The sequence below is a fragment of the Pseudomonas sp. F01002 genome (assembly GCF_004402115.1).
In the GTDB taxonomy this organism is placed as follows: Bacteria; Pseudomonadota; Gammaproteobacteria; order Pseudomonadales; family Pseudomonadaceae; genus Aquipseudomonas; species Aquipseudomonas frigoris.
This window is the reverse complement of record NZ_SOPU01000013.1, coordinates 172,768-227,808: the sequence shown is the minus strand read 5'-3', so window position 1 is coordinate 227,808 and position 55,041 is coordinate 172,768. Positions and strand designations below refer to the sequence as shown.

The window sequence follows — 55,041 nt, the reverse complement described above, 5'->3', positions numbered from 1 at the left end:
GAAATCGGTACACGCCTTGCCAGAGGGCCTGTGAAGTTGCGCCTGGTGGCGCAGTTGGCCGCTCCCGGAGACGCCGTAGATGATGGCTCGATTCCCTGGTCACGCAGCCATCAGGAGGTCGAATTGGGCGTTTTAACCCTCGACGCTGTGGTGCCGATTGCGGAGCAACAGTCCACCCAGCAACGCCTTGATTTCAACCCTGGGCGCATGATCGACGGCATTTCGGCCAGTCACGACCCTATGACTCCAGCGCGCGAACGGATCTACCAGCGAGCTGTACAACGAAGGCAGCAACCATGAGTAGTGATGCTGGTGTGAGTGTAATTGTTCATGAAGTTAACTCGCAGTATCAGGCGCTTTATGAACAGTGGATGAGCAAGGCTATTGAGGCTCATCAAAACTTCCCCGGCTACTTGGCCACGGATATTGTTAAACCGGTAGGGCAACAACTGCGCTACGCGATCATTCTGCGTTTCGTCAGCAAGGAGCACGTCCTGGCCTGGCTGAAGTCTGAGGTGCGGCAAGCGTTGCTGCGCGAGTCGTTGCCATGGCTACGTCAAGACTACTATCGCGCAGACGATGACTCGAAGTTCTGGTTTGAGCCGTTACAAGGTCGAGTCACTGTCGCTCGTTGGAAGCAATGGCTACTGTCCTGGGTGGTCGTATTTCCCTTGACAGTTTTCATACCCTGGATGATGTCTGCCTTTATTGATCTTACTGAACTGAACATGCCTGCTTGGCTACTCGAAGTATTGGTAGCAGGCTTGATCTCCATGAGCATGGTCTATTGGTTGATGCCTATAGCGACACGCACATTGTCACGCTGGCTGTTACGCTGAGGCATTGGTCGCCCCGAATTTCCTAGGGAAACTCTGAAAAAGACATCCAGATTTGGTGAAATACGCACCTCGCACAAACTGAGCGGTTGAACTCCGATGAAACAGATGTCCTTCGCCGATGCCGAATATGCCGGCAAACGTAAGCAGACCCGCCGCGAGCGCTTCCTGATCGAGATGGATCAGGTGGTGCCTTGGAAGGGCCTGATTGCCTTGATCGAGCCACACTATCCGAAGGGCGAAGGTGGCCGTCCGGCGTATCCATTGATGGCTATGTTGCGGGTTCATCTAATGCAGAATTGGTTCGGCTACAGCGATCCGGCGATGGAAGAATCACTGTATGAAACGACCATTCTGCGTCAGTTCGCGGGGTTGAGTCTGGATCGGATTCCCGATGAAACCACGATTCTCAACTTCCGGCGCCTGCTGGAAAAACATGAGTTGGCGGGCGGGATTTTGCAGGTCATCAATGGCTATCTGGGTGATCGTGGTTTGATGCTGCGCCAAGGCACGGTGGTTGATGCGACGATCATTCATGCACCGAGTTCGACCAAGAACAAGGATGGCAAACGCGATCCCGAAATGCATCAGACGAAGAAAGGAAACCAATATTTCTTTGGGATGAAAGCGCACATCGGCGTCGATGCCGAGTCGGGTTTAGTCCATAGCCTGGTGGGCACGGCGGCCAATGTGGCGGACGTGACGCAGGTCGATCAGTTGCTGCATGGCGAGGAAACTTATGTCTGCGGCGATGCGGGTTACACCGGAGTCGACAAGCGCCCTGAGCATCAGGATCGCAAGATGATCTGGTCGATTGCGGCGCGCCCGAGCAGCTATAAAAAGCACGCCAAAAAGAGTTTGATCGGGCGTATGCGACGCAAGATCGAATACGCGAAAGCGCAGGTACGGGCTAAGGTTGAGCATCCGTTTCGCGTGATCAAGCGCCAGTTCGGCTATACGAAAGTGCGTTTTCGTGGTTTGTCGAAAAACATCGCGCAGCAGACGACGTTGTTCGCGTTGTCGAATCTGTGGATGGTGCGAAAACGGTTGATGGGTATGGGCGAAGTGCGTCTGTAATGCGGCTGATCGCCCTGAAGCAGCGTGACTAGAGGAAAGAACCATGAATTAAGGACAGGAAAGGCCTGTTTTTCGACCGACTCATGATTTTTTGAACCTCAAGCAGAGAGGGCATGAAAAATCGGTGGGTACTTCAGACCTTCCCTAGGTACTCTATGACCGTTTTTTGGCCGGAATCTGCCTGTCGTGAATGGCCACAACCAAGTAACAGCTGCCGGTAATGAAAAGCAGGAGTGGCCAAAAGCGGTCTTTATGGGAATCTAAAAACTACGGCGATTCAGTTGCCCGGATTGAGCTTTACCTCTGCCGGATGAAACTCATTACCACCATCGCTGCGCGCGACATGTCATTGCGCGCCCCCTATCTAATGCAGGTCTTCGAGCAGGAAGCAGCAGCCGTGCAGCCTTACACGGGGATTTTGCAGCGCTGAGCGTTCACCTTGGCCGTCGATCTAGTCATGCCCTACCAGCTCTCACCTACCCAGGAGTGCAGCATGCTCGCGCTGATTCACCAACACCTGCTGCTAATCGCCGTCGGCCTGCTGCTAACCGACCTTGCCTGCTGGCGTCTGCTGCCCGCCGAAGCCAAAGTCTGGCGCGTGCTGCTGCGCCTGGGTTTCTTCCTTGCCTACAGCCTAGTGATCATCGAAGCCGGGATGAGTCCGCTGCAGCCTCCGCCGTGGACCGAGCCGGCGCTGAGCATGATGGGCTCGGTGCTGGGCATCGCCTGGTGGCTGCTCTGCGCACGCACCCTGACCGTGGCCCTCGGCGTGCTGCTGATGCCGCGCAGCGGCCACACCGGACGCCTGCTGCAAGACGTGCTGGGCGCGGTGATCTTCGTCGCCGCCCTGGTCGCGGCCGCCGCCTACATCATGCAGCTTCCGGTCAAGGGCCTGCTTGCCACCTCCGGGGTGGTCGCCATCGTCGTCGGCCTGGCGCTGCAGAGCACCCTCAGCGACGTGTTCTCCGGCATCGTGCTGAACACCACCAAGCCCTACCGCCTGGATGACTGGGTGTCGATCGACGGCACCGAAGGCAAGGTGATCGAGATCGACTGGCGCGCCACCCACCTGCGCACCAGCCAGGGCGGTACGGTGGTGATCCCCAACTCGGTGGCGGCCAAGGCCAAGATCCTCAACCTCAATCGCACCACCGATATCCACCGGCTCAGCATAAGTGTCAGCGTGCCAGCGCAGGTACGCCCGCGCCTGGTAATCGACGCGCTGAACCGCACCCTGCAGGGCGTCAGCGCGCTGCTACCGGCACCCAAGGCCAAGGTCACGGTGAAGGCCTCGGACCTGCATACGGTGGAATACGAGATCAGCGGCTACGTCAGTGCCCAGAGCAACAAGACCGAAGTACGCAACCTGATGTTCGACCTCGCCCACCGCCACCTGCAAGCCGCCGGCATCCTGCGCGGCAATGAAACCCAGGACGTGGCGCACAGCCGCCAGCGCGCGCTGCTCGACGATGTGAAGATCTTCCGAACGCTGAGCGCCGAGGAGAAGGATCGCCTGGCCGAACAAATGCAGCCGCTGGCCGTCAGCGTTGGCCAGGTGGTGCTGGAACTGGGTGAGGTCAGCGAACATTTGCTGGTGATCGGTACCGGTGTGGTGTCCGCCGCGGTGCCCGACGGCGAGCGATTCGTCGAGGCCGGGCGCATGGGCCCCGGCGAGATTATGGGTGAACAGGGCATCATCCACGGCACACCTTCGCAGGCAAGTTTCACTGCACTGAGTTCGGGGCTGCTCTATCGCATCGACAAGCCATTGATCCAGGCCTGTCTGGAGCAACGTAGCGAGATCGGCAGCGCCTTGCACAAGCTGCAGAGCTTCCGCGAGCAGAGCAGCGCATCTCTGCTGGTACAGAGGTCGGTGGCGATCAAGAAAGGCGGTTTTTTCAGCTGGCTGCAGCGTTCTTGAACCGCTAATCCTGAAGCAGAGCACCGGTCACGCAGCAGGCGTGGCCGGCGTCTTGGGGTCGAAAGAGGCCCGTTACGAGCGACCGCTTTTGGCCGATGACTGCCTGTCGCCAGCGGCAGCAATGGGCAGCTCTCTACCGATCATGTTTACTAAGCGTACTGGTCAAATCCGATGCAATCGGTGGTCTAATCGAATGCAAACGCCTGATCAAGTGCAATGCAAACGAGTGGTCTGTACCGATGCAATCAGATGGTCAAGTGGAGTGCAATTTCGCAGCCGTTCGATGTTTTTTTGAAACTCCTCGAGTATCAATGCCATCGAGCGTTCAATGAAGAGGCCCTAATGGGGCGCCGTTATTTTTTCCCTGGATGAAAATCGTTAGTGTCCAGATTCACTGGGTCACACATGAATGGGTACGAGAGGATAACTTTGGTTCCGTTTGTTTCAATATAGTTAACCAGCAACTCACAGTTATCCTCAAAGCCAAAATTTGACCTGAGTATTTGCTTTCTTTCGTGTTCAATTACCCCTGGAATCAAGCTTCCGTTAGAAGCGTTGATAATGTATGTTTTTCCAGTCTCGAGCAGTTTTTCATCCATGTCGCTGTGTAAGTACCATGTCGAATAGCCGAATTTGGTCTTGCTTCTTATTTGTATTTTTTCTAAAGTTGCTGGCCTAGAGCCGTTATTGCTAATCATGAAATTGGCGTGCAGGTGGTCACCCCCCGTCATCGATATTTGTATCACTGCCTTTTGAGGGTCTAACAACCTTTTAACTGGCTCTGCTGCCCAAATAGAAACGAGTGTTAGTGCAAAGCCAGCTAGTATTAGTGGGCTGCCGATGAAGCGCCGCCATCCTTGAGCGGCAGAGCAATGTTTGCATCTGGTGGCTTTATTATTTATTTCTTCTCTACATGCACAGCACAATTTCATTGCGTAGCTCAGTTCCGATGCGGAGGGCAATTTTTGCGTAGGGACTTACTTCATCAATGCAGCGATGCTTTGTGAAGATTTGTTGGGGTAAAGTCGGGCAGCTGGCCTACATTCTCGAACCAGCCTTCTTGAACCGCAGATAGCTCATGTTCTGCGTGAGTCTCAAACGAGTCTACGGTGAGAGACATTGCGTAGTTAAGCTGGTCTACATATGGTGTCATCGAATTTTTTATCTCAGCGCATTTTGCATTGTTTACTATCGATTGATCTCTCATCGGTTTAGCGACTTTGATCAAGGAGGCTGCAAGGCTCCAGTCAATGTTTTGGGTGCCTGACGAATGAAGCGCGAGCATCACGCATCTCATAGCAGCTGTGGCGTTTCCATCGACATCTGGCAAGAATGTGTCTTCTGTTTTGCACTCAACCAGGGCGGATATAGATACGAAATCATTACGCGTATTCACCGGTATTCCGTAGGAATCTAAAGCAGCTAGCAAAGGAAATGCATACAGCACACGTAAAATTTGATTTGATCTAGTCGGGGATGGAGAGTCCTCGGGTAATTGCTTGATTCGTGTATCTAGCTCAAGTGCGGTTTTAGTAAGGCTGCTTATTGTTTCACTGATGTTGGCACTATCAGTTGCCTCATGGCTGTGTAAAACCAGATCCTGTGTGTTTAGGAGTTTGAGTGAATTTGTGAGGCGTCTAGCATCCGATGCCGCTTTTTTGAGTGCTCTTAGGCGGGCTTGAACGTCGCAGGGGCGCTGGATGGGGAGGGGGGAGCGCTTCTGCGAGAAAAAAGCGATCAATGTTGTTTTTTCCGCTGGGGATAGGTGATCCAAAGACGTATGGTTCAAGATGCTTTCAACTAGTAAGCTGCGAAAAGTTTCCCTGCCTTTATCGTCACATCGAAGCATTCGAGGCCTCCGTTTTCCATAGGTCCAGTTTGTCTGCCCACTGCTGCATCATTTCTGCCCGTTCATCAATGTAGGTGGCGTGATTATAAGCCCGACGAACTGAGTTGGGCTCTGCATGAGCCAGCTGCGCCTCAATCGCGTCTGGTCTGTAACCCATTTCGTTAAGCCTTGTGCTTCCTGTAGTACGAGTCCCGTGGGGGCTATATATCGTTGCCCAACCAAGTTTTTTCAGAGCTTGGCGGAATGCCGCATCAGACATCGGCTGATGGCGATCATCTCGGTTAGGGAAAACATAGGTGCCTTGACCGGTGATGGGCTGCATAGTTGTTAGCACTGAGATTGCCTGGCGGGGCAGGGGGAGCAAATGCTCGCGACGTGCCTTCATGCGCTCTTTAGGAATTTTCCACAGCCCATTGGCTAGGTCGAACTCATCCCACTTCGCCTGAACGCTTTCATTGGCTCTAGTCAGCGTCAACCACATTAATCTGAATGCCATCTGCGTCTGGAATTGCCCGCCGTGGGACTCAAAAGCGTTAAGCAGATTGCCTACCTGGGCCGACGAAAGTGCCGCTTTGTGTTGGGTTTTGTTTGGTGGCAATGCCTTTCTAACAGGCCATACGGGATCGGTATCGGCTCTGAGAGTAGCTACTGCTAGCTCGAAGACCCCTGACATTGTGCGTTTTGCTTCTGCAGCTACAGATGGGGCACCGCGCTTCAGTGTTTTGTTCAGAATCTCGAGTACATGTGCCGATGTAATGGTACGAACCGGAAGCTTTCCAATCGAAGGGAAAACAACTCTCTTCAGCATCGCTAATCTCCGAGACTTCGTCACTGGTTCCCAACCCTTCAGGGCGAGCCACTCTTGGGCGATCATCTCAAAGGTATTGGAAGCATCAATCTCCCGTTTGATTTTCGTGAGCTGCCTGTTCTGTACCGGGTTGATGCCCTGTCTGACTAGCTTGCGCGCTTCGTCGCACTTCTCTCGAGCATTGGCCAGCGAGAGGTCGGGATAATCGCCAAGGGCGAACCAAGAGGCTTTGCCGCAGAGCTTAAAGCGGTATCGCCAAGCCCGAACCCCATTAGGCTTTACCTCTAGGTACAGGCCTCTAGCGTCGTTGATGCGGTACAGCTTGTCTTTGGGTTTTGCAGCCCGGCAGTGAGCGTCGGTGAGCATGGTATGACTCAGTTTTACAGGATGCATTTATCGTATACACCTAAAAACGGCCTGTCCAAGAATCATATACACCAGTGTAGTCGCTTTTTTTCTGCATGCCGGTGCAATCACATGCAACTCATAGAAACGCGAAAGCCCCATAAAATGGGGCTTTATTGGCGATTTGCACGCCGCTAAGCAAGCTTATGCAATCACCTGCAATGTTATCTACAATTTACACGTTGAAACGGAAGTGCATCACATCGCCGTCTTTAACGATGTAATCCTTGCCTTCCAGACGCCATTTGCCAGCTTCTTTGGTGCCCGCTTCACCCTTGTACTGAATGAAGTCGTCGTAGGCGATGACTTCGGCGCGGATGAAACCTTTTTCGAAGTCGGTGTGGATCACGCCAGCGGCTTGTGGTGCGGTGGCACCCACGCGGACGGTCCAGGCGCGGACTTCTTCGACACCGGCGGTGAAGTAGGTCTGCAGGTGCAGCATTTCGTAGCCGGCGCGGATTACGCGGTTCAGGCCAGGTTCTTCGAGGCCCAGGGCTTCGAGGAACATGTCTTTCTCTTCGCCGTCATCCAGCTCGGCGATTTCGGCTTCGATCTTGTTGCAGACCGGAACCACCATGGCGCCTTCTTCTTCGGCGATGGCTTTGACGATGTCCAGCAGCGGGTTGTTCTCGAAACCGTCTTCAGCGACGTTGGCGATGTACATGACCGGCTTGGTGGTCAGCAGGTGGAAACCACGAATCACCGCTTTGTCGTCGGCGCCCATGGTTTTCATCAGCGTACGCGCAGGCTTGCCGAGGGTGAAGTGAGCGATCAATTGCTCCAGCAGGCCTTTCTGGACCACGGCGTCCTTGTCGCCACCCTTGGCGTTTCGGGCGACTTTCTGCAGTTGCTTCTCGCAGCTGTCGAGGTCGGCGAAGATCAGTTCCAGGTCGATGATTTCGATGTCGCGTTTCGGGTCGACGCTGTTGGAGACGTGAATCACGTTCTCGTCTTCGAAGCAGCGGACTACGTGCGCGATGGCATCGGTTTCACGGATGTTGGCGAGGAACTTGTTGCCCAGGCCTTCACCTTTCGAGGCGCCGGCTACCAGGCCTGCGATGTCGACGAATTCCATGGTGGTCGGCAGGATGCGCTTGGGATTGACGATGGCCGCCAGGGCTTCCAGACGCGAATCCGGCATCGGCACGATACCGGTGTTCGGTTCGATGGTGCAGAAGGGGAAGTTCTCGGCCGCGATCCCGGATTTGGTCAGGGCGTTGAACAGGGTGGACTTGCCGACGTTAGGCAGGCCGACGATGCCGCAATTGAATCCCATGGTGTTTTCCCCGAGGAGTAGAGTCAGGCCTTCTGGCTGTGCAGGTTTTTCATCGCGCGGTTCCATTCACCGGCGAGGATATCCGGCAGCACGCCGAGGGCAAAGTCGATGCTGGCATCGAGTTTTTCCTGTTCGGCGCGTGGCGCACGACCCAGGACGAAATTTGAAACCATACTGGCAACGCCCGGGTGGCCAATGCCAAGCCGCAAGCGGTGAAAGGTATTCTGATTGCCCAGTTGCGCGATGATGTCGCGCAATCCGTTGTGACCGCCATGGCCGCCGCCCTGTTTGAGCTTGGCGACACCCGGTGGCAGGTCGAGTTCGTCATGCGCCACCAGGATTTCTTCAGGCGTAATGCGGAAGAAGCCGGCAAGTGCCGCGACGGCCTGGCCGCTGCGGTTCATGTAGGTGGTGGGAATCAGCAGACGAACATCCTGACCCTGATGCGAATAGCGCCCGGTCAGGCCGAAATATTTGCGATCTGCCACAAGGTTTACGCCTTGTGCGTTCGCGATGCGCTCAACAAAAAGGGCCCCTGCGTTATGCCGGGTCTGTTCGTATTCAGCGCCTGGATTTCCCAGGCCAACGATCAGTTTGATGGCAGTCACGATAGGGGCCCTTCCTTGGAGTGGTGGATAACATCGCCGCGACAGTTGTGTGCGGCGAAAGTGGACGACAAGTGCTCATTTACCATTATGTAAACTCCGCGTTCTCGCCCGCTTTCTCGCTACGTTCCAGTCCGCGATGTTACTTGATCACTCCGGCATCACAGAGTGAATTACTCTGCTGCGCCTTCTTCGGTAGCTTCTGGAGCAACACGTGGAGCGTGGACGTTGGCAACTGCCTTGTCATCACCGTGTGCCAGAGCAACAAACTCAACGCCTTTAGGGGCTTTGAGGTCAGACAGGTGAATGATCGAACCGATTTCGGCGTTAGCCAGGTCGACTTCGATGAATTCAGGCAGGTCTTTTGGCAGGCACGAAACTTCGATTTCAGCAACAACGTGCGAAACTTCGCCGCCTTTCTTGATCGGAGCTTCTTCACCAACAAAGTGTACAGGCACGATAGCGGTCAGTTTCTGGCCAGCTACAACGCGTACGAAGTCAGCGTGCATCACGTGGCCTTTGGCCGGGTGACGCTGCAGAGCTTTGATGATTACGTTTTGCTTGGTGCCGCCAACGTTCAGCTCAATGATGTGGCTGTAAGCCGCTTCGTTTTCGAGCAGTTTGGCAACTTCTTTAGCCAGCATGCTGATGGATTCAGGGGCTTTTTCGCCACCGTAAACTACAGCAGGTACCAGGCTTGCGAGACGACGCAGGCGGCGGCTCGCACCTTTCCCCAGGTCGGAACGCACTTCAGCATTCAGAGTAAAATCGTTCATGTTGTATCTCCAAAATAACCACATTCGCCCCAGCGTTTGCGACCAGCGCTAAAGGCGATATGGGCAAAAAAGCCCCGCCCCGACAGGAATGCCGGGGCGGGGCGCTTTTCGTCAACGAGATATTCGAGAAGGGCAGGGCCCTTAACGGAACATCGCGCTGATCGATTCTTCGTTGCTGATGCGGCGAACCGCTTCGGCAACTACCGGCGCGATATCCAGTTGACGGATACGCGAGCAGGCTTGAGCAGCAGCGGACAACGGGATGGTGTTAGTCACCACCAGTTCGTCCAGCATGGAATTTTCGATGTTTTCGATCGCCCGACCGGACAGCACAGGGTGTGTGCAGTAGGCGAAAACCTTGGCAGCGCCATGCTCTTTCAGGGCCTTGGCCGCGTGGCACAGAGTGCCGGCGGTATCGACCATGTCATCGACCAGAATACAGGTACGCCCTTCGACATCACCGATGATATGCATCACTTCAGAGTGATTGGCTTTCTCACGGCGTTTGTCGATGATCCCGAGATCCACGCCCAGGGATTTGGCAACAGCACGTGCACGCACGACGCCGCCAATGTCCGGGGACACGATCATCAGGTTTTCGAAGCGCTGATCTTCAATGTCATCCACCAGTACCGGGGAGCCGTAGATGTTATCTACCGGAATATCGAAGAAACCCTGGATTTGGTCAGCATGCAGATCAACCGTGAGAACACGGTCGATGCCGACTACGGTAAGCATGTCAGCAACGACTTTCGCGCTGATAGCCACACGTGCGGAACGCGGACGGCGATCCTGACGGGCATAACCAAAGTAAGGAATAACAGCAGTGATACGAGTAGCCGAGGAGCGGCGGAAGGCATCAGCCATCACTACCAGTTCCATCAGGTTGTCGTTGGTCGGAGCGCAAGTCGGCTGAATAATGAAAACATCTTTACCGCGGACGTTTTCATTGATCTCGGCAGTAATTTCGCCGTCGGAGAACTTACCGACAGAGATGTCACCGAGAGGGATATGCAGCTGACGTACAACACGCCGAGCCAGATCGGGGTTAGCGTTCCCCGTAAAGACCATCATCTTGGACACGCGCAGTACCTAGAGGCTGAGGGTAACCTGGATGAGTATAGAAAATGGCAGGGGCGGCTGGATTCGAACCAACGCATGGCAGGATCAAAACCTGCTGCCTTACCGCTTGGCGACGCCCCTGTATCTGTTGCAACGAGTACCCAGTACTCGGTTCCTTTTAGAGCAGACTTTGCAGCTTGCGATGCAACATCGAAACGTTGCTTCCCTTTGCTACAAACCCTGTAAGGGTCTCTGTAAGAAGGGCCGAGACTTTATCAGCTTCAGCTTTGCTTTGGAAGCCCCCAAACACACAACTTCCAGTTCCGGTGAGTTTTGCTTCGGTAAATTTACCTAACAAATTCAATGCGTTACGTACATCTGGGTAACGCCTTGCTACCACCGGTAAGCAGTCATTTCGACTGTTTCCCTTGGGAACGGGGCGCACTTTAATGGGAGAAGAGTTACGTGTCAACAACGGATCTGAAAAAATTTCTGCTGTACTTACAGAGACTTGCGGCACAAGCACGAGATACCACGGTTCTTCGGGGTCTACGGGGGTCAGTTTCTCCCCCACGCCTTCGGCAAAAGCCGCGTGCCCACGCACGAAAACCGGGACGTCGGCGCCAAGCGTCAGGCCCAGCACGGCCAGTCGATCCTCATCCCAACTCAATTGCCAAAGATGATTGAGGCCGAGCAAAGTCGTGGCGGCATTTGAACTGCCGCCACCGATTCCACCGCCCATGGGCAAGATTTTTTCGATCCAGATGTCGATACCGAGCGAACAGCCGGATTGCTCCTGAAGTTTTTTTGCAGCTCGAACGATCAGATTGCTGTCGTGAGGAACGCCTTCGAATTCGGTGTGCAGTCGAATCACACCGTCGTCACGAACGGCGAACGTGATTTCATCGCCATAATCGAGGAACTGAAAAATAGTCTGCAGTTCGTGGTAGCCGTCTTCACGGCGACCGAGGATGTGCAGCATCAGATTGAGTTTGGCCGGGGAGGGCAGCGTCAAGCGCGGAGTGGTCATGTTCACCGCCCCAATTTGCGTGGTTGCCATTCCTTGATCACCAGCGTGATATCAAGGTCGGTGCCGTGCAGTTTGATCCGCTCGGGCAACCAATAACCGTTTTGCTCGGCGTAACTCAGGTATTCGACCTGCCAGCCATCCTGTTCGAGATTGGCCAGGCGGCTATCGGCATCCAGGGTCAGGCGACTTTTGCTGTCCGGTGCCGGGAGCCCGCGAACCCACCAGGCCAGGTTGGAAACAGGTAACTTCCAGCCGAGCTGTTCTTCGACCAGCGCCTCTGGTGTCGTTGCGTCATAACGGCCCTGATTGGCCACTTCCAGCGAGACTTTGCCAGGGTGACCCGTCAAGCGAGCTGCGCCGCGACCCAGGGGGCCGGAGAGGCGAATGTCGTAGTAATCCTGTCGCTGCAACCAGAACAGCGTGCCGCTGCCCGAATCTTTCGGGGCGCGAATGCCGATCTTGCCGTTGATCTGCCAGCCGTCGAGGCTGGTCAGTTGCTGTTTGTACTCGCGCCATTGGGCCGGGTTGCCTTGACCCTGGACCGATTCGCGGGCACCGAAGCCCGCGCAACCGGCGAGCAGGGCGATGAAGCTGAAAACAATGAGGTGGCGCAAAAACATAATCTTAAAGAGTCTCTGATCCGGTCAGGCGCTTGATGGTGCTGCGCAGGATGGGGCTGTCGGGCTGCTCCTTGAGGAACTTGCTCCAGATTTGTTTGGCTTCCCGTTGTTTGCCATTGGCCCACAGGACTTCACCCAGGTGCGCGGCGACTTCCTGATCGGGGAAGCGCTCCAGCGCCTTGCGCAGCAAGCGTTCGGCTTCGTCGAGATTGCCCATGCGGAAGTTCACCCAGCCGAGGCTGTCGAGTACCGCCGGGTCTTCAGGATTGATCTGGTGCGCCTGTTCGATCAAGGCCTTGGCTTCGGCGTAGCGCGTCGTGCGGTCGGACAGGGTGTAGCCGAGGGCGTTCAGCGCCATCGCGTTGTCCGGGTCGCGCTTTATGATCAAGCGCAAGTCTTTTTCCATCTGCGCCAGGTCATTGCGTTTTTCCGCCTGCATGGCGCGGGTGTACAGCAAATTCAGATCGTCCGGGTATTGCTGCAAGGCTTGCTTCAATACATTCCAGGCCTTGTCGGGCTGTTTATTGGCGGACAAGGTTTCAGCTTCGATCAAATACAACTGAATCGCGTAATCGGGCTGCTCGTCGCGCTCCGCCGCCAGACGACGCTGGGCTTCGGCGGTCTTGCCGTTGTTCATCAGGATATCGGCCTGACGCAATTGCGCCGGCAGGTAATCGTTGCCCGGCCCGACCTGGGCGTACTCGATCAGCGCGCCTTGAGGGTCATTGCGCTCTTCAGCGATACGACCGAGGTTCAAGTGCGCCGAATCGACGTGGCTTTCCCGGGCGATCAGGTCTTCCAGATAGCCCTTGGCCTCATTCCAGGCCTTGGCTTCCAGGCAGACCAGCGCCAGGGAGTAACGCAGTTCGTCGTCTTCCGGGTACTGCTGAACCAGGCTCGAGAACTCGGCTTTGGCATCGTCCATGCGGTCCTGTTCAACCAGCATGCGCGCGTAAGTCAGGCGCAGGCGTTTGTCGTCCGGGTATTTCTTGATGCTTTTTTGCAGCAGCGGCAAGGCTTCATCGCCACGACTGAGGGTTTGCAGCAGGCGCGCGCGCAGCAGGATTGGCGCTATTTCGCCGTCCTCCGGCGGATTGTCTTCCAGCAGGCCCAACGCACCCTTGGCGTCACCGTCCTGTTGCAGCAGTAAGGCTTTGCCGAAAATCAGCTGGCCGTTGTTCGGATGGCGCTGCAACAAGCGGTCAAAACCTTTCATCAAGCCGTTGCGCGTGTCCTGGTCGGTATCGGCCGCAGACAGGGCGAGGAAGTCGAAATGCGTGTCGCCCTTGCCTTGCAGGACTTTCTCCATATAGACCATGGAGTCGTCATAACGCCCGGCACGAGCCAGTTGCACGGCAGCGGCCCGTTGCGCCTCTAGGTCGTCCGGGGCGTTTTTTGCCCAGATCAAAGCAGTGTCCAGGGCAGCCTGATCGGCGCCCAGGTACTCGGCAATGCGGAATGCCCGTTCGGAGATGCCCGGATCCTGAGTGTTGATGGCCTGGGTCACGTAGTTGTCCAGGGCAATGTCGAAACGATTGCGCTGGCCAGCCAGTTCGGCGCTCAACAGACTGAAGATGGTTTCTTCACTGAATGAGCTGTAAACCTTGGGCTTTTCAGGGGCCGGAGTGCTGTCTTCGACCGGCGGCGTACCGTCCGACGAAACGGGTGCCAAGGCCTGGCAGCCGCTGAGGAAGACAAAAGCGAGGAGCAACGCGGAAGATCTATTCATATAGGAAGAGGACGACTAACCTGCGGTCGGATCATCATGACACAAGCCTTCGGCCAAACATAACCGAGTCTCAATTGGCGCCTTTATAGAGGCAGGTCATTGGGACAATCGTAGGAGCTGCCGCAGGCTGCGATCTTTTGATCTTGCATGTGCGGCACCTTTGAAACCTGAAAAGATCGCAGCCTTCGGCAGCTCCTACAGGGGCGATAGATATCGAATAGTTGTTCTGGCTCTGTCGAAGTAGGACAATTGCCGGCTTCACGTCACTATCAGCGACCTTGAATGGCCTTCCTTGCACTCGGTATTAACCACAAGACTGCTTCAGTAGACGTCCGCGAGCGCGTGGCCTTTACCCCTGAGCAGCTGGTGGAGGCCTTGCAGCAGCTCTGCCGACTCACCGACAGCCGCGAAGCTGCGATCCTCTCCACCTGCAATCGCAGTGAACTCTATATAGAACAGGATCACCTTTCGGCTGACATCATATTGCGCTGGCTGGCCGATTATCACCATTTGAGCCTCGAAGAGCTGCGCGCGAGTGCTTATGTGCACGAAGATGATGCGGCAGTTCGTCACATGATGCGGGTGGCCTCCGGGCTTGATTCGCTGGTGTTGGGCGAACCGCAGATTCTCGGTCAGATGAAATCGGCCTATGCCGTGGCCCGCGAGGCCGGGACCATCGGTCCGTTGCTCGGGCGGCTGTTCCAGGCCACGTTCAACGCGGCCAAACAGGTGCGCACCGACACTGCCATTGGCGAGAATCCGGTGTCCGTGGCGTTTGCCGCGGTCAGCCTGGCGAAACAGATTTTCAGCGACCTGCAACGTAGCCAGGCCTTGCTGATCGGCGCCGGCGAGACCATCACCCTGGTCGCCCGCCATCTGCACGAACTGGGTGTAAAGCGCATCGTCGTCGCCAACCGCACCCTGGAGCGCGCGAGCATTCTGGCCGAGCAGTTCGGCGCCCACGCGGTGTTGCTTTCGGAAATCCCGGCGGAACTGGTGCGCAGCGACATCGTCATCAGTTCCACCGCCAGCCAGTTGCCGATCCTGGGCAAGGGCGCGGTGGAAAGCGCCTTGAAACTGCGCAAGCACAAGCCGATCTTCATGGTAGACATCGCCGTCCCCCGGGATATCGAGCCGGAAGTCGGCGAACTGGACGACGTTTACCTTTATAGCGTCGACGATCTCCACGAAGTGGTCGCCGAGAACCTCAAGAGTCGCCAGGGCGCAGCCCAGGCGGCGGAAGAGATGGTCTCGATCGGTGCCGAAGATTTCATGGTCCGCCTGCGTGAACTGGCGGCGGTGGATGTGCTCAAGGCCTATCGCCAACAAAGCGAGCGCATGCGCGACGAAGAATTGCAGAAGGCCCAGCGCATGCTGGCCAATGGCAGCAGCGCCGAAGACGTGCTGGTGCAACTGGCGCGGGGGCTGACCAACAAACTCTTGCACGCACCGAGCGTGCAATTGAAAAAGCTCTCTGCCGAAGGCCGCCTCGATGCGCTGGCCATGGCCCAGGAACTCTTTGCCCTGAATGAGGGCTCATCGGATAGCTTTTCGGATAAAAAACCGCAATGAAAGCGTCACTGCTCAATAAGCTGGACATCCTCCAGGACCGTTTCGAGGAATTGACTGCCTTGCTTGGCGACGGCGAAGTCATTTCCGATCAGAACAAATTCCGCACCTATTCCAAGGAATACGCGGAAGTCGAACCGATTGTCGAAACCTATAAACAGTTGCTCAAGGTACAAGGCGATCTCGAGGGCGCTCAGGCGCTGCTCAAGGACAGCGACCCGGACATGCGCGAAATGGCCGTGGAAGAAGTTCGCGAAGCCAAAGAGCAATTGATCGAAATCGAAGCCAGTCTGCAACGCATGCTGCTGCCCAAGGATCCGAACGATGGGCGCAACGTGTTCCTCGAAATCCGCGCCGGCACCGGCGGTGACGAGGCGGCGATTTTCTCTGGCGACCTGTTCCGCATGTATTCGCGTTACGCCGAGCGTCGTGGCTGGCGGGTGGAAATCCTCTCGGAGAACATCGGTGAACACGGCGGCTTTAAAGAAGTCATCGCCCGCGTCGAAGGCGACAATGTCTACGGCAAGCTGAAATTCGAATCCGGTGCCCACCGCGTGCAGCGGGTTCCGGCCACCGAATCCCAGGGCCGCATCCACACCTCGGCCTGCACCGTAGCCGTGTTGCCCGAGCCGGACGAGCAGGAAGCGATCGAGATCAACCCTTCGGATTTGCGCATCGATACCTACAAATCCTCCGGTGCCGGTGGCCAGCACGTTAACAAAACGGACTCGGCGATCCGCATCACGCACTTGCCGTCCGGTATCGTCGTCGAGTGCCAGGAAGAACGTTCCCAGCACAAGAACCGCGCCCGGGCGATGTCCTGGCTGTCGGCCAAGCTCAACGATCAGCAGACCAGCGCCGCCGCGAACGCTATCGCTAGCGAGCGTAAATTGCTGGTCGGTTCGGGCGATCGCTCGGAGCGGATCCGCACGTATAACTTTGCCCAGGGGCGGGTCACCGACCACCGGGTCAACCTGACGCTGTATTCCCTCGACGAAATCCTCGCGGGTGGCGTCGATGCGGTGATCGAGCCGTTGCTGGCCGAATACCAGGCCGACCAATTGGCAGCGATAGGTGAGTAAATGACGATCATTGCCAGTTTTTTACGCGCCGCCGACCTGCCGGATTCGCCCACCGCGCGCCTGGATGCCGAATTGTTGCTGGCCGCTGCGTTGGGCAAGTCCCGCAGTTTTCTGCACACCTGGCCCGAGCGCATCGTTCCGAGCGAAGCGGCGCTTAAATTTGCCGAGTATTTGCAGCGCCGCCGTGGCGGTGAGCCAGTGGCGTACATCCTCGGTCAGCAAGGTTTCTGGAAGCTTGATCTGGAAGTTGCGCCGCATACGCTGATCCCGCGCCCGGACACCGAACTGCTGGTGGAGACCGCGCTGGAACTGCTGCCGGCCACACCTGCCTCGGTACTCGACCTCGGCACCGGCAGCGGCGCCATTGCCCTGGCCCTGGCCAGCGAGCGTCCGGCCTGGAAGGTGACCGCCGTGGATCGCGTGCTCGAAGCCGTGGCCCTGGCCGAGCGCAATCGACAGCGCTTGCACTTGAACAACGCCACCGTGCTGAGCAGTCATTGGTTCAGTGCGCTGGAAGGTCAGCGCTTTCAGCTGATCATCAGCAATCCACCTTACATCGCCTCCGCCGACCCGCATCTGGTGGAAGGCGATGTGCGTTTTGAGCCAGCCAGTGCCTTGGTGGCCGGCATCGATGGGCTCGACGATTTGCGTCTGATCGTCGCCCAGTCGCCGGATTATCTGGAGGCGGGCGGTTGGCTGATGCTTGAACACGGTTACGATCAAGCCACTGCAGTACGCGATTTGCTGCTGACCCGCGGCTTTGAAGAAGTCCACAGCCGCACCGATCTGGGCGGTCACGAACGTATCAGCCTGGGGCGCCTGCCGTGCTGAATGATCAGGAATTGTTGCGCTACAGTCGGCAGATTCTGTTGCAGCACGTCGACATCGACGGTCAGTTGCGACTGAAAGAAAGCCGCGTGTTGATCGTCGGTCTCGGCGGCCTCGGCTCGCCGGTTGCGCTGTATCTGGCAGCCGCCGGCGTCGGTGAGTTGCATCTGGCGGATTTCGACACGGTCGACCTGACCAACCTGCAACGCCAGATCGTTCACGACACTGACAGCGTCGGCCTGAGCAAGGTCGATTCGGCTATTCGCCGACTGACTGCAATCAATCCCGAGATTCAGTTGATCGCCCATCGCACCGCGCTGGACGAAGATTCCCTGGCCGCCGCCGTGACTGCGGTGGATCTGGTGCTGGACTGTTCCGACAATTTCTCCACCCGCGAAGCGGTCAATGCTGCGTGTGTCGCCGCCTGCAAACCGCTGGTCAGTGGCGCTGCGATTCGGCTGGAAGGGCAGTTGTCGGTGTTTGACCCGCGCCGTCCGGAAAGCCCGTGCTATCACTGCTTATATGGTCACGGCAGCGAAGCCGAACTGACCTGCAGCGAAGCCGGCGTCGTAGGGCCATTGGTTGGCCTGGTTGGCAGCCTCCAGGCGCTGGAAGCCATGAAGTTGCTGGTGGGTTTCGGCGAGCCGCTGGTGGGGCGCCTGTTGTTGATCGATGCCTTGGGCTCGCGCTTTCGCGAATTGCGGGTCAAGCGTGATCCGGGCTGCAGCGTCTGTGGTTCGAAGCATGCGTGAAGCGCCGATTGGCGTGTTCGACTCCGGCGTCGGTGGGCTTTCGGTGCTGGCCGAGATCCAGCGTTTGCTGCCCAACGAGTCACTGTTGTACGTCGCCGATTGCGGGAATATTCCCTACGGCGAGAAAACCCCGGAATTCATCCGTCATCGCTGCAGTGTGATGGCCGGTTTTTTTCAGCAACAGGGCGCCAAGGCCTTGGTGCTGGCCTGCAATACGGCGACTGTCGCTGGCGTTGCCGACTTGCGGCGCGATTATCCCGAGTGGCCCATCGTCGGCATGGAGCCGGCGGTCAAACCGGCCGCTGCCGCCACCCGCAGCGGTGTGGTCGGTGTGCTCGCCACCACCGGCACCTTGCAGAGTGCCAAGTTCGCCGCGTTGCTCGACCGATTCGCCACCGATGTGCGAGTCATCACTCAGCCGTGCCCCGGCCTGGTGGAGCTGATCGAAAACGGCGATCTGCACAGCCCAGCCCTGCGCCAGTTGCTGGCCAGGTATGTCGAACCGCTGCTCGGTGCCGGGTGCGACACGATAATTCTCGGCTGCACGCATTACCCCTTCCTAAAGCCGTTGCTAAAGCAGATGATCCCCGATGACATCAGCCTGATTGACACCGGCGCCGCTGTAGCGCGGCAACTTCAGCGACTGTTGGCTGAGCGTGATTTGTTCGCCCAAGGGCCTGCACGTGCTGCGCAGTTCTGGACGAGTGCCGATCCGCAGCATTTCAGAAATATCTTGCCGATACTGTGGAATACCGCTGGCGTTGTGCAAAGCTTCAAGGAGTAAACAAATCTTGGGGCAAGTGAGTCATTGGGGTGCGTCAAGCAACAAAAAAACCACACGAAATCGTTCGGAAAAGGATGTTTCTAATGAAGCGACTATTCTGCTTGGCCGCGATTGCGGCCGCACTGATGGGGCACAGTTTTACCGCACAGGCGGCAGGCGTGGAGTTCGCGGTCGGCGAGACCAGCGACTCGACCCTGACCTATAGACTGGGCATGCAATTCGATTGGGACAAGAGCTGGTTGCAGAGTGATGTCGGTCGCTTGACCGGTTACTGGAGCGGTGCCTACACCTATTGGGAAGGCGACAAGACCTCCAGCAACCACAGCCTGTCGTTCTCGCCAGTGTTTGTTTACGAGTTTGCCGGTCAGAACGTCAAGCCGTACCTGGAGGCCGGGATTGGCGTGGCGTTGTTCTCTCATAGCGAACTTGAAAGCAACAACCTCGGTGGTGCTTTTCAGTTCGAAGACCGATTCGGCTTTGGTCTGCGCTTTGCGGGCGGACATGAAGTCGGGATTCGTGCGACGCACTACTCCAATGCCGGTCTTAACAGTTACAACGACGGCGTAGAAAGCTACTCGCTGCACTACACGATGCCGTTGTAAGCCTCGGTGCTCTAAATGTGGGAGCGAGCCTGCTCGCGAAAGAGGTTTAACATTCAACATTGATGTTGCTTGGTACACCGCTTTCGCGAGCAGGCTCGCTCCCACATTGGATTTTCGGTGACTTCGACTTCACCGATACGCCGTGGTAATCCCTTGGCGCTCATCGATGCATTCTGGTGCGCCCATCTCGAACTCCCGGCAGATCAGCGGGCGTTTTTCGTAGATGGTGCACATCATCGTGTTGCGATCCAGCGCGGCGCACCAGCCGTCATCCAGGCGCAGCATGACTTCCCCACCCCAGTCATCAGTATCGATAAAACGTTCGGGCACGCCTGTGTCGGTGATCAGCATGACTTCGAGCTGACAGCAGCAAGCTGCGCAGGTCGAGCAAGTGACCACCGGTTCGACGATTTGCGTGTGGGGAATGGTTTTCATGGCTCGCAGTGTAAGGCAGTGGGCCGGGGCTGTGTGAAAGGCCTGACGGACGCTCAGCTGTGGGTGTCGGACGCTAGCCGCTGAGACATGAAATGCAGCGTGGGAAACAGCAGCGCCCACAGTAATCCGATGCCGATCAGTGTCGGCGATTGCCCGAAGGGAAATTGCACCCCGGCCAATTGTCCTCCCGCGTAATACGACAGCGGCCCACCGACGGCGCCCAGTAGGCTGCCGAGCCACCAGGGATTGGCGGTCCATTGCAGGCAATGGCGCAAAGTGGTTGCCAGCAACGCCCACAACAGCATCAGCCACGGCGGAATCAGCGGCGCGACATCGTTGAAGTCGAACACCCCAAGCCAGCGCAACGAACTGTCGACCGTCGTTCCCAGCAGCAGCACGCTGAGGATCAGTCGGCCTTCATCGGCCCCGCGACTTATCCACAACAGATGAATCACCAGCACCGCCAACGCCACCAGCAACCACAGACCACTGCCTCCGATCACGCAGGCAAACCAGCCGATCTGAAATAGCGCGGCATTTGCCAATCGTTCAAGCATCGAATCGGCCGAGCAGCGGCGCCGGCATTGCGGCGGGTTTGGCCAGTAGCAATTGCGCCGTGCCGATGGTGCGTTCCAGGAAACCACCTTCGCAGTAGCACAGATAAAATTCCCACAGCCGCAGGAAATAGTCGTCGTAGCCCATTTCGCTCAAGCGACCGTGGGCGCGGCGAAAATTCTCATGCCACAGGCGCAAGGTTTGGGCGTAGTGCAGGCCGAAATCCTCCATGTGCAGCAGGTTCATGTCGGTGTCACGGCTGACAATCTCCAGCATTTTCTGCACGCAGGGCAGGGCGCCGCCGGGGAAGATGTAACGCTGGATGAAATCGACATTGCTCTTGGCTTGTTCGTAGCGCTGCTCGCGGATGGTGATCGCTTGCAACAGCATCAAACCGTTGCTCTTGAGCAGATGCGCGCATTGCTTGAAGTAGGTCGGCAGGAAGCGATGACCAACCGCCTCGATCATCTCGATCGACACCAGTTTGTCGTACTGCCCGCTCAGGTCGCGATAATCGGACAGCAGCAGTGTGACCTGGTCCTGCAAACCCAGGGCTTCGATCCGTTGCGCGGTGTAGGCGTACTGCTTTTTCGACAGCGTGGTGGTGGTGACTTTGCAGCCGTAATTCTGGGCGGCGTAAAGCGCCATGCTGCCCCAGCCAGTGCCGATTTCCAGCAGGTGATCGCTGGGTTGCAGCGCGAGTTTCTGGCAGATACGTTCGAGCTTGTTCAGTTGCGCCTGTTCCAGGGTGTCTTCAGGGGTGAGGAACTGCGCGGCGGAATACATCATGGTCGGGTCGAGAAACTGCTCGAACAAGTCATTGCCGAGGTCGTAATGTGCAGCGATGTTTTTCTGCGAGCCCTTGCGCGTGTTGCGATTGAGCCAGTGCAGGCTCTGCACGAACGGGCGGCTCAGTTTTGCCAGTCCACCTTCCAGCGCATCCAGCACGTCAAGGTTGCTGACGAAGACACGCACCACTGCCGTCAAATCCGGCGAACTCCAGTAGCCGTGGATAAACGCTTCGCCCGCGCCAATCGAGCCGTTACTCGCCACCAGTCCCCAGACCGCGGCGTCGAGGATATGGATTTCGCCCACGGGATGGCTGCCGGCGGTACCGAAGACGTGCCGTTCGCCGTCTTCGAAGACCACCAGTTGCCCGTGTTTGAGCTGCGCCATCTGCCGCAACACACCACGGCGCAGCAACGATCCGGTCAGGCTGTTGGTACTTAACAGGCTGGTTTTGGCCGAGACACTAGAGGATTTCATGGCGGCGATCCTTGGGGGGAACAATGGTGGTCTGAAATCTGCCATCGGCAGCCGGATGAGCAAATATCGGTGTGCGTTTCAGTAGCAAGCGCACGGCCTGCCAATAAATCGCCAGACAGGTTTTCGCGGTCATCCACGGAAAGCGCCGCAAGTAACGGTGCAGGCTGCCGCGGGTGAGGGCTTCGCGGTGCAGGTTGAGCGTGGCGTCGAACAGTTTCAGTTCGCCTTGCCAGTCCGCCATGTGCACGCCGAGTTTTTGCGCGGCGGGGCTGAAGCTCATGCGGTATTCAATATCGCGCGGTAGAAACGGCGACACATGAAACGCCTTGGCCACGGCGAAATGCTGGTGGAAGTCCTGCACGTTCGTCGGTGCCTTGGCCGGCAACACGTAGTGGTAACGCTCGCGCCACGGCGTATTGGTGACTTCGCAGAGAATCGCCGCCAGTTGGCCGTCGGCCTCATGGCAGTAGAAAAAACTCACCGGGTTGAACGACAGGCCCCAACTGCGGGCCTGGGTCAGGAGGCAGATCGAGCCGTGTGGCACATGGCCGATTACCTCGGCGACTTGCTGGCGTACCGCGTCGATCAAACGCATGCCACTGCCAGTGAAGGCTTTCAAGTAATCGGTTTCGCGAAACGAAAACGGCGCGAAACGGCTGGTGCCCGACAGCGGCGACAAGCCAAGCACCGCGTCCTGTTCATCGAGGTCCAGGTACAGCAGACCGATCCGGTAACGGAAAACATGGCGCCGCGGGGCAAACCGCCGATGGGCGATCCAGCCGCTATAAAGGGCGCTGTTCACAACACTTCTCCCAGCGAGCGAGCAACCCGCAGCGCACTGACCACACCGTCTTCATGGAAACCACTGGCCCAATAAGCGCCGCAAAACCAGGTGTGGTGCGCGCCGTCCAATTCATCCCAACGCGCTTGCGCGGCGACGGCAGCCAGGCTGTATTGCGGATGGGCGTAGGTGAATTTGGCCAGCACTTTGTTCGGGGTGATGCCTGCGCTCTGATTGAGGCTGACGCAAAACGTGGTGTCGCTCTGGATGCCTTGCAGAATGTTCATGTCGTAAGTGACGGCGGCCAGCGTGTGACCGGGACCACTGAGGCGATAATTCCAGCTTGCCCAGGCAAGTTTTCGCACCGGCAGCAAGCGCGTGTCGGTGTGCAACACCACCTCGTTGTCGGCGTAGGGCAGGGCACCGAGGATCGACTGTTCGGCGCTGCTCGGTTTGGCCAGCAGTTTGAGGGCCTGATCGCTGTGGCAGGCGAACACCACTTTGTCGAAACGCTCGCTGCCGGCGGCACTGTGGATAACGACGCCGTCTTCATCGCGTTCAACGCGGGTCACCGGGCAATTGAGGCGGATCTTGCCTTTAAAAGACGCGGTCAGAGGTGCGACATAAGCGCTTGAGCCACCCTCGATCACACTCCATTGCGGACGATTGCTGACGGACAGCAAGCCGTGATTCTTGAAAAACCGGATGAAGAACTGCAACGGGAAACCGAGCATGTCGGCCATGGACATGGACCAGATCGCCGCGCCCATCGGCACGATGTAATGCAGGATAAAGCGCTCGCCGTAACCGCCGGCCTTCAGGTATTGATCGAGGGTGGTGTCGGCGGCGATCCGTTGTTCTTCGAGGTCGCGCTGGGCTTCTTTGTTGAAGCGCAGGATGTCCCGCAACATGCCCCAGAACCCTGGCGACATCAGGTTGCGACGTTGGGCGAACAAGCTGTTGAGGTTGTTGCCGTTGTACTCAAGGCCCGAGTCCGGGTCGGTGACCGAGAAACTCATCTCGGTGGGTTTGAAGCCCACGCCGAGCTGGCCCAGCAGGCGAATGAAATTCGGGTAGGTCCAGTCGTTGAACACAATAAAACCAGTGTCCACTGCATAGCGCTGGCCATCGACAGTCACGTCCACCGTGTGGGTGTGACCGCCGACCCAGTCGCTGGCCTCGAACAGAGTGATCTCGTGCCTGCGATTGAGCAGGTAGGCGCTGGTCAGCCCCGAGATCCCGCTGCCGATGATGGCGATGTTCAAGGGACATCCTTGATCGGCGGACTGCTGCGCACCATGCGCTTGCCGATGGCCAGTTTCACGCCGTTGGGCATTTTTGACAGCGGCCAGAGCGCGGCCATGAACAGTCCGGGAAACGCGATCTCCAGTGGGCGTTTTTTGAGTTTGGCGAAGATGTGCTGCGCAGCTTTATCCACAGGCCAACTGAGCGGCATCGGGAAATCGTTCTTCGCCGTCAACGGTGTTTCGACAAACCCCGGGCTGACCACGGTGACTTCAATGCCTTCCGGCGCCAGATCAATGCGCAACGATTCGAACAAGTAGCGCAGCCCGGCCTTTGACGCGCCATAAGCTTCGGCGCGGGGTAGCGGCAAATACGTCACCGAACTGGCGACGCCCACCAAGTGCGGCGCGGTACCCTTGCGCAGCAGCGGTAAGGCCACCTCGATGCAGTACGCGCTGGCGAGCAAATTGGTGCGCACCACATGCTCGACAATCGACGAATCGAATTGCTGAACGTCGACGTATTCGCAGGTGCCTGCGTTGAGAATCACCGTGTCCAGGGATCCCCAGTCTTCGGCAATTTTCGCGCCGATTTCGCGGACTGTCTGGCTGTTGGTCAAGTCACCGGGCACCACCAGCACTTGCCCCGGATAACGCAGGGACAAGACTTTCAGCACTGCCGCCGAGCGTGAACTGACGGCGACGTGGGCGCCGGTTTTCAGTATTTCTTCGGCCAGCGAGGCGCCAATGCCGCTGCTGGCGCCGGTTAACCAGTATCGCCGTGGTGGTGTAAAACTCATCCCATTCTCCTTTTCAGCCAGGCAATCGCCCGACCCAGTACGGGTACATGTTCGTAAAGCAGCGCCCCGGCATCGAAGTAATCCCGATGGCGATAAACCTTATCGCGCCAAAGCAGGTGCGAGCAGCCATCGACCCGAATCAACTGACCGCCCGCCAGACGCGGATGGCGATAACTCATGACCCAGCGCAAATAGCCCTCGCCTTCGCTGATCTGGTCTAAGCCATGAAAGTCGAAGTGCAGATCGCTGACGTTGGCGTAGAGCTCGGCGAAGTAGCTGCGCATTTGCACCAGGCCCTGAACTTCGTGCAGAGGATCGGTGAAGTGCACGTCGTGGGTGTAGAGCTGATCTAGGCGTAGCAGGTTGTCCTTGTCCAAGGCTGCAAACTGTTGGGCAAAACGGCGCAGGAAATCACTCATCGTGTCCTCCGGCCTGTTGTCTTGATGGCAGGTTCTTGAACGCGGCCAGCGCCCGTTGGCGCGAGGTGCTTAGGTTGACGATTGGCGACGGATAATCTGCCACGCCGAACAACCCACCAAGGTTGGCCGGGTTGTGCACGTCCTTTTTGTTCAGCCCGGCCAGTTCCGGCAGCCAGTGCTTGATGAACACGCCTTCGCTGTCGAATTTTTCCGACTGGCTCAACGGATTGAAAATCCGGAAGTAGGGCGCCGAGTCGGTGCCAGTAGACGAGCTCCACTGCCAGCCACCGTTGTTCGCCGCGAGGTCGCCGTCGATCAGGTGCCGCATGAAAAAGCGCTCGCCTTCACGCCAGTCAATCAGCAGGTTTTTGGTCAGGAACATCGCCACGACCATGCGCAGTCGGTTGTGCATCCAACCGGTTTCGAGCAATTGGCGCATGGCCGCGTCGATGATCGGCAGGCCGGTGCGGGCTTCTTGCCACGCCAGCAGTTCTTCCGGGGCGTCGCGCCAGGCCAGGGCTTCGGTTTCCGGGCGGAAAGCACGGTGACGCGAGACCCGTGGGTAGCCCACCAGAATGTGTTTGTAGAACTCGCGCCACAGCAGTTCGTTGATCCAGGTCACCGCGCCGACCTTGCCGCTTTCGAACTCCCCTTGATTGCTTTGCAGGGCAGCGTGCAGGCATTGGCGAGGGGAAATCACCCCGGCGGCAAGATAAGCCGAGAGCTGACTGGTGCCCGGTTTGGCCGGGAAGTCTCGCTCGTTTTTGTAATAGTCAATCTGGGCGTCGGCGAAGGTGTCGAGACGGCGCCGGGCTTCGGCTTCACCGGCAGGCCAGAGTGTGCGCAGGCTGAGGATCGGCGTTTTGAAACCTTCAACGCTTGATGGGATTTTGTCGCTGCCGATAGCAAGTGGCACCTGAACCGCGGGTGCGACGACCAGCCCTGGTAACGACGCGCGCAGACGGTCGTAGCAGGCTTTGCGGAACTGGCTGAAGACTTGAAAGTAAGTGCCGGTCTTGGTTAGCACGCTGCCCGGTTTGAACAGCAGTTGATCGAGGTAGCTATAGAAGTCGATGCCATGGGCCTTGAGCGATTCGCCCACGGCGTCATCACGACGGCTTTCATGAATGCCGTATTCCTCGTTGACGTGCACCGCGTCGATCTTCAATTGCTGACACAGTTCAAGCAGCACCTTCGGCGCTTCATCCCAGCGTGATGACGTGCGGATCAGCAAAGGAATATTCAGTTCGCCCAGCGTACGGCTCAACTCGCCAAGATTGCGCAACCAGAAATCCACTTTGCACGGCGCATCGTCATGCTCCAGCCATTGGTCCGGGCTCAGCAGGTACACCGCTACCGTCGGACCGCGAGCAGCGGCCGCCGAAAGGGCGGTGTTGTCATGTAGGCGCAAGTCGCTGCGCAACCAGATCAATTGCATGGTGGTGTCCGTACGTTTCATTAAATCAGTCCACGCTGAATCAGGTCCTGATGGACGATTAGCGGGTCTTCGGCCAAGAACAAATCAGCGATCTCAGTAGTTTTTACGGACAACTCGGCGTGGTGGATGCATACCGTTGGTCCGGCAATCATTTTTGGGCAACTGACACCATTCAAAAGTTTCGGCAACTGCGAAAGGTTCATGGCTTTGCTGGAATACAGCAGTACGCCGCGGGCTTGCAGGTGATCGACCGCCAGCGCGAGTTCGCCGGCGGGGAGTGGCCAATCGAACACTTCCACCGGGCAATCGGCGCTGCTGATCAACCAGGCGGTCAGCCACAGGTGAGGTTCCAGTGGCAGGTCCGAGTGATTGATCAACAACAGTGGCGCGGTGCGTAACTGACGGTTGTTATGGTAGATGCGTGCGCCAAATTTGCTGCGTAACCAGGAGTAAAAAAACACCCGCTCCATCTGCGCGCCGAACTGTCCTTGCCAGCGTTGTTCCAGTTCAGCCAGCAGCGGCATCAGCAGTTGTGCGCACAAGGTCCGTGGTGGATACAGCGCCATGGCCTGATTGACGGTGTCGTCGAGAGTGCGCTCGTTCAGTTGAGTGACCGCCTGCAGCAGCGTATGGCGCAGCACTTGCCAATCGTTTTCGACGGATTCGGTAAAGGCCTGGGGGGTGTCGAGTAGTTGCTTGACCTGGCTGACGGCCACGCCGCGGTTGAGCCAGGTGAGGATCGTCAGGATGCGTTGAACGTGTTCGGCAGAAAACAGCCGATGCCCCTTGGGCGTGCGTTGCGGCACGATCAGGCCATAACGCCGTTCCCAGGCCCGCAGGGTGACGGCGTTGACGCCGGTCTGCCGCGCGACCTCACGGATCGGCAGCCAGCCTTCGTCGAGGGCTTTCTTGAAGTCGGCGCCGAGGTCTTCGCTGGCGCTGGTGTCGAGTGGGCTTTTCATTGGATTGTCATTAGATCGCGTTTCGCAGACTGAGATTTTCCGGATGCGGTTGCAGGTAAACCTGTTGCGCAATGTACGGGTCCGGATGTTGGCGAAAGTAGTGTTTGAGCAGCGTCAACGGCACCACTAACGGCACGATGCCGTGGCGGTATTGCCCGATGACGTGCTGCACTTCCTGTTTGTCTTCAGGGCTGATCGTCTGTTTGAGATAGCCACTGATGTGTTGCAGGACGTTGGTGTGACTGCGGCGTGTGGCGCATTTTTTCAAGGCCGTCATCAGCTCGCTGAAATAGCGTGGGCCGAGTTCGTTCGGGTCGGTCTGGCCCATGTTGCCCAGCAGGGTGCCCAGGGTTTTGTATTGCACCGGGTTGTGGGCCATCAACAGGTATTTGTAGCGCGAGTGAAAGTCCGTGAGGCCACGGCGAGTCAGGCCTTCACGCAACAACTGCTGCCAGGCGCTGTAGGCGAACACGCGGGTGAGGAAGTTTTCTCGCAGCACCGGGTCGTTGAGCCGGCCGTCTTCTTCCACGGGTAAATCCGGATGCAGCGCGCAGAACGTCTTGGCGTAGATGCCACGGCCACCTCCGTCCACCGGCGCGCCGTTGGCGTGGTAGACCTTGACCCGATCCAGGCCGCATGACGGGGATTTCTGCATGAAGATATAGCCGCAGAGGTCGACCAGTTCTGCGGCCATTTTCTGACCGTATTCGGCCAGTGGCCGGGTGACATTGAGTGTTGTGTTAACGGTGCCGACGGCTTCGGGATGTTGTGGATCACCCACCAGACGGATCGGTTCACGGGGAATGCCGAGGCCAATGGCGACTTCGGGGCAAACCGGGACAAAATCGAAATAGTCAGTGAGGGTGCGACTGCACAGCCGCGATTCCTTGTGCCCGCCGTTAAAACGCACTTCTGCGCCCATCAGGCAGGCGCTGATGGCGATCTTCGGTTTCACGGTGATGTGGGGCATCGGAGCACCTCGAATCTAAACCTGTACAGACTATTGGGTCTGTACAACATAACTTCATCATAGATTCAAAGGTGTACAAGTCAAACTATTTGTATAGGTTTTACCGTCGGCCTCCTACCGGATTGATGCGGTTCACTGCAGATGCGCATGCAAGCGGCGGGCGGCCTCCTGGCCGCTGAGCCAGGCGCCTTCGACACGACCGGACAAGCACCAGTCGCCACACACATAGAGGCCCAGATCGGCATCGGCCAGTGCTCCCCATTCATGGCTGCTGGCGGGCCGGGCGTAAAGCCAGCGGTGGGCGAGGCTGAAGGTCGGGGCGGGCATGGCGTCGTGCAGCAGCTCGGCAAATGCGCCGTGCAATTGCTCGATCACCGCTTCCTTGGACAGGTCGATATGTTGCCGGCTCCAGGCACTGGTCGCATGCAGCACCCACGTGTCGAGGGTGTTGTCGCGTCCGGGCTTGCTGCGGTTGCGGGCCAGCCAGTCGAGCGGGCTGTCCTGTACGAAGCAGCCTTCCATGGGCGTATCCAGCGGAGTCTCGAACGCCAGCGCGACAGCCCAGGTCGGGTCCATTTTCACCCCGGCGGCGGCGCCGGCGAGTTTCGGCGCGGAGGCCAGCAGTGCAGTCGCCTGAGGCGCCGGCGTGGCAATAATCACATGACTGAACGGGCCGTGGGTGAAGCCTTCGGCGTCCTGCAGATGCCAGTGTTCTTCGCCGCGATAGACCTCGGTAATACGGCAGGCGAAATGCACTTCCAGGTCGCCGAGCAGGCCACGGGTGATGGCGCTCATGCGCGGCGTGCCGACCCAGCGCGTCTGTTCGTCCGGCGACAGGTTGAGCTGGCCACCGTGATAGGTGTAGAGCTGCGGCATCCACTCGGCGACCCAGCCGTTGCCTTGCCAGCGCTGGACTTCAGTGACGAAGCGGCGATCGCGGGCAGTGAAATATTGCGCGCCCATGTCCAGAGCCCCCGCATCGCTGCGCTTGCTTGACATGCGTCCGCCACTGCCGCGGCTTTTATCGAAAAGTTGAACGACATGCCCGACCTCTGTCAGGGCCTGGGCGGCGGAGAGCCCGGCGATGCCGGTGCCGATGATTGCGATAGATACAGTCATAGGGGCCTCGTTTACCTTTCTGTACAGACTACGCCGTGGTTGAAACCTGTACAATATTGTTTTTTGGTATAACTTTTAGCGTTCTCGTTCTGACAGCTTGGCCTATTGTTAATCACAGAGCCTGCCCGATAACAAAGATCCCTGCTTATAAAAATAGACTAGTGATCAGGGTTAAACGCCACGCGAGGAAGTAGTCATGCACATATTGCTGACCGGCGGTACTGGTTTGATAGGACGTCAGCTCTGCGGACTCTGGTTGAGTCAGGGGCATCGCCTGACAGTCTGGAGTCGCAAGCCTGAAAAAGTTGCGAAAATCTGCGGTGCCCAAGTGCGCGGAGTGGCCCGCCTCGAGGACATAGGCCAGGAGCCGGTGGATGCGATTATCAATCTGGCAGGCGCACCGATTGCCGATCGGCCTTGGACAACCAGACGCAAAGCGCTGTTGTGGAGTAGCCGCATCACCCTGACCGAAACCCTGCTGGCCTGGCTCGAAACCTGTGAACAAAAACCGCAGGTGTTGATTTCGGGGTCTGCGGTCGGTTGGTACGGTGACGGGGGCGAGCGGGAATTGACCGAGAAATCTCCACCGGTCATCGATGATTTTGCCAGCCAGTTGTGCATCGCCTGGGAAGAAACCGCCCAGCGTGCCGAAAGCTTGGGCCTTCGCGTGATCTTCATTCGCACCGGGCTGGTGTTGTCGGCCGAGGGCGGCTTTTTGTCGCGGCTGTTGCTACCGTTCAAAGTGGGGCTGGGCGGGCCTATCGGCAATGGCCGGCAGTGGATGCCGTGGATCCATATCAACGATCAAATCGCCCTGATTGATTTTCTTCTGCATCAGGAAGACACCAGTGGTCCTTATAATGCCTGCGCGCCCAAACCGGTGCGCAACCGCGAGTTTGCCAAGACATTGGGTAGCGTGCTGCACCGCCCGACGTTCATGCCCATGCCGGCCTTGGCGTTAAAGGTGTGTCTGGGCGAGTTGTCATTGTTATTACTGGGCGGCCAGAAGGCCGTACCGGCTCGCTTGCTGGACGCGGGTTTCACTTTCCAGTTCACTGATTTGCGCGCGGCTCTGGACGACCTTTCCAGCCGCCTTTGAAATAGGACGTTGCATGACCGATCACGCATTGCTTCTGGTCAATCTGGGCTCACCAGCCTCCACCTCGGTGGCGGATGTGCGCAGTTACCTCAATCAATTTCTGATGGACCCGTATGTGATCGACCTGCCATGGCCGGTGCGACGTTTGCTGGTGTCGCTGATCCTGTTCAAGCGCCCGGAGCAGTCTGCCCACGCCTACGACTCGATCTGGTGGGAAGAGGGCTCGCCGTTGGTGGTGCTCAGCCGTCGCCTGCAACGGGCCATGACTGCCCAGTGGACCCACGGTCCGGTGGAACTGGCGATGCGTTACGGTGAGCCGTCGATGGAGTCGGTGCTGGTGCGCATGGCAGGGCAGGGGGTCAAACGTATTACGTTGGCGCCTCTGTACCCGCAGTTCGCTGACAGCACCGTGACCACGGTGATCGAAGAAGCCAAACGGGTCGTGCGGGAGAAGAATCTTGACCTGCAGTTTTCGATTCTCCAGCCGTTTTACGATCAGCCGGAATACCTCGATGCGCTGGTGGCCAGCGCCAAGCCGCATCTGGCGCAGGAGCACGATCACCTGTTGCTAAGCTTTCACGGATTGCCAGAGCGGCACCTGACCAAGATCGACCCTACCGGTCACCATTGCTTCAAAAGCGATAATTGCTGCCTGAACGCTTCGCCAGAAGTATTGGTGACCTGCTACCGCGCCCAATGCCTGCGCACGGCGTCCGAGTTTGCCAAGCGGCTGGGGCTGCCGGACGGCAAGTGGTCGGTGTCGTTCCAGTCGCGTCTGGGTCGAGCGAAATGGATCGAACCCTACACCGAAGCGCGCCTCGATGAGTTGGCTGGAATGGGCGTGAAGAAGGTACTGGTGATGTGCCCGGCGTTCGTTGCCGATTGCATCGAGACCCTGGAAGAGATCGGTGATCGCGGGCGGGAGCAGTTCCGCGAGGCGGGGGGAGAGGAGTTGGTGCTGGTGCCGTGTCTTAACGACGATCCGCAGTGGGCGCGGGCGTTGAGCACCTTGTGTGAAAGAGCCCCGTTGGCCCTTTAAAAGCATCGTCGGATCGTCGGATCGCCGCCCGGAGCCAGCTCGCTCCCACATTTGATCTTTGTGCTCACTGAAGATCCAGTGTGGGAGCGAGCTTGCTCGCGATGGCTATCTCACTGCAATAAAGACCTTAAGTCTTCAAAGCAACTGATCATTCGCCTTCTTGTGCTTCCAGCTGTCATTACCCGGCAGCAACAGGTTCAGCGCAATCGCCGTCACGGCGCACAGCGCGATGCCTTTGAGGCCGAAGTCGTCCGGCCCTGTGCCGGTGCCGACCAGTACGCCGCCAATCCCGAACACCAGGGTCACCGAGACAATCACCAGATTGCGCGCTTCGCCCAGGTCGATCTTGTGGCGAATCAGCGTGTTCATGCCCACCGCCGCGATCGAACCGAACAACAGGCACAGAATACCGCCCATCACCGGCACCGGAATGCTTTGCAGCAGCGCGCCGAACTTGCCGATGAACGCCAGGCTGATGGCGAAAATCGCCGCCCAGGTCATGATCTTCGGGTTGTAGTTTTTGGTCAGCATCACCGCGCCCGTCACTTCGGCATAGGTGGTGTTGGGTGGGCCGCCAAACAGGCCGGCTGCGGTGGTGGCAATGCCATCGCCGAGCAGGGTGCGGTGCAGGCCGGGTTTCTTCAGGTAATCGCGACCGGTCACGCTACCGACGGCGATCACGCCACCGATGTGCTCGATGGCCGGGGCCAGGGCCACCGGAACGATGAACAGAATCGCCTGCCAGTTGAATTCCGGCGCGGTGAAGTGCGGGATCGCAAACCACGGTGCGGCGGCAATTTTCGCGGTATCAACGACGCCGAAGTAGAACGCCATCGCAAAACCCACCAGCACGCCCGAGATGATCGGCACCAGGCGGAAGATGCCTTTACCGAACACTGCGACGATCAGGGTGGTCAGCAGCGCTGGCATCGAGATCAGCATGGCCGTCTGATAATGAATCAGTTCGGTGCCGTCGCCGGCCTTGCCCATCGCCATGTTGGCGGCGATTGGCGCCATGGCCAGGCCGATGGAGATGATCACCGGGCCAATCACCACCGGTGGCAGCAGACGGTCAATGAAACCGGTGCCTTTGATCTTCACGGCAAGGCCGAGGAAGGTGTAGACGAACCCCGCCGCCATCACGCCGCCCATGGTCGCCGCGAGGCCGAACTGGCCCTTGGCGAGAATGATCGGGGTGATGAAGGCAAAACTCGACGCCAGGAACACCGGCACCTGACGCCCGGTGACGATCTGGAACAGAATCGTTCCCAGGCCTGCGGTGAACAGCGCCACGTTCGGGTCGAGGCCGGTAATCAGCGGCATCAACACCAGGGCGCCGAAGGCCACGAACAGCATCTGCGCACCCGACAGCACCGTGCGCCAGAGCGGATCGTTGAACTCTTGCTGCATGCTCAAGCGTCCTTCTGCTTGGTGCCGAAGATCTTGTCACCGGCATCGCCCAGGCCTGGAATGATGTAACCGTGTTCGTTGAGTTTTTCGTCAATGGAGGCGGTGTAGATGGTCACGTCCGGGTGAGCCTTGCCTACGGCGGCGATGCCTTCAGGGGCAGCCACCAGCACCATCGCGCGGATATCCCGGCAACCGGCCTTTTTCAGCAGGTCGATGGTAGCGACCATGGAGCTGCCGGTGGCGAGCATCGGGTCGATGATCATCGCCAGGCGTTCATTGATTTCCGGAACCAGTTTTTCCAGATAGGTGTGGGCCTGCAGGGTCTGTTCATTGCGGGCCACGCCGACGGCGCTGACTTTGGCGCCCGGGATCAGGCTCAGCACGCCTTCGAGCATGCCGATACCGGCGCGCAGGATCGGTACTACAGTAATTTTCTTGCCGGCGATTTTCTCGACCGACACAGTGCCGGCCCAGCCTTGGATATCGTAGGTTTCCAGCGGCAGGTCTTTGGTGGCTTCATAGGTCAGCAGGGCACCGACTTCCTGAGCGAGCTCACGGAAATTTTTTGTGCTGATGTCGGCGCGGCGCATAAGGCCAAGTTTATGACGGATCAGCGGATGGCGGATCTCGAGGATGGGCATGGGAAAGGCTCCGGCGGCGGGCAAAAAAACCGGCCTAGATTAATCTATCCGAGGGTGTTGTCCTATAGACATACAGTACGTTAGTCCACAAACGCTTGATCTGGCCTCGCTTGATGCGTACCTTTGCCCGCTTTTCCTGAATCCGCCACCCCCCCCTGGAGAGCGCCATGTCCGCTGATCTCGAGCATATCCGTCAAATCATGCGAGAGGCTGACTGCCTGTACACCGAAGCTGAAGTCGAGGCGGCCATCGCCCGCGTCGGTGCACAAATCAACGATCAACTGGCGGATTCCAACCCGGTGGTGTTCTGTGTGATGAACGGCGGGCTGATTTTCTCTGGCAAGCTGCTGGCCTATCTGAACTTCCCGCTGGAAGCGTCCTACCTGCACGCCACCCGTTATCGCAACGAAACCAGCGGCGGCGATCTGTTCTGGAAAGCCAAGCCGGAAGTGTCGTTCATCGACCGTGACGTGCTGATCATCGACGACATCCTCGACGAAGGTCACACCCTGGGCGCGATCATCGACTTCTGCAAACACGCCGGTGCCCGCGCTGTGCACACCGCCGTGCTGATCGACAAGGACCACGACCGCAAGGCTCGCCCGGACCTGAAAGCCGATTTCGTCGGCCTGCCATGCATCGACCGTTACATCTTCGGTTACGGCATGGACTACAAAGGCTACTGGCGTAACGCCAACGGGATTTTTGCCGTTAAAGGAATGTAAGAACATGACCGCGCCAAGCTTTCTTGATCAAACACTGTTCGCCGGGTTGGCCGAGAAAGCGGCGGCGAATCCTCGCGGGCGTCAGCATCACAACTTCCATCAGATGGAAGAGTCGTGCCACCGCATGGCGGTGGGCTTGCAGCCAAACACGTATATCCCGCCTCACCGACACTTGGGCGACAACAAGGCTGAAACCTTGTTGGTCCTCAAAGGGCGGCTCGGTTTGCTGATCTTCGATGAGTCTGGCGTGGTCGTGACGAAACAAGTCCTCGTAGCCGGTGGTGACTGTGTCGGCGTGGATCTGCCAACCGGTGTGTTCCATGGCTTGGTGGTACTGGAAGCTGACAGCCTGATGTTCGAGTGCAAGGCCGGCCCTTATCGTCCGGTTGGTGAGGGTGAACTTGCGCACTGGGCACCGCGTGAAGGCGAGCCGGGTGTGGCCGAGTATCAGGCGTGGATGCGCGCGCAGTTCGATTGATCTTCAGCCCGCCGCAGACTTCTGTAATTGGATGGACTCGCCCAAGCCGGACGCAGGCTGCGCCAGCTGCTACAGTGCTCGGCTTCGCCTTGGGAGCCTGTCATGAGCCTTTTGATCCGCAGCTGCGCCGCCCTGTTGCTGACCGTCAGCCTGCCTCTGGCTGCCGCCCCGGCGCCGATGCACGCGCAGTTCCTGCCCCCCGATGACCTGACCCTGCGTGACGCGGAGCCCGAGCAACAACAGCTGTTGCAGGTTACCGAGTACTCGGTGGTGGTCGGCAGCCAGCGCCAGTCCAACCAGCAGCCGATTCCGGTGACCTCACCATTGCTGATCCGTCTCAAGGGCAAATCCTTGAACAAGGGCGCGACCATCAACCAGGTGCTGGTCAATTTCGATGGCGAAAGCAAAAGCCTGAAAAAGCCGATCTTTGACGAAAAGAGCAAAACCCTGACGCTGTTTTACCCGATGGCCCAGTACCGGGTGGTGATCGACTTGTTGCGCAATGACACGGTGTATTGCCAATTCCTCAGCTATGCCAACGGCCATATCTGGGCCGATCTGCACACGGGCGCTGTTCGTCCGCGTTGAGCCCGGTGGCAAGGGAGGGGTAAACTGCCCGCCCCGTGAAATGTCTGCGAGCTGGAGTCGGCAATGCGTAAAGATAAGAAGCAAGTGATTGGTGACGAGATCGGCGATGAGCAGATCAAGCTGTTCCTCGATTTCGAACCGGTCGACGCCACGTCGCCGTCGCTGCACAAACTGATCAAGGCCTATCGCGGCCTGCGCATCGATGACTTCGAGCGTTTTCTGACGTTCTTCGTCGAAGCCGGTCTGGATCTGGACGGCAAGGATGAGCACGGCAATGACTTCGTCGCCCTGATCAAGGATCAGCGCAACGCGGCCGAGTACATCGAACTGATCGAAAAGGCTCGCGGTTAAGATCAACAGATCGCAGCCTCGCTACGCTCGACAGCTCCTACAAATGGTTCGCTCAGACCTGTAGGAGCTGTCGAGCGTAGCGAGGCTGCGATCTTTTGAGCGGCACAAAAAAACGCCCCGCTCTCAATGAGAACGGGGCGTTTTTTATGCGGCCGAATCAAGCGTAGCTTTCGGTCTCGTTGCTGGCTTCAACCAGTTCCAGCGCGACGTTGTTCTGCACATTGATCTTGCGATACAGCGCAGCGTCGGTTTCCAGAACCTTTTCCCGAGCCGGGAAGATTTCTGCCAACTTGGCAGCCCATTCACCGGAAGCTTTGTTCGGGAAGCATTTCTCGATCAGTTCCAGCATGATCGAAACAGTCACCGACGCACCTGGCGAAGCGCCAAGCAGGGCAGCAAGGGTACCGTCCTTGGCCGCGACCAGTTCGGTACCGAACTGCAGAACGCCGCCCTTTTTCGGGTCTTTCTTGATGATCTGCACCCGTTGGCCGGCCACTTCCAGGCGCCAGTCTTCGGCTTTCGCTTCAGGGTAGAAGCGACGCAGGGAATCCAGGCGCTGCTCCATCGACTGCATCACTTCGCTGACCAGGTACTTGGTCAGGTCCATGTTGTTTTTCGCCACGGCCAGCATCGGGCCGATGTTGCCGGCGCGAACCGACATCGGCAGGTCCATGAAGGAGCCGTGCTTGAGGAACTTGGTGGTGAAACCGGCGTAAGGTCCGAACAGCAGGGACTTCTTGCCATCGACGACGCGGGTGTCCAGGTGCGGCACCGACATCGGAGGCGAACCCACGGCCGCCTGGCTGTAAACCTTGGCCTGGTGGTGTTTGACCACTTCCGGGTTGTCGCAACGCAGCCACTGGCCACTGATCGGGAAGCCGCCGAAGCCTTTACTTTCTTCGATGCCGGAAGCTTGCAGCAGCGGCAGTGCCGCGCCACCGGCGCCGAGGAACACGAATTTCGCGTCGACGTCACGGGAATTACCGCTGTTGACGTCCTTGATGCTGACGGTCCAGCCGCTGCCGTTACGCTTGAGGCCGGTCACGCGCTTGCAGTACTTGACCTGGGCATCGGGTGCGCTGGTCAGGTGCTTGAGCAGTTGATTGGTCAGGGCGCCGAAGTTGACGTCGGTGCCGTTCATGACGCGGGTGGCGGCGACGACTTCGTCGGCCGGCCGGCCAGGCATCATCAGCGGCATCCACTCGGCCATGGTGGCCTTGTCTTCGGTGTATTCCATGTCCGAGAAGGCGTGGTGCTTGCTCAGCGTCTTGAAGCGTTCCTTGAGGAAGGAAACGCCATCGTCGTTCTGGACGAAGCTCAGGTGTGGCACCGGGCTGATGAACGTCTTGCACGAGCCGAAGGTGCTTTTCTTGGTCAGATAGGACCAGAACTGCTTCGACACCTCGAACTGGGTGTTGATGTGCACGGCTTTCTTGATGTCGACGGTGCCGTCGGCGGCCTGCGGCGTGTAGTTGAGCTCACACAGCCCGGCGTGACCGGTACCGGCGTTGTTCCACGGGTTCGAACTCTCCGCGGCACCGGAATCCATCAGCTCGACGACTTCCAGCTTGATCGCGGGGTCGAGCTCTTTGAGCAGTACAGCAAGGGTGGCACTCATGATGCCGGCCCCAACCAGTACTACGTCGACTGCTTCGTTATGCGCCATTTAACGCGTCTCCAAAATCTGCAGCACCAAATTGTCGGCATGGCTGCCAGGCGTTCAGGGGTGTGTCAGTGATGCCCCAGGTACCCATGGCAGTATCGCCATGTCCGAATCTTCGCAATTTTTCGCAACTTCGACGGACGCTACCGGCCGGGTCTAAAAGAGTTACATGAACTCACTTCAACGCGCGGCTGGCAATTCGACTTATGGTCGATACATCCGTTTGTGCAACCAAATCCGTAGAGGACAGGCTTCAGGCTCCGGTGTTCGAGGCGTACTCGGTCCTGTGTCGTTGGGCTGTTTCAGACGCTAATGGTGCATATTCAGACGCAAAACTATTCATTTGCTCGCCACACTCTTGTGAAGTTGTGAAAACCCGTTTTTTTCACGCTCTTTTGAAGACGTGAACCTCAAAAAAGGGCTGCCCCAGCCTGGCACCGTGCCCGGATGGATTGCCGCCATGGGATACATGACAGGCAAAACGGGCAAACAGCTCAGTGACCGAGCGTAATGACAGCTCTGCAGATTCGCGAAAAGTGGGGGTTTTGCTCAAGGAACAGCAAGCGCGCCAGCTTCACTCGATCTGTGTGGGCGGCTCTCTGTGGGCGGTGCGGGGTGTCAATACAAGCGCATTGACGATGCTGCGAGGCCCGATCAGGAGACGTCCTTATAATCGGGGGGAGATTGTAGCGAAGAAACGCAGGGAAATGGTCGTGTTTAATGACTTTTATTAGGTGTTCGGTCAGGTGGTCCACAGGTGTTGAGCCCGCGCACGTGGCTGGCGCTGGTTGACACGGGCGCAAGGGGGCAGGGGATGGTGCAGCCAGTTGAGACGGATTTCTTCGATTTCGACCCAGCCATCGCCCATCGGCTGGAGGCTGCACTGTTTGAATGCCTGGCAGTGGCCGTTGCGGTCGAGCAGGGCGAAGCAGCGATGCAGAGGGCGAGGGTTGAACAGCGAGATGAGATAGCGCATGGCGAAGTACCTTGTAGGTGACTGCTATGAAGATAGCTAGCAAACCGTGACGTGCAAGTGTATGGGCGGTGACATCTATGTGACAGGAACCCGCTTCCCAAGGGTTTGTCAGACATTTCAGTAATCACTGAAGGGCTCTAGTTAGCCGCAGTGGCGCACCGCTATACTGCGGGCCTGTTTGTGCCTGATTCTGGAGAGAAGAGCATGTTGCAACGCCTGTTGTTCGGTTTGATCACTGTGACCAGTTTGACCCTGGTTGGCTGCGCCCACAGCCCGCAACAACTGAATCCGGAACCCAAGCTGACGACTCAGCTGGCACCGGTCGGCCATGGTCAGCCGGTGGTGGTGCGTGTGGTGGACGGTCGTCCGTCGCCGACTTTGGGCACCCGTGGTGGCCTGTACCCTGAAACCAGCGCGATCACCGTGCAGGGCGCGCAAATTCTGCCGAAGTTGCAGGCTCAGGCCGAAGCAGCCGTGCGGTTATTGGGCTTCACCCCAACCTCCAATGCGCTGAATGCTCCGCAGTTGACCGTGACCCTGGCCGAGCTGAAGTATCAGTCGCCTAAAGAAGGCATGTATGTGACTGAAGCCACCATTGGCGCGACCTTCCGCTCCGATGTGCAGAATGCCAATCGTCGTTACAGCGGTCGTTACGGTGCGTCCCTGGATCAGCGTTTTGGTATGGCGCCGAATCAGGAGACCAATACCAAGCTGGTCAGCGATGTGTTGAGCGATGCGTTGACGCGTCTGTTCAAGGATCCGACGATTGGTCAGATTCTCGGCGAATAAACGTTCGCTGGATTCAAAAAAGCCCGGTGCCAGCAATGGCCCCGGGCTTTTTCATGTCTGTCAATTTCCCACGGACCTGCACTGAACAACTGTGGGAGCGGGCTTGCTCGCGAAGGCGGAGTGTCAGTCAACATCAATGCAGCTGACACACCGCCTTCGCGAGCAAGCCCGCTCCCACAGGGGTTCAGCGGTGTCAAGCGGCCTGCGAATAAAAATCCAGAACACTCACGCCCGTCAGTAAATCCGTCTCCGGCAAATCCGCATGCTGATACCCACCCAATGCGCAATACACCAACCAGTGGCGGTCCTGAACGTTGAAGGCGAGGCTGCCAACGAGGTTTTGTTGTTCGTCGCTTTGGGCAATAAGGTAGAGGCGATCCTGGTTTTCGGCGTGCAGCATGACGGTTTCCGTGTCGGTTTCGAGGGGCGCCAGACTGGCGTGTTCAGATGACGGCGCCGTGACACAGGACAGGATTCGGTCAAATGGTTCGTTATTTGTCGGAAAGCAAGGGCAGGAGGGGAGGCTTTCGGTAGAATTCGCGCCGCGGTCGTCGGTTCGGCGTCTGCCACCTGTTTTGCTGAGGTCCGTGATGTCGTTGCATTTGATTTCGCTATTTACCAACCATCCCGCCAAGTTGATCAACCTGTTGGCCTTGTTGTTTGCCTTTCCGGGCGGATGGTTGCTGCATGCCACTCGTCGCCGCGAACAGCGCGCGTTGGCCACTCTCGAAGCGCAAAGCCAGAGCCGTCGTATCGATGAACCGACGTTGATGCTGGACGGCGCGACCTTGCGCATGAACCGGTTTTTCTATCGTTTCGGTTTTGCCTGCCTGGGGTTGGCGCTGCTGGTGTCGTGGATCAGCACTCGGGTTTGAATCGCTAAAAAGCAAAAAAGATCGCAGCCTCGTTTCACTCGACAGCTCCTACAGGGGATAGCGTTCGCCCTGTAGGAGCTGTCGAGTGAAACGAGGCTGCGATCTTTTGATCTCGCTTCAAAAAAACCTTACAGCGGCAAACCTGCTTTCACACGGTACTGATTGCGCACCGGCGTCGCGTATTGCAGGACCATGAACGGACGATGCTCCTCAGGGCACGCGTCCAGGCGCTGTTGCCATTGCTCCTGAGCCTTGGCCAGTTCGTCGGCCGCAAACACTTCAGAGGCTTTCGGCACCTGCAATTGCGGGTCGGCGTCTTTCCACTGGGCGTAGGCCAGGTAGTGCACCGGGAACAGGCGGTAGCCGCCGAGGATCTGCCGGTCCATCTCGATCGCCAATTGCTTGGTGTCGTCGAACAGCTCGGTGATCGGCGAGGCGAAGTTCACATGCACCCGGCCCTTGTAGCCGGTGATGCCCTTGGCAATGCTCACATCGTCCTCGCCCGGCACTTTGGTGTAGCTGCCGGTGGTGGCGCGGATGAACAGCTCGCGCGCCTTGGCTTGATCGCACGGGTCATATTCGTAGCTGATCGACACCGGGGTGACGTTCAGCGAACGAATGACTTCGCCGAACGGCTCGTCCTTGCGGCTCATGTGGAACATCTTGAGGATGGCCGACTCGGTGCGGTCGTCGCCGTCTTTGGCCCGGCCTTCGGCCTGGGCGATCCAGATCGAGGCGCAATCCTTGCGGATCGAGTGGTTGATGTAGGCCGACAGCAGCTGATACGCCGCCATCTTCTCGCGGCGACCGGTGATCGAACGGTGCACGATAAAGCTCTTGTTCAGGCGCATCAGATCGCTGACGAAGGGCTTTTGCAGCAGGTTGTCGCCGATCGCGATACGCGGTGTCGGCAGGCCGGCGTGGTACACGGCGTAGTTGACGAAGGCCGGGTCCATCACGATGTCGCGGTGGTTGGCAATGAACAGGTAGGCGCTGCCGGACTTGAACTGTTCGACGCCGGTGTACGTCACCCCGTCCGTGGCTCGCTCGATGGTGTGGTCGACGTACATCTCGACTTTATCCTGCAACGTGGCCACCGACGTGACGTCAGCGAACTCACGGCGCAGCCGATGAGCTATAAGAGGTTTGAGCATCCAGCCGAAAGCACCGGCAAAACGCGGGAAGCGGAAGTGGATGAGGATATCTAGAAACGCCTTGTCGCCGAGCAGCCGGTCCAGCACTGCCGGGACTTCGCTGTCATTGTAAGGTCGGATGGCATCGAATTCGCCCATCATGCTCTCTTGTTAGAAACGGCTAGGGTAAGTAAAGGTTTTGATCGAAAACCAACGGGGCACGGTCTGAAAAGTTAGCCAGACAAAAATAGCCCTGCAAATAGACCGGCGATTATACGCACAAGTCACCTGGGAGACCGCGATGCTGGAAACCGAGCGCTACGAATGTCCGTATTGTGGTGAAGAGGCTGAGGCCGTTCTGGACTTGTCCGGTGGCGATCAGACCTATATCGAAGACTGTCCGGTGTGTTGTCGCCCCATCACGTTTGTTCTGCAGACTGACGGTCACGAATGGTTGCTCGAAGTTCACAGCGAAAACGAATGAAAGGGGCACCCCATGCAGCGAATCTACGAGCCGGAAAACCTCATGGAAGGTGAGTTGCTGCAAAGCATGTTGGCCAGCGAGGGCATCGAAGCGCATCTGGTGGGGCGCGATTTGCTCGGTGGCAGCGGCGAATTGCCGATCTTTGGCCTGCTGGGCCTGTCAGTCGATAACGACGAGGCCGAGTACGCCCGGGAGTTGATCACCGCGTACAATGCCGCGCTGCCACTGCCAGGCGATGAACCGGAAAGTTTTCCCGGCACGCTGGTCTGTTAGGCTGACGTTCGTTTTATCAAGAGTCGTGTTGCCCCATGTGTGGACGTTATGCCCTGTTTCGCTGGAACCCCGCCTTCGCGGCCCTGCCTGGTTTCCCCGCCGATCAGCAGGCCCAGTGGAATATTTCTCCCAACGATTCGGTGTTGATGCTGCGCGCGGGTGTTGACGGTCAGCGTGAGTTGGCCCGAGCGCGCTGGGGGTTGACGCCGCCGTGGCTGACCGATTTGTCCCGTACGCCAGCCCATGCCCGGGCCGAAACCGTTGCCGAACAACCGATGTTTCGCCAGGCCCTGCGCGAACGCCGTTGCTTGCTGCCGGCCAATGGTTTTTACGAATGGCGCGGCACGACCCGCAAGCGACCGTACTGGCTGACACCGGGGGAGGGCTCGACGCTGTTCTTTGCGGCGATTTGGGAAGCGTATCCAGTGCAGGAGCAGGTGTGGTTGAGTACAGCGGTGATCACGCAGCCGGCGGCGAGTCAGCGCCGGCCGTTGATTCTCGATGCGGCGGGGCAGGAGGCGTGGCTCAATCCAGAGACGCCGTTGCATGCCTTGCAAGCGTTGCTCGCCAGTGAACCCGCGGCGTTGCGCGAGCGGGTGTTGGCGAATCTGGTGAATGATCCGAAGCTTAATGGGCCGGAGTGTCTTACCCCCGGCTGATTGGGCGCTTGTACCGCCGCCATCGCGAGCAAGCTCGCTCCCACATTTGACTTTTAGTGTTCACAAATAATGTGTTCACAGGGAGTCCCTTGTGGGAGCGGGCTTGCTCGCGAAGGGGTCCTTTGATCAGACCTTGAACTGATTGATCAACCGCCGCTGCTGCTCAGCCAGCTTGGTCAGATCCGCACTGGCCGCACTCGATTCATCCGCCCCGCCAGCCACTTCATTGGCCACTTGCCCGATGTTGATCACGTTCCGATTAATGTCGTCAGCCACCGCACTCTGCTCCTCAGCCGCACTGGCAATCTGGGTGTTCATGTCGTTGATCACCGACACCGCCTGAGTAATCGTCTCCAGCGCCTCGGCCGCTTTCGCCGCGTGCTGCACGCTTTCGTCGGTACGGTTCTGACTGTCCTCCATCACCCGCACCACATCGCGGGTGCCTTGTTGCAGCTGCTGGATCATGGTCTGGATTTCTTCAGTGGCCTTCTGGGTTTTCTGCGCCAGGTTGCGCACTTCATCGGCCACCACTGCAAAACCGCGTCCCTGTTCGCCGGCTCGTGCCGCTTCGATGGCCGCGTTCAAGGCCAGCAGGTTGGTCTGTTCGGCGATCCCGCGAATCGCCGTCAGGATCGCATTGATGTTCTCGCTATCCTTGGCCAAGGTTTGCACCACGCCGACAGCCTTACCGATTTCTATCGCCAGCACGCCAATCGAGTTCGACGTATCGCGCACGATTTGCATGCCCTGCGCCGCTGCTTGATCGGCATGGCTGGCGGCTTGCGCAGCCTGAGTCGCGTTGCGTGCCACATCCTGAGCGGTCGCTGTCATTTCATGCACCGCCGTGGCCACCTGATCAATCTCGGCCATTTGCTTGTGCACGCCGATGTTGGTGCGGATGGCGATGTCGGCGGTGTGTTCCGACGAGTCGCTGACGCTCTGCACCGAAGTCACCACCTGGGTGATCATCACCTGCAACTTGGCCAGGAAGGTGTTGAAGCCTTTGGCGATCGAGCCCAATTCGTCGGCGCGGTCGCTGGTCAGGCGTCGAGTCAGGTCACCTTCGCCCTGAGCGATGTCGTCGAGCATGGCAACCATCTGCTTCAGCGGCCGGGCAATGCCGTGCCCCACCAGCCAGATCACCAGCAAGCCGATACCGGCAATCAACAAGCCGACCATGGCCATGCCGAAGGTGTCGGACTTGCGCTGGGCGTCCAGATCGCCCTGAAGTTTTTGCAGGTCGGCCATCACCGCGTTCAGCGGCAATTGCAGCATGAGGGTCCAGCGAGCGTCGGTCTGGCCAATACCGAACGGCAGGTACAACTCGATCCGGCCCTGGGCTTTGTCGACGGTGTAGGTGACTTCGCCGCGCTTGAGATTGGCCATGTTGGCGATCTGCTGGCTGTCGAGGATGTCGCTGACCTTCTCGCCGAATTTGCTCGGGTCCTTGGTGTAGGCAACGATCCGGCTGTTGCCGCCAATCAGGGCCATTTCACCCGCGCCGCTGTACAACTTCTGATTCGCGCCGAGGAGCATTTCCTGGATAAAGTTCACCGAGAGGTCGGCGCCGACGATGCCCTGGAAGGCCCCGTTGAGCATGATCGGTTCTATAAAGGAGGCGAGCATGACGATCTTGTCGCCGACCTTGTAGGGCGCCGGATCGATCACGCAGGATTTTTTGGTTTCTTTCGAGCACAGGTAGTACTCGCTGGCGCGTACGCCGGTGGACAGGGTTTTCTGGTCGTCGACGTCCACCAGTTTGTCCAGGCCCAGGCTGCCGTCTTCGTTGCGGAACCACCAAGGCAGGAAGCGGCCGTTGCTGGCGTCGATGCCGACCACCTGGGTGTCGACGTAGGCCGCGTCGTTGTGATCGAGGGCGTTTTTTTCCCAGCCGATATAGGTGCCGAGAATTTTCGGGTTCTTGACGACGTTTTCCTTGATCAGGCTGATCAATTGCTCACGGCTCAGGTTCAACTGTGGCTGGCCATCGGCGCCCGGTGTGCCGATCAATGCGTTGACTCGCACCAGTCCGCCGGTAATCAGCAGTGGCGCTTCGAGCTCGCGCTGGATCTGACTGACCTGGGTTTGCGCCAGTGACGTCAGGCGTTGTTCGATGACTTGCTCGAATTGTGCCTGGGTCCGCTGCTGGACCATGTCTTGTGTCCGTGCGCCGGAAAACAACGCGTACAGCACCAGGGCTGCCACGACACTAAGAACGATGGCGCCGGCGAGGGCCGCCACAGAAAACTGGATCGACTTGAATTTCATGGGTGCTCCGCACGCAAGAGGACGTCTGCGGTGCTGTATCGGCAGGGGGCTGGATGACCATGAGCGGGCGGTGACGAATTGGCTGTTTTGGAGAGGTTGATGTCGCAAATGAATCATTGCGGGACCGGACCGGCCGTGGCGGATGAGGTTATGTGAATTTTTTCCTGCGGCGACGGGAGCTTTGTCCGAAATATGCGTCTGAATGTCTGATGTATCTGGCGCCGATACAATTCACCGCCTAGGATACGCGGCATGTTTTCAGAGAGATTTTTGATGAACAAGACATTGGTTTTGTGTGCGCTGAGCGCAGGTTTGCTCCTCGCCGGTTGTCAGTCGGTCAACACCACCAGCGGTGGCGCGGTGGGCGTTGAGCGCAAACAGTACATGTTCAGCATGCTGTCGACCGACGAGGTCAACCAGATGTACGCCCAGTCTTATCAAAAGACTGTCGGCGAGGCGAACACCAAAGGCGTGCTGGACAAGACCAGTAACGAGGCCAGACGTGTCCAGGCGATTGCCGACCGGCTGATTGCCCAGGCGCCGGTTTTTCGTCCGGATTCGGCCCAATGGAAATGGGAAGTCAACCTGATCAAGAGCGACGAGCTCAACGCCAATTGCGGGCCTGGCGGCAAGATCATTTTCTACACCGGCCTGATCGACAAACTGCAACTGACCGATGATGAGATCGCCGCGATCATGGGCCACGAAATCGCCCACGCCCTGCGCGAGCATGGTCGTGAAGCGATGTCCAAGGCTTACGGCATCGAAATGGCCAAACAGGGCGCCGGTGCCTTGTTCGGTCTGGGTCAGGACAGCCTGGCGCTGGCGGACACTGTGGCCAACTACGGCATGACCTTGCCCAACAGTCGCGCCAATGAAAACGAGGCGGACCTGATCGGCCTGGAACTGGCCGCTCGCGCCGGTTACAACCCGAACGCCGCGATCACCCTGTGGAACAAGATGACCAAGATTTCGGAAGGTTCGTCGCCGGAGTTCATGAGCACTCACCCGGCGTCGGCGAGTCGTATTGCTTCGTTGCAGGCGGCGATCCCGAAAGTCATGCCGCTGTACGAGAAAGCCAAGAAATAATGATAGTCATGTGGTGAGGCCACTGACGCCTTCGCGAGCAAGCCCGCTCCCACATTTGACCGAGTTCTTCCAGAGCATGCGGTCGAATGTGGGAGCGGGCTTGCTCGCGAAGAACGATAACGCGGTCTATAGACCTACCGCATCAGACCCAACCGCTGCTCTGCATCGCCTTGTACACCGCGACAATGGCGAGGATGAAGAATGCCGACGCCGCCAGGCGACGAATTAACGTCAACGGCAATTTATCCGCGGCAAAGTTACCCGCCAAAACCACTGGCACGTTGGCAATCAACATCCCGGCGGTAGTGCCGATGATCACCAGCCACAGTTCCGGGTATTGCGCAGCGAGCATCACCGTGGCGACTTGCGTCTTGTCGCCCATCTCCGCAAGGAAAAACGCGATCAACGTGGTCAGGAACGGTCCGAACTTGCGGGCGGTGCTGGCTTCGTCGTCATCCATCTTGTCCGGCACCAGGGTCCACAATGCGGTCGCGGTGAAGCTCGCGGCGAGGATCCAGTGCAGCGTCGCATTCGAGAAGAAACTACCGACCCAGGCGCCTACCGCACCGGCTGCCGCGTGGTTGGCCAGGGTTGCAGCGACGATACCGGCGATGATCGGCCAGGGTTTGCGAAAGCGAGCGGCGAGAATAAGCGCGAGCAGTTGCGTCTTGTCGCCGATTTCGGCCAAGGCAACGATTGCGGTGGGAACGAGAAGTGAATCCAGCATCAGGGTTTTCCTAAGGGGCGGGTCGACACGGCTATGACACGTACAGCCTTCCCGCCCCGGGTAAGGTGTTCGTGTCATAGGTCTTGTCAAACCCTGCGATCCGTCTGATGCGGACGCTTGGGTCGCATACGCCATGGTCTGTTGACCAAGTATGTTGACGTATGCCGGACGAGCATGGCGCTCGTGGGAGACTACTCCCCTAGGACGGAGCGGATTCTGCCTAGGCAAATCCGATTGGGCAAGCCTCTTTTTTAAAAGAGGTTCTAGCCGCGTTTGGCTCGGTAGATCCTGAAACCCTGTCCTTCAGCCTTGATCGCACACACGCCCAGATGCTCTTCGATCAGCGGCTGGTACTTCAGGAAGCTGTTTGCCACCAAACGCAGTTCGCCACCATTTTTCAGATGTTTGGCGGCTTTTCGCAGCAAGTTCTCGGTAGCGAAGTAGTCGGTGTGAACGCCGACATGGAACGGTGGGTTGCTCAGAATTGCACTCAAGCCCATCGGTGCTGCGTCGATACCGTCACCGGTAATCACGTCAGCTTCCAGACCGTTGGCAGCCAATGTCAGGCGACTGCTGGCGGCGGCAAACGCATCCACATCAAGCAAGGTGACCTGGTTGTGTGGATAGCGACGTTTCACGGCCGCTCCCAACACACCGGCGCCGCAACCGAAGTCCAGCAAATGGCCGCTCGGCAATTTGTCCAAATGTTCCAGCAACAGTGCGCTGCCGCGATCCAGCCGACCGTGGCTGAACACGCCCGGCAGGCTGATGACTTTTAGCGGACCTTCGGCCAGCGGCAACTCATAAGTCTGGGCCAGGCTTTCCAGCGACTTGGCTTGCGGCGCAGTGGCCACGGTCACTTGCCACAGCTGGCAATGCCGCGCGCTGTCGAGCTTACGCGGTTTGCCGAAGGGGTTCAGTTGTTTGGCCGCGCCTTCGATGCCGCTGCGTTTTTCACCCACCAGATATAGTTCACGACCGGCCAGTCTGGAGGCGAGGGCGTTGAGGATGTAGTCGGTCAGGTCCTTGGACTTGGGCAGAAACACCACGGCGGTGTCGAACGCGTGCTCCGTTACAGTCACACCGAAATGGCTGCGCTCGGCGAAGCGGGCATCCAGCGCTGCTTGATCGCCGGCATGCCAGCACCAGCCATGAGCGTCGGGCAGACGGCCCAGGAGGTCATCGGCGGGCAAACCGGCCAGCAGCACCGAACCCTGGAATAACTCGGCCTGACGAAGCAGTACTTCACTGCGCGGATCCATACTCTGCTCCTGTGAAAAAAAGTGCCGCAGTCTATCAACTGACGACCCGCAGCGCTTTACCACTGAAGTATCCCTGCGCGTTTTCGGTCAACTGGCCCACGATCCGCTGGCGTGCCTCGCGACTGCCCCAGGCGTTGTGCGGGGTGACAATCAACCGTGGAATGTCTTGGTCCAGCAACGGATTGCCGGCGGTCGGTGGCTCGACGCTCAACACGTCGGTGGCCGCGCCACCCAGGTGACCGTTGCGCAAGGCATCGGCCAGCGCCTGTTCGTCAATCAGGCCACCGCGTGCGGTGTTGACCACGAACGCACCGGGTTTCATCGAGGCCAGCTCACGGGCTCCGATGAAGTGGCGGGTGTGTTCGTTGAGCGGACAGTGCAGGGTCAGCGCGTCGATCTGCGGCAGCAGCTCCTCCAGTGGCAAACGATCCGGTCGGGCAGGGCGCCCGGGAATCTGACCGAGCAGCACGCGCATGCCAAAAGCTTCGGCCAGTCGTGCGACCGCGCCGCCCAGTTCGCCGTGACCGAGCAGGCCGAGGGTTTTGCCTTCCAGTTCGACAATCGGGTAATCCAGCAGGCAGAACTGTTTCGCCTGCTGCCAGCGACCTTCGCCAACAGCCTTTTGATAATCGGCCAGGCCCGTTGCCAGATTGAGCAGCAACATGATCGTGTGCTGCGCCACCGACGGCGTGCCGTAACCCTGGCAGTTGCAGACGGTAATCCCGTGGGCGCGGGCGGCGGCGAGGTCAACGTTGTTGGTGCCGGTGGCGGTGATCAGTATCAGCTTCAGCTCGGGGCTGGCGGCGATGGCGGCGGCGTCGATCAGGATTTTGTTGCTGATGGCAACGGTGGCGCCCTTGAGGCGTTCGATCACCTGGTCCGGCGTGGTCTGGGCGAAAAGCTGTAAGTCGCTGAAACACTCTTGGAGCGGGCTGAGGTCGAGGTCGCCCAGGTCCAGGGACGGGTGGTCGAGGAAAACGGCGCGGTGAGTGTTCGTCATCAACTGTACCTTTTGTGCAATGAACTGAAGGCGTAATCTGCCGAGCCTACCAGATGAAACAAACAGTTACGCTTGGCCAAAAGGATCCCCCATGTACTGGACAGAGTTTTTGACCGTTGCCCTGATTCACTTGCTGGCCGTGGCCAGCCCCGGCCCGGACTTTGCCGTGGTGGTGCGTGAGAGCGTGACCCATGGTCGTCGCGCTGGCACCTGGACGGCGCTGGGTGTCGGCACGGCGATTTTCCTGCACGTCGGCTATTCGTTGCTCGGCATTGGCCTGATCGTGTCCCAATCGATCGTGTTGTTTAATGCCCTGAAATGGGCCGCCGCCGCGTACCTGCTGTACATCGGCTTCAAGGCACTGCGAGCACAGCCGGCCCAACCTGCGGCTGACGATCTGCACAAGGAAGCGGGCGAGCGCACTGCTCGCGGCGCTTTCACTTCGGGTTTCGTGACCAACGGTCTGAATCCGAAAGCGACGCTGTTCTTCCTCTCACTGTTCACCGTGGTGATCAATCCGCACACGCCGCTGGCGGTACAGGCGGGCTACGGCCTCTACCTCGCGGTGGCCACCGCTGTGTGGTTCTGCCTGGTGGCGATGCTGTTCAGCCAGCAGCGCGTGCGCGCAGGTTTTGCCCGGATGGGCCACTGGTTCGATCGGACCATGGGCGCGGTACTGATCGCCATCGGTGTGAAACTCGCGTTTACCGAGATGCATTGATCGCGTTACGAGTCATGGATTAAGAAATACCCGCAGATGCTGGCGCAACGCTAGCATTTGCACGACTTTGCAAATCATTCCTTTGGCTGATTTGGCTGGCGTCCAAGCGCACTAAAGTGCTTACTTTCAGCCACGACCGTGCAGTCAGAAAAGGGACTCTTATGTTGCAGACTCGCGTTATCCCCCCAGCCGAAGGCGCTTACCAGTATCCGCTGCTGATTAAACGGCTGCTGATGTCCGGCGCTCGTTATGAGAAAACCCGCGAGATCATTTACCGCGACCAGTTGCGCTACAGCTATCCGACCCTGATCGAACGGGTCGCAAGGCTGGCCAACGTGCTGACGGCGGCCGGCGTCAAGGCCGGGGATACCGTGGCGGTGATGGACTGGGACAGCCATCGTTATCTGGAATGCATGTTCGCCATCCCGATGATCGGCGCGGTGATCCACACCATTAACGTGCGCCTGTCACCGGAACAGATCCTCTACACCATGAACCACGCCGAGGACCGCTTTGTGCTGGTCAACAGCGAGTTCGTCGGGTTGTACCAGGCCATTGCCGGGCACCTGACCACGGTGCAGAAAACCCTGCTGCTGACTGACCTGCCGGAAAAAACCGCCGACTTGCCGAACCTCATTGGCGAGTACGAGCAGTTGCTGGCGGCGGCGAGCACGCAGTACGACTTCCAGGACTTCGACGAAAACTCGGTCGCGACCACGTTCTACACCACCGGCACCACCGGCAATCCCAAAGGCGTGTATTTCACCCATCGGCAACTGGTGCTGCACACCATGGGCGTGTCGACCATCATGGGCGCCATCGACAGCGTGCGTTTGCTGGGCACCAACGACGTTTACATGCCGATCACCCCGATGTTCCATGTGCACGCCTGGGGCCTGCCGTATGTGGCGACCATGCTCGGGCTCAAGCAGGTCTATCCCGGTCGCTATGACCCTGAGTACCTGGTGGAGCTGTGGCGTAAGGAGAAGGTCACCTTTTCCCATTGCGTGCCGACCATTCTGCAAATGCTCCTTAATTCCAAGGCCGCGCAAGGTACCGACTTTGGTGGCTGGAAAATTGTGATCGGCGGCAGTGCGTTGAACCGCACGCTGTACGAAGCCGCCAAGGCCAATGGCATTCAGCTGACCGCCGCTTACGGCATGTCGGAAACCGGACCGCTGATCTCGTGCGCGCACCTCAACGACGAGCTGATGGCCGGCACCGAAGACGAACGCACTACGTACCGGATCAAGGCCGGTGTGCCGGGGCCATTGGTGGAGGCGGCGATCGTCGACACCGACGGCAACTTCCTGCCCGCCGATGGCGAGACCCAAGGCGAACTGGTGCTGCGTGCGCCGTGGCTCACCGAGGGTTATTTCAACGAACCGCAAAAGGGCGCCGAGCTCTGGGCCGGGGGCTGGCTGCACACCGGGGACGTAGCGACCCTGGACAGCATGGGTGTGATCGACATTCGCGACCGGATCAAAGACGTGATCAAGACCGGCGGCGAGTGGATCTCCTCCCTGGACCTGGAAGATCTGATCAGTCGCCACGCGGCGGTACGCGAAGTAGCAGTGGTGGGGATTGCCGATCCGCAGTGGGGCGAGCGTCCGTTTGCCTTACTGGTGGTCCGCGAAGGCCATGTGATCGGGGCCAAAGAACTGAAGGAACACCTCAAGCCATTCGTGGAGTTGGGGCACCTGAGCAAGTGGGCCATCCCGAGCCAGATCGCCCTTGTTACTGAAATTCCCAAGACCAGTGTCGGCAAACTCGACAAGAAACGTATTCGTGTCGACATCACCGAATGGCAAGCCAACAACAGCACCTTCCTCTCGACGCTTTAAGCGTCACTTGGCGTGCCCAAAAGGGCACGCCAGCCCCACCAAGCAAGCGCTTGGCTTGTCAAATCCGAATTTTCAGCCATCCTAGACGGGCCGACGGGCGTCGGCTTGGCAAAGGACTGTTCCAGAGTGGCTGGCAGCTGCAAATCACACTTTAGAGGGATCAAGCAGTACTACCTGCTGGCTATAGTCCGCTCAAGGATTTTTAAGAACGGAGCAAACGCACAAACCGGGGCGATGCAACTTTGGAATGACTTAGGGACACCTTGGCTCCCAGTCATCCACAGCGTTTTTAGAAGTGCTCACTGCCATAACAATAATGCACATGGAGTAGCGTCGATGACATCAGTAAACCAGTTCTGGCGCCGGGCGAAACTGCCTCTGGCTGTCAGTCTTGCCTCTACGCTCGCCGGGCCAGCATTCGGCGTCAGTTTCAACGTTGGTGAAATCGAAGGTCAGTTCGACTCGTCCCTGTCGATCGGTGCCAGTTGGTCTACTGAAAATGCCAACAAGAACCTCATCGGCGTCAACAACGGCGGCCGCGGACTGTCCCAGACTTCCGACGACGGTCACCTGAACTTCAAGAGCGGCGAAACGTTCTCCAAGATCTTCAAGGGCATCCATGACCTTGAATTGAAATACGGCGATACCGGCGTTTTCGTCCGTGGCAAATACTGGTACGACTTCGAACTCAAGGACGAAAGCCGTCCGTTCAAGGACATCAGCGACAGCAACCGCAAGGAAGGCGCCAAGTCCTCCGGCGGCCAGATCCTCGACGCCTTCGTCTACCACAACTACTCCGTTGCCGATCAACCGGGTTCCGTGCGTCTGGGCAAGCAAGTAGTGAGTTGGGGTGAAAGTACCTTCATCGGCGGCGGTATCAACTCGATCAACCCGATCGACGTGTCCGCGTTCCGTCGTCCAGGTGCCGAGATCAAGGAAGGCCTGATCCCGGTCAACATGTTCTACGTGTCCCAGAGCCTCACCGAGAACCTCTCGACCGAAGCCTTCTACCAGCTCGAATGGGACCAGACCGTTACCGACAACTGCGGCACTTTCTTCTCGCAGCCGGACGTGATTTCGGATGGCTGCGACAACAACCTGGCCGTACTGCGCACCCGTAACGGACTCAACAGCGCACTGACGTCTGCAGGGCTGCCGGCTTCGCTGCGTAATGCCACCATCAACACCCTCGCTGCCAGGGGCGTGAACTGGGGTGACCCGGATGAAGGCGTCATCGTTCGTCGCGGTCCGGATCGCGATGCCCGTGACAGCGGTCAATTTGGCGTGTCCTTCAAATACATGTTCGATCCGCTGGACACCGAGTTCGGCGCCTACTTCATGAACTACCACAGCCGTGCGCCGATTTTCAGCGGCAAAGGTGCTCCAGCGAGCGCTTACAGCGCGGCGGGCTTGGTGGGCTCGCTGGTGGCCAGGGGTGTTCCTCTCGCTGTCGCGCGTAACCTGGCACCGACCTTGTTGCCATTGAATGTGGCCGGTAACTCCAGCTACTACGTCGAGTACCCTGAAGATATTCGCCTGTATGGCTTGAGCTTCTCTACCACGTTACCGACAGGTACTGCGTGGAGTGGTGAAGTCAGCTACCGGCCGAATGCTCCGGTTCAGCTCAACACCACCGACATTCTCTTTTCCGGTCTGACACCTCTGAACCCTAACGTTTCCGTACTCCAAGGTACGCCAGGGGCGGATCAAAAAGGCTATCGCCGCAAGGAAGTGACCCAGCTCCAGACGACCCTTACTCACTTCTTCGACCAGGTGATGGGCGCTGAGCGACTGACCCTGGTGGGCGAGGTCGGCTTTACTCACGTAGGTGGTCTGGAAAGCACTAACAAAGCGCGTTACGGCCGTGACCCGAGCTACGGCCCTGGTCCATTGCCAAGTGGTCAGTGCGTGGCATTGAACACCTCTACCCTGGCAGGCGGACCGCAAAACAACGTCAGTCGCTATTGCGAAAACGACGGGTTCACCACCGCAAACTCCTGGGGCTACCGTGGTCGTGCCATCTGGGAATACAACGACGTATTCGCCGGTGTGAACCTCAAGCCGAACGTGGCCTGGTCTCATGACGTGGAAGGCTACTCGCCTGGCCCTGGCGGCAACTTCGAGGAAGGTCGCAAAGCGGTGAGCCTGGGCGTCGATGCCGAGTACCAGAACACCTACACCGCGAGCCTGGCTTACACCAACTTCTTTGATGGCAAGTACACCACCGTCGATGACCGCGATTTCGTTGCGCTCAGCTTCGGCGTGAACTTCTAAGCACTGCATTATCAGGACGAACACACCTATGAAAATAACAAAGAGTCTGTTCCACGTCGGTGTTCTGGGGCTTTCGCTGCTGGCGACCGGCGTCATGGCAGCGGTCCCTGCGGCCGAAGCGGACAAACTGGGCAAGAGCCTGACCCCGATGGGCGCCGAGATGGCGGGCAACGCCGACGGATCGATCCCGGCTTGGAAGCCGATGGCGAAAAACGCCGGCACCGCCGACAGCAAAGGTTTCCTGTCCGACCCGTTCGCCAGTGAAAAACCACTGTTCACCATCACCGCGCAGAACGTCGACCAGTACAAGGACAAACTCGCACCGGGTCAGTACGCGATGTTCAAGCGCTACCCGGAAACCTTCAAAATGCCGGTCTACCCGTCCCATCGCGGCGCGACCGTGCCGGATGCCGTGTTTGCCTCCATCAAGAAAAACGCCACCGCCACTAACCTGGTGTCCGGCGGCAACGGTCTGGAGAACTTCGAAACCGCAGTTCCATTCCCGATTCCGAAGACCGGCGTCGAAGTCATCTGGAACCACATCACCCGCTATCGCGGTGGCAGCGTGACCCGTCTGGTGACCCAGGCCACGCCGCAGCCGAACGGCTCGTACAGCCTGGTGTACTTCCAGGACCAGTTCGTGTTCCGCGACAAGATGAAGGATTACGATCCGGCGAACCCGGGCAACATCCTGTTCTACTTCAAGCAGAAAGTGACCGCGCCGGCACGTCTGGCCGGTGGTGTGCTGCTGGTGCACGAAACCCTCGACCAGGTGAAAGAGCCACGTTCGGCGTGGGTCTACAACGCCGGTCAGCGTCGTGTGCGTCGTGCGCCACAAGTGTCCTATGACGGGCCGGGTACCGCAGCCGATGGCCTGCGTACCTCCGACAACCTGGACATGTACAACGGTGCACCGGATCGTTACGACTGGAAACTCGAAGGCAAGAAAGAGATGTACATCGCCTCCGACGCCTACAAACTCGACTCGCCGCAACTCAAGTACGACGACATCATCAAGGCCGGTCACATCAACCAGGACCTGGCTCGTTACGAGCTGCGCCGGGTCTGGCATG

General features: G+C 58.4%; 57 protein-coding genes, 1 tRNA gene, 1 pseudogene and 1 riboswitch (2 of these 60 cut by a window edge). Of the genes and pseudogenes, 26 read left to right on the top strand and 33 right to left on the bottom strand.

Features of this window, described 5'->3' with window-relative positions; translation table 11 throughout:
* The 4 genes from E3W21_RS08185 to E3W21_RS08170 all read left to right on the top strand — a co-directional run.
* On the top strand, positions 1–300 hold the 3' end of the coding sequence (locus E3W21_RS08185; RefSeq protein ID WP_256661534.1) for a catalase family peroxidase. 738 nt of this gene lie to the left of the window's left edge; only the last 300 of its 1,038 coding nucleotides appear in the window; its start codon lies off the left edge, out of view; it ends in the stop codon at positions 298–300.
* A complete protein-coding gene (locus E3W21_RS08180; protein WP_134419028.1) occupies positions 297–839 on the top strand; it encodes an antibiotic biosynthesis monooxygenase in 543 nt (180 codons plus the stop codon). The genes E3W21_RS08185 and E3W21_RS08180 overlap by 4 nt, the downstream gene beginning before the upstream one ends.
* A gap of 96 nt (positions 840–935) precedes the next feature.
* On the top strand, positions 936–1,913 hold the full coding sequence (locus E3W21_RS08175) for an IS5 family transposase (RefSeq protein ID WP_134419026.1): 978 nt from the start codon (positions 936–938) through the stop codon (positions 1,911–1,913).
* A 493-nt stretch (positions 1,914–2,406) separates the two neighbouring features.
* Positions 2,407–3,834, top strand: a complete 1,428-nt coding sequence (locus E3W21_RS08170) for a mechanosensitive ion channel family protein (RefSeq protein WP_134419024.1) — start codon at positions 2,407–2,409, stop codon at positions 3,832–3,834.
* A 353-nt stretch (positions 3,835–4,187) separates the two neighbouring features.
* Here E3W21_RS08170 and E3W21_RS08165 read toward each other — a convergent pair whose 3' ends face one another.
* The 11 genes from E3W21_RS08165 to E3W21_RS08115 form a co-directional block, all read right to left on the bottom strand.
* Entirely contained in the window at positions 4,188–4,766 is a 579-nt protein-coding gene (locus E3W21_RS08165; RefSeq protein WP_134419022.1) for a hypothetical protein, read from the bottom strand.
* 53 nt (positions 4,767–4,819) lie between these two features.
* Entirely contained in the window at positions 4,820–5,683 is an 864-nt protein-coding gene (locus E3W21_RS08160) for a hypothetical protein (protein ID WP_134419020.1), read from the bottom strand.
* On the bottom strand, positions 5,670–6,857 hold the full coding sequence (locus tag E3W21_RS08155) for a tyrosine-type recombinase/integrase (protein ID WP_134419019.1): 1,188 nt from the start codon (positions 6,855–6,857) through the stop codon (positions 5,670–5,672). Before E3W21_RS08155 ends, E3W21_RS08160 begins: the two co-directional genes overlap by 14 nt.
* Before the next feature lie 214 nt (positions 6,858–7,071).
* Complete coding sequence (gene ychF, locus E3W21_RS08150; RefSeq protein WP_134419017.1) at positions 7,072–8,172, bottom strand: redox-regulated ATPase YchF; 1,101 nt, start codon at positions 8,170–8,172, stop codon at positions 7,072–7,074.
* Between the two features lie 23 nt (positions 8,173–8,195).
* Positions 8,196–8,780, bottom strand: coding sequence for an aminoacyl-tRNA hydrolase (gene pth / locus E3W21_RS08145; protein WP_008153430.1), 585 nt, complete (start codon positions 8,778–8,780; stop codon positions 8,196–8,198).
* 170 nt (positions 8,781–8,950) lie between these two features.
* Complete coding sequence (locus E3W21_RS08140) at positions 8,951–9,553, bottom strand: 50S ribosomal protein L25/general stress protein Ctc (protein ID WP_129445115.1); 603 nt, start codon at positions 9,551–9,553, stop codon at positions 8,951–8,953.
* Positions 9,554–9,694: 141 nt separating this feature from the next.
* Entirely contained in the window at positions 9,695–10,636 is a 942-nt protein-coding gene (locus E3W21_RS08135; RefSeq protein WP_003208392.1) for a ribose-phosphate pyrophosphokinase, read from the bottom strand.
* Between the two features lie 45 nt (positions 10,637–10,681).
* Positions 10,682–10,756 (bottom strand) — tRNA-Gln (locus tag E3W21_RS08130).
* Positions 10,757–10,793: 37 nt separating this feature from the next.
* Positions 10,794–11,645, bottom strand: coding sequence for a 4-(cytidine 5'-diphospho)-2-C-methyl-D-erythritol kinase (gene ispE / locus E3W21_RS08125; RefSeq protein WP_134419040.1), 852 nt, complete (start codon positions 11,643–11,645; stop codon positions 10,794–10,796).
* Between the two features lie 2 nt (positions 11,646–11,647).
* Positions 11,648–12,265 carry a lipoprotein insertase outer membrane protein LolB gene (gene lolB / locus E3W21_RS08120; RefSeq protein ID WP_129441263.1) on the bottom strand — a complete coding sequence of 206 codons (618 nt, stop codon included), beginning with the start codon at positions 12,263–12,265 and terminating at the stop codon, positions 11,648–11,650.
* 4 nt (positions 12,266–12,269) lie between these two features.
* Complete coding sequence (locus E3W21_RS08115) at positions 12,270–13,994, bottom strand: tetratricopeptide repeat protein (protein WP_134419016.1); 1,725 nt, start codon at positions 13,992–13,994, stop codon at positions 12,270–12,272.
* Between the two features lie 282 nt (positions 13,995–14,276).
* Between E3W21_RS08115 and hemA the strand changes: the two genes are divergently transcribed.
* The 6 genes from hemA to E3W21_RS08085 all read left to right on the top strand — a co-directional run bounded on the left by hemA (position 14,277) and on the right by E3W21_RS08085 (position 19,611).
* The gene (gene hemA, locus E3W21_RS08110) at positions 14,277–15,566 is read left to right on the top strand and encodes a glutamyl-tRNA reductase (RefSeq protein ID WP_134419015.1); all 1,290 of its coding nucleotides are present in this window, start codon (positions 14,277–14,279) and stop codon (positions 15,564–15,566) included.
* A complete protein-coding gene (gene prfA / locus E3W21_RS08105) occupies positions 15,563–16,645 on the top strand; it encodes a peptide chain release factor 1 (RefSeq protein ID WP_129441269.1) in 1,083 nt (360 codons plus the stop codon). The genes hemA and prfA overlap by 4 nt, the downstream gene beginning before the upstream one ends.
* Complete coding sequence (gene prmC, locus E3W21_RS08100) at positions 16,646–17,476, top strand: peptide chain release factor N(5)-glutamine methyltransferase (RefSeq protein WP_134419014.1); 831 nt, start codon at positions 16,646–16,648, stop codon at positions 17,474–17,476.
* Positions 17,470–18,225: a molybdopterin-synthase adenylyltransferase MoeB gene (locus E3W21_RS08095; RefSeq protein WP_134419012.1), complete on the top strand. Its 756-nt coding sequence runs from the start codon at positions 17,470–17,472 to the stop codon at positions 18,223–18,225. Before prmC ends, E3W21_RS08095 begins: the two co-directional genes overlap by 7 nt.
* Positions 18,218–19,009, top strand: coding sequence for a glutamate racemase (gene murI, locus E3W21_RS08090; protein WP_129441275.1), 792 nt, complete (start codon positions 18,218–18,220; stop codon positions 19,007–19,009). The genes E3W21_RS08095 and murI overlap by 8 nt, the downstream gene beginning before the upstream one ends.
* Positions 19,010–19,092: 83 nt before the next feature.
* A complete protein-coding gene (locus E3W21_RS08085; protein ID WP_134419010.1) occupies positions 19,093–19,611 on the top strand; it encodes an acyloxyacyl hydrolase in 519 nt (172 codons plus the stop codon).
* 129 nt (positions 19,612–19,740) lie between these two features.
* Here the strand turns inward: E3W21_RS08085 and E3W21_RS08080 are convergent, their stop codons facing one another.
* From E3W21_RS08080 to E3W21_RS08030, 11 genes are all read right to left on the bottom strand, one after another.
* A complete protein-coding gene (locus tag E3W21_RS08080; protein ID WP_129441279.1) occupies positions 19,741–20,046 on the bottom strand; it encodes a YkgJ family cysteine cluster protein in 306 nt (101 codons plus the stop codon).
* A gap of 53 nt (positions 20,047–20,099) precedes the next feature.
* Positions 20,100–20,603 carry a DUF2878 domain-containing protein gene (locus tag E3W21_RS08075; protein ID WP_134419009.1) on the bottom strand — a complete coding sequence of 168 codons (504 nt, stop codon included), beginning with the start codon at positions 20,601–20,603 and terminating at the stop codon, positions 20,100–20,102.
* On the bottom strand, positions 20,596–21,867 hold the full coding sequence (locus tag E3W21_RS08070; protein ID WP_129441282.1) for a cyclopropane-fatty-acyl-phospholipid synthase family protein: 1,272 nt from the start codon (positions 21,865–21,867) through the stop codon (positions 20,596–20,598). Before E3W21_RS08070 ends, E3W21_RS08075 begins: the two co-directional genes overlap by 8 nt.
* On the bottom strand, positions 21,854–22,669 hold the full coding sequence (locus E3W21_RS08065) for a DUF1365 domain-containing protein (protein ID WP_134419008.1): 816 nt from the start codon (positions 22,667–22,669) through the stop codon (positions 21,854–21,856). The genes E3W21_RS08070 and E3W21_RS08065 overlap by 14 nt, the downstream gene beginning before the upstream one ends.
* Positions 22,666–23,913 carry an NAD(P)/FAD-dependent oxidoreductase gene (locus E3W21_RS08060; RefSeq protein WP_134419006.1) on the bottom strand — a complete coding sequence of 416 codons (1,248 nt, stop codon included), beginning with the start codon at positions 23,911–23,913 and terminating at the stop codon, positions 22,666–22,668. Before E3W21_RS08060 ends, E3W21_RS08065 begins: the two co-directional genes overlap by 4 nt.
* Positions 23,910–24,692 (bottom strand): SDR family oxidoreductase, encoded by a 783-nt coding sequence (locus E3W21_RS08055; protein ID WP_134419004.1) that lies wholly within the window; start codon positions 24,690–24,692, stop codon positions 23,910–23,912. The genes E3W21_RS08060 and E3W21_RS08055 overlap by 4 nt, the downstream gene beginning before the upstream one ends.
* Complete coding sequence (locus tag E3W21_RS08050) at positions 24,689–25,111, bottom strand: nuclear transport factor 2 family protein (RefSeq protein WP_129441288.1); 423 nt, start codon at positions 25,109–25,111, stop codon at positions 24,689–24,691. The genes E3W21_RS08055 and E3W21_RS08050 overlap by 4 nt, the downstream gene beginning before the upstream one ends.
* On the bottom strand, positions 25,104–26,549 hold the full coding sequence (phrB, locus tag E3W21_RS08045) for a deoxyribodipyrimidine photo-lyase (protein WP_129445117.1): 1,446 nt from the start codon (positions 26,547–26,549) through the stop codon (positions 25,104–25,106). The genes E3W21_RS08050 and phrB overlap by 8 nt, the downstream gene beginning before the upstream one ends.
* Before the next feature lie 20 nt (positions 26,550–26,569).
* Entirely contained in the window at positions 26,570–27,511 is a 942-nt protein-coding gene (locus E3W21_RS08040; protein ID WP_134419002.1) for a MerR family transcriptional regulator, read from the bottom strand.
* A gap of 10 nt (positions 27,512–27,521) precedes the next feature.
* Positions 27,522–28,481, bottom strand: a complete 960-nt coding sequence (locus E3W21_RS08035) for a DUF523 and DUF1722 domain-containing protein (protein ID WP_134419001.1) — start codon at positions 28,479–28,481, stop codon at positions 27,522–27,524.
* 132 nt (positions 28,482–28,613) lie between these two features.
* A complete protein-coding gene (locus tag E3W21_RS08030) occupies positions 28,614–29,600 on the bottom strand; it encodes an NAD(P)/FAD-dependent oxidoreductase (protein ID WP_134418999.1) in 987 nt (328 codons plus the stop codon).
* A 196-nt stretch (positions 29,601–29,796) separates the two neighbouring features.
* On the opposite strand from E3W21_RS08030, the gene E3W21_RS08025 reads away from it, so the two are divergent.
* Together E3W21_RS08025 and hemH are read left to right on the top strand one after the other, a co-directional pair.
* Positions 29,797–30,699, top strand: a complete 903-nt coding sequence (locus tag E3W21_RS08025; protein WP_134418998.1) for a TIGR01777 family oxidoreductase — start codon at positions 29,797–29,799, stop codon at positions 30,697–30,699.
* A 13-nt stretch (positions 30,700–30,712) separates the two neighbouring features.
* Positions 30,713–31,738, top strand: coding sequence for a ferrochelatase (gene hemH, locus E3W21_RS08020; protein ID WP_134418996.1), 1,026 nt, complete (start codon positions 30,713–30,715; stop codon positions 31,736–31,738).
* A 135-nt stretch (positions 31,739–31,873) separates the two neighbouring features.
* Here hemH and E3W21_RS08015 read toward each other — a convergent pair whose 3' ends face one another.
* Positions 31,874–33,148 (bottom strand): uracil-xanthine permease family protein, encoded by a 1,275-nt coding sequence (locus E3W21_RS08015; RefSeq protein ID WP_134418994.1) that lies wholly within the window; start codon positions 33,146–33,148, stop codon positions 31,874–31,876.
* A gap of 2 nt (positions 33,149–33,150) precedes the next feature.
* On the bottom strand, positions 33,151–33,789 hold the full coding sequence (upp, locus tag E3W21_RS08010) for a uracil phosphoribosyltransferase (RefSeq protein WP_134418993.1): 639 nt from the start codon (positions 33,787–33,789) through the stop codon (positions 33,151–33,153).
* Between the two features lie 167 nt (positions 33,790–33,956).
* On the opposite strand from upp, the gene E3W21_RS08005 reads away from it, so the two are divergent.
* From E3W21_RS08005 to E3W21_RS07990, 4 genes are all read left to right on the top strand, one after another.
* Positions 33,957–34,514, top strand: a complete 558-nt coding sequence (locus E3W21_RS08005; protein ID WP_134418991.1) for a hypoxanthine-guanine phosphoribosyltransferase — start codon at positions 33,957–33,959, stop codon at positions 34,512–34,514.
* Between the two features lie 4 nt (positions 34,515–34,518).
* Positions 34,519–34,992, top strand: coding sequence for a WbuC family cupin fold metalloprotein (locus tag E3W21_RS08000; protein WP_129441302.1), 474 nt, complete (start codon positions 34,519–34,521; stop codon positions 34,990–34,992).
* 102 nt (positions 34,993–35,094) lie between these two features.
* The gene (locus E3W21_RS07995) at positions 35,095–35,580 is read left to right on the top strand and encodes a hypothetical protein (protein ID WP_134418989.1); all 486 of its coding nucleotides are present in this window, start codon (positions 35,095–35,097) and stop codon (positions 35,578–35,580) included.
* 63 nt (positions 35,581–35,643) lie between these two features.
* Complete coding sequence (locus E3W21_RS07990; RefSeq protein WP_095130409.1) at positions 35,644–35,931, top strand: PA4642 family protein; 288 nt, start codon at positions 35,644–35,646, stop codon at positions 35,929–35,931.
* Between the two features lie 157 nt (positions 35,932–36,088).
* Here E3W21_RS07990 and mqo read toward each other — a convergent pair whose 3' ends face one another.
* Together mqo and E3W21_RS07980 are read right to left on the bottom strand one after the other, a co-directional pair.
* A complete protein-coding gene (gene mqo / locus E3W21_RS07985) occupies positions 36,089–37,597 on the bottom strand; it encodes a malate dehydrogenase (quinone) (RefSeq protein WP_134418987.1) in 1,509 nt (502 codons plus the stop codon).
* A gap of 739 nt (positions 37,598–38,336) precedes the next feature.
* On the bottom strand, positions 38,337–38,570 hold the full coding sequence (locus E3W21_RS07980; RefSeq protein WP_134418986.1) for a hypothetical protein: 234 nt from the start codon (positions 38,568–38,570) through the stop codon (positions 38,337–38,339).
* Between the two features lie 204 nt (positions 38,571–38,774).
* On the opposite strand from E3W21_RS07980, the gene E3W21_RS07975 reads away from it, so the two are divergent.
* A complete protein-coding gene (locus tag E3W21_RS07975) occupies positions 38,775–39,359 on the top strand; it encodes a YajG family lipoprotein (protein WP_033061281.1) in 585 nt (194 codons plus the stop codon).
* A gap of 193 nt (positions 39,360–39,552) precedes the next feature.
* Here the strand turns inward: E3W21_RS07975 and E3W21_RS07970 are convergent, their stop codons facing one another.
* Entirely contained in the window at positions 39,553–39,759 is a 207-nt protein-coding gene (locus E3W21_RS07970) for a hypothetical protein (RefSeq protein WP_134418984.1), read from the bottom strand.
* A gap of 190 nt (positions 39,760–39,949) precedes the next feature.
* On the opposite strand from E3W21_RS07970, the gene E3W21_RS07965 reads away from it, so the two are divergent.
* Positions 39,950–40,234, top strand: a complete 285-nt coding sequence (locus E3W21_RS07965; protein WP_129441312.1) for a hypothetical protein — start codon at positions 39,950–39,952, stop codon at positions 40,232–40,234.
* A 128-nt stretch (positions 40,235–40,362) separates the two neighbouring features.
* Here the strand turns inward: E3W21_RS07965 and E3W21_RS07960 are convergent, their stop codons facing one another.
* Positions 40,363–41,526, bottom strand: a complete 1,164-nt coding sequence (locus E3W21_RS07960; RefSeq protein ID WP_178082665.1) for a 1-acyl-sn-glycerol-3-phosphate acyltransferase — start codon at positions 41,524–41,526, stop codon at positions 40,363–40,365.
* A 142-nt stretch (positions 41,527–41,668) separates the two neighbouring features.
* On the opposite strand from E3W21_RS07960, the gene E3W21_RS07955 reads away from it, so the two are divergent.
* Genes E3W21_RS07955 through E3W21_RS07945 form a run of 3 tightly spaced genes read left to right on the top strand, consistent with a single transcriptional unit; the run spans position 41,669 to position 42,783 of the window.
* The gene (locus E3W21_RS07955; protein ID WP_129441317.1) at positions 41,669–41,851 is read left to right on the top strand and encodes a CPXCG motif-containing cysteine-rich protein; all 183 of its coding nucleotides are present in this window, start codon (positions 41,669–41,671) and stop codon (positions 41,849–41,851) included.
* Positions 41,852–41,863: 12 nt separating this feature from the next.
* Positions 41,864–42,124: a putative signal transducing protein gene (locus E3W21_RS07950; protein ID WP_008153386.1), complete on the top strand. Its 261-nt coding sequence runs from the start codon at positions 41,864–41,866 to the stop codon at positions 42,122–42,124.
* 35 nt (positions 42,125–42,159) lie between these two features.
* The gene (locus E3W21_RS07945) at positions 42,160–42,783 is read left to right on the top strand and encodes an SOS response-associated peptidase (RefSeq protein WP_046048287.1); all 624 of its coding nucleotides are present in this window, start codon (positions 42,160–42,162) and stop codon (positions 42,781–42,783) included.
* 126 nt (positions 42,784–42,909) lie between these two features.
* Here the strand turns inward: E3W21_RS07945 and E3W21_RS32290 are convergent, their stop codons facing one another.
* Together E3W21_RS32290 and E3W21_RS32285 are read right to left on the bottom strand one after the other, a co-directional pair.
* Complete coding sequence (locus E3W21_RS32290; RefSeq protein ID WP_370693218.1) at positions 42,910–43,653, bottom strand: methyl-accepting chemotaxis protein; 744 nt, start codon at positions 43,651–43,653, stop codon at positions 42,910–42,912.
* Positions 43,654–43,767: 114 nt separating this feature from the next.
* Positions 43,768–43,962, bottom strand: a pseudogene (locus E3W21_RS32285) (HAMP domain-containing protein); the annotation flags it as partial.
* A 1,362-nt stretch (positions 43,963–45,324) separates the two neighbouring features.
* Between E3W21_RS32285 and E3W21_RS07935 the strand changes: the two are divergent.
* A complete protein-coding gene (locus E3W21_RS07935) occupies positions 45,325–46,140 on the top strand; it encodes a M48 family metallopeptidase (RefSeq protein WP_134418982.1) in 816 nt (271 codons plus the stop codon).
* Positions 46,141–46,282: 142 nt separating this feature from the next.
* On the opposite strand, the gene E3W21_RS07930 is transcribed toward E3W21_RS07935, so the two are convergent.
* The 3 genes from E3W21_RS07930 to E3W21_RS07920 all read right to left on the bottom strand — a co-directional run bounded on the left by E3W21_RS07930 (position 46,283) and on the right by E3W21_RS07920 (position 49,129).
* The gene (locus E3W21_RS07930; protein ID WP_008155932.1) at positions 46,283–46,867 is read right to left on the bottom strand and encodes a TMEM165/GDT1 family protein; all 585 of its coding nucleotides are present in this window, start codon (positions 46,865–46,867) and stop codon (positions 46,283–46,285) included.
* Positions 46,868–46,956: 89 nt separating this feature from the next.
* Positions 46,957–47,079: riboswitch (yybP-ykoY riboswitch) on the bottom strand.
* Positions 47,080–47,130: 51 nt separating this feature from the next.
* Positions 47,131–48,129 (bottom strand): class I SAM-dependent methyltransferase, encoded by a 999-nt coding sequence (locus E3W21_RS07925; protein ID WP_134418981.1) that lies wholly within the window; start codon positions 48,127–48,129, stop codon positions 47,131–47,133.
* A gap of 34 nt (positions 48,130–48,163) precedes the next feature.
* Entirely contained in the window at positions 48,164–49,129 is a 966-nt protein-coding gene (locus tag E3W21_RS07920) for a 2-hydroxyacid dehydrogenase (protein ID WP_134418980.1), read from the bottom strand.
* 91 nt (positions 49,130–49,220) lie between these two features.
* Between E3W21_RS07920 and E3W21_RS07915 the strand changes: the two genes are divergently transcribed.
* The 4 genes from E3W21_RS07915 to E3W21_RS07900 form a co-directional block, all read left to right on the top strand.
* Complete coding sequence (locus E3W21_RS07915; protein WP_129441329.1) at positions 49,221–49,850, top strand: LysE family translocator; 630 nt, start codon at positions 49,221–49,223, stop codon at positions 49,848–49,850.
* A gap of 161 nt (positions 49,851–50,011) precedes the next feature.
* The gene (locus E3W21_RS07910) at positions 50,012–51,694 is read left to right on the top strand and encodes a fatty acid--CoA ligase (RefSeq protein WP_134418979.1); all 1,683 of its coding nucleotides are present in this window, start codon (positions 50,012–50,014) and stop codon (positions 51,692–51,694) included.
* Positions 51,695–52,030: 336 nt separating this feature from the next.
* On the top strand, positions 52,031–53,968 hold the full coding sequence (locus E3W21_RS07905) for a DUF1302 domain-containing protein (RefSeq protein WP_134418978.1): 1,938 nt from the start codon (positions 52,031–52,033) through the stop codon (positions 53,966–53,968).
* Positions 53,969–53,996: 28 nt separating this feature from the next.
* A protein-coding gene (locus E3W21_RS07900) for a DUF1329 domain-containing protein (RefSeq protein ID WP_129441335.1) crosses the window boundary here: on the top strand, positions 53,997–55,041 show its 5' portion. It continues 320 nt past the right edge of the window; 1,045 of the gene's 1,365 nt are visible here — the first part of the coding sequence; the start codon lies at positions 53,997–53,999; its stop codon lies off the right edge, out of view.

What these genes read in the sequence shown, in the direction of transcription:
- E3W21_RS08180 (WP_134419028.1), top strand. Translation starts at nt 297, where the DNA reads ATGAGTAGTGATGCTGGTGTGAGTGTAATTGTTCATGAAGTTAACTCG.
- E3W21_RS08175 (WP_134419026.1), top strand. Translation starts at nt 936, where the DNA reads ATGAAACAGATGTCCTTCGCCGATGCCGAATATGCCGGCAAACGTAAG.
- E3W21_RS08170 (WP_134419024.1), top strand. Translation starts at nt 2,407, where the DNA reads ATGCTCGCGCTGATTCACCAACACCTGCTGCTAATCGCCGTCGGCCTG.
- E3W21_RS08165 (WP_134419022.1), bottom strand. Translation starts at nt 4,766, where the DNA reads ATGAAATTGTGCTGTGCATGTAGAGAAGAAATAAATAATAAAGCCACC.
- E3W21_RS08160 (WP_134419020.1), bottom strand. Translation starts at nt 5,683, where the DNA reads ATGCTTCGATGTGACGATAAAGGCAGGGAAACTTTTCGCAGCTTACTA.
- E3W21_RS08155 (WP_134419019.1), bottom strand. Translation starts at nt 6,857, where the DNA reads ATGCTCACCGACGCTCACTGCCGGGCTGCAAAACCCAAAGACAAGCTG.
- ychF (WP_134419017.1), bottom strand. Translation starts at nt 8,172, where the DNA reads ATGGGATTCAATTGCGGCATCGTCGGCCTGCCTAACGTCGGCAAGTCC.
- E3W21_RS08140 (WP_129445115.1), bottom strand. Translation starts at nt 9,553, where the DNA reads ATGAACGATTTTACTCTGAATGCTGAAGTGCGTTCCGACCTGGGGAAA.
- ispE (WP_134419040.1), bottom strand. Translation starts at nt 11,645, where the DNA reads ATGACCACTCCGCGCTTGACGCTGCCCTCCCCGGCCAAACTCAATCTG.
- lolB (WP_129441263.1), bottom strand. Translation starts at nt 12,265, where the DNA reads ATGTTTTTGCGCCACCTCATTGTTTTCAGCTTCATCGCCCTGCTCGCC.
- E3W21_RS08115 (WP_134419016.1), bottom strand. Translation starts at nt 13,994, where the DNA reads ATGAATAGATCTTCCGCGTTGCTCCTCGCTTTTGTCTTCCTCAGCGGC.
- hemA (WP_134419015.1), top strand. Translation starts at nt 14,277, where the DNA reads ATGGCCTTCCTTGCACTCGGTATTAACCACAAGACTGCTTCAGTAGAC.
- prfA (WP_129441269.1), top strand. Translation starts at nt 15,563, where the DNA reads ATGAAAGCGTCACTGCTCAATAAGCTGGACATCCTCCAGGACCGTTTC.
- prmC (WP_134419014.1), top strand. Translation starts at nt 16,646, where the DNA reads ATGACGATCATTGCCAGTTTTTTACGCGCCGCCGACCTGCCGGATTCG.
- murI (WP_129441275.1), top strand. Translation starts at nt 18,218, where the DNA reads ATGCGTGAAGCGCCGATTGGCGTGTTCGACTCCGGCGTCGGTGGGCTT.
- E3W21_RS08085 (WP_134419010.1), top strand. Translation starts at nt 19,093, where the DNA reads ATGAAGCGACTATTCTGCTTGGCCGCGATTGCGGCCGCACTGATGGGG.
- E3W21_RS08080 (WP_129441279.1), bottom strand. Translation starts at nt 20,046, where the DNA reads ATGAAAACCATTCCCCACACGCAAATCGTCGAACCGGTGGTCACTTGC.
- E3W21_RS08075 (WP_134419009.1), bottom strand. Translation starts at nt 20,603, where the DNA reads ATGCTTGAACGATTGGCAAATGCCGCGCTATTTCAGATCGGCTGGTTT.
- E3W21_RS08070 (WP_129441282.1), bottom strand. Translation starts at nt 21,867, where the DNA reads ATGAAATCCTCTAGTGTCTCGGCCAAAACCAGCCTGTTAAGTACCAAC.
- E3W21_RS08055 (WP_134419004.1), bottom strand. Translation starts at nt 24,692, where the DNA reads ATGAGTTTTACACCACCACGGCGATACTGGTTAACCGGCGCCAGCAGC.
- E3W21_RS08050 (WP_129441288.1), bottom strand. Translation starts at nt 25,111, where the DNA reads ATGAGTGATTTCCTGCGCCGTTTTGCCCAACAGTTTGCAGCCTTGGAC.
- phrB (WP_129445117.1), bottom strand. Translation starts at nt 26,549, where the DNA reads ATGCAATTGATCTGGTTGCGCAGCGACTTGCGCCTACATGACAACACC.
- E3W21_RS08040 (WP_134419002.1), bottom strand. Translation starts at nt 27,511, where the DNA reads ATGAAAAGCCCACTCGACACCAGCGCCAGCGAAGACCTCGGCGCCGAC.
- E3W21_RS08035 (WP_134419001.1), bottom strand. Translation starts at nt 28,481, where the DNA reads ATGCCCCACATCACCGTGAAACCGAAGATCGCCATCAGCGCCTGCCTG.
- E3W21_RS08030 (WP_134418999.1), bottom strand. Translation starts at nt 29,600, where the DNA reads ATGACTGTATCTATCGCAATCATCGGCACCGGCATCGCCGGGCTCTCC.
- E3W21_RS08025 (WP_134418998.1), top strand. Translation starts at nt 29,797, where the DNA reads ATGCACATATTGCTGACCGGCGGTACTGGTTTGATAGGACGTCAGCTC.
- hemH (WP_134418996.1), top strand. Translation starts at nt 30,713, where the DNA reads ATGACCGATCACGCATTGCTTCTGGTCAATCTGGGCTCACCAGCCTCC.
- E3W21_RS08015 (WP_134418994.1), bottom strand. Translation starts at nt 33,148, where the DNA reads ATGCAGCAAGAGTTCAACGATCCGCTCTGGCGCACGGTGCTGTCGGGT.
- upp (WP_134418993.1), bottom strand. Translation starts at nt 33,789, where the DNA reads ATGCCCATCCTCGAGATCCGCCATCCGCTGATCCGTCATAAACTTGGC.
- E3W21_RS08005 (WP_134418991.1), top strand. Translation starts at nt 33,957, where the DNA reads ATGTCCGCTGATCTCGAGCATATCCGTCAAATCATGCGAGAGGCTGAC.
- E3W21_RS08000 (WP_129441302.1), top strand. Translation starts at nt 34,519, where the DNA reads ATGACCGCGCCAAGCTTTCTTGATCAAACACTGTTCGCCGGGTTGGCC.
- E3W21_RS07995 (WP_134418989.1), top strand. Translation starts at nt 35,095, where the DNA reads ATGAGCCTTTTGATCCGCAGCTGCGCCGCCCTGTTGCTGACCGTCAGC.
- E3W21_RS07990 (WP_095130409.1), top strand. Translation starts at nt 35,644, where the DNA reads ATGCGTAAAGATAAGAAGCAAGTGATTGGTGACGAGATCGGCGATGAG.
- mqo (WP_134418987.1), bottom strand. Translation starts at nt 37,597, where the DNA reads ATGGCGCATAACGAAGCAGTCGACGTAGTACTGGTTGGGGCCGGCATC.
- E3W21_RS07980 (WP_134418986.1), bottom strand. Translation starts at nt 38,570, where the DNA reads ATGCGCTATCTCATCTCGCTGTTCAACCCTCGCCCTCTGCATCGCTGC.
- E3W21_RS07975 (WP_033061281.1), top strand. Translation starts at nt 38,775, where the DNA reads ATGTTGCAACGCCTGTTGTTCGGTTTGATCACTGTGACCAGTTTGACC.
- E3W21_RS07970 (WP_134418984.1), bottom strand. Translation starts at nt 39,759, where the DNA reads ATGCTGCACGCCGAAAACCAGGATCGCCTCTACCTTATTGCCCAAAGC.
- E3W21_RS07965 (WP_129441312.1), top strand. Translation starts at nt 39,950, where the DNA reads ATGTCGTTGCATTTGATTTCGCTATTTACCAACCATCCCGCCAAGTTG.
- E3W21_RS07960 (WP_178082665.1), bottom strand. Translation starts at nt 41,526, where the DNA reads ATGGGCGAATTCGATGCCATCCGACCTTACAATGACAGCGAAGTCCCG.
- E3W21_RS07955 (WP_129441317.1), top strand. Translation starts at nt 41,669, where the DNA reads ATGCTGGAAACCGAGCGCTACGAATGTCCGTATTGTGGTGAAGAGGCT.
- E3W21_RS07950 (WP_008153386.1), top strand. Translation starts at nt 41,864, where the DNA reads ATGCAGCGAATCTACGAGCCGGAAAACCTCATGGAAGGTGAGTTGCTG.
- E3W21_RS07945 (WP_046048287.1), top strand. Translation starts at nt 42,160, where the DNA reads ATGTGTGGACGTTATGCCCTGTTTCGCTGGAACCCCGCCTTCGCGGCC.
- E3W21_RS32290 (WP_370693218.1), bottom strand. Translation starts at nt 43,653, where the DNA reads ATGGCCGAGATTGATCAGGTGGCCACGGCGGTGCATGAAATGACAGCG.
- E3W21_RS07935 (WP_134418982.1), top strand. Translation starts at nt 45,325, where the DNA reads ATGAACAAGACATTGGTTTTGTGTGCGCTGAGCGCAGGTTTGCTCCTC.
- E3W21_RS07930 (WP_008155932.1), bottom strand. Translation starts at nt 46,867, where the DNA reads ATGCTGGATTCACTTCTCGTTCCCACCGCAATCGTTGCCTTGGCCGAA.
- E3W21_RS07925 (WP_134418981.1), bottom strand. Translation starts at nt 48,129, where the DNA reads ATGGATCCGCGCAGTGAAGTACTGCTTCGTCAGGCCGAGTTATTCCAG.
- E3W21_RS07920 (WP_134418980.1), bottom strand. Translation starts at nt 49,129, where the DNA reads ATGACGAACACTCACCGCGCCGTTTTCCTCGACCACCCGTCCCTGGAC.
- E3W21_RS07915 (WP_129441329.1), top strand. Translation starts at nt 49,221, where the DNA reads ATGTACTGGACAGAGTTTTTGACCGTTGCCCTGATTCACTTGCTGGCC.
- E3W21_RS07910 (WP_134418979.1), top strand. Translation starts at nt 50,012, where the DNA reads ATGTTGCAGACTCGCGTTATCCCCCCAGCCGAAGGCGCTTACCAGTAT.
- E3W21_RS07905 (WP_134418978.1), top strand. Translation starts at nt 52,031, where the DNA reads ATGACATCAGTAAACCAGTTCTGGCGCCGGGCGAAACTGCCTCTGGCT.